Annotated in this window: 46 protein-coding genes and 1 pseudogene; 17 read left to right on the top strand and 30 right to left on the bottom strand. The window is 72.8% G+C overall.

Going from position 1 to position 49,446, the window contains the following annotated elements; genetic code table 11:
• Positions 1 to 1,048: pseudogene (locus tag KBX37_RS14940) on the bottom strand (hypothetical protein); the annotation flags it as partial.
• 150 nt (positions 1,049 to 1,198) lie between these two features.
• Here KBX37_RS14940 and KBX37_RS14945 point away from each other — a divergent pair.
• Together KBX37_RS14945 and KBX37_RS14950 are read left to right on the top strand one after the other, a co-directional pair.
• Positions 1,199 to 1,837, top strand: coding sequence for a TetR/AcrR family transcriptional regulator (locus KBX37_RS14945; protein ID WP_210776503.1), 639 nt, complete (start codon positions 1,199 to 1,201; stop codon positions 1,835 to 1,837).
• Between the two features lie 65 nt (positions 1,838 to 1,902).
• The gene (locus KBX37_RS14950; protein ID WP_151456946.1) at positions 1,903 to 2,130 is read left to right on the top strand and encodes a DUF3107 domain-containing protein; all 228 of its coding nucleotides are present in this window, start codon (positions 1,903 to 1,905) and stop codon (positions 2,128 to 2,130) included.
• 57 nt (positions 2,131 to 2,187) lie between these two features.
• Here KBX37_RS14950 and KBX37_RS14955 read toward each other — a convergent pair whose 3' ends face one another.
• Complete coding sequence (locus KBX37_RS14955) at positions 2,188 to 2,835, bottom strand: ferritin-like fold-containing protein (protein WP_210776504.1); 648 nt, start codon at positions 2,833 to 2,835, stop codon at positions 2,188 to 2,190.
• A 292-nt stretch (positions 2,836 to 3,127) separates the two neighbouring features.
• Here KBX37_RS14955 and KBX37_RS14960 point away from each other — a divergent pair, with 292 nt between their 5' ends.
• Complete coding sequence (locus KBX37_RS14960) at positions 3,128 to 4,831, top strand: DEAD/DEAH box helicase (protein WP_210776505.1); 1,704 nt, start codon at positions 3,128 to 3,130, stop codon at positions 4,829 to 4,831.
• 486 nt (positions 4,832 to 5,317) lie between these two features.
• A complete protein-coding gene (locus KBX37_RS14965) occupies positions 5,318 to 6,475 on the top strand; it encodes an SAM-dependent methyltransferase (RefSeq protein ID WP_210776506.1) in 1,158 nt (385 codons plus the stop codon).
• A 52-nt stretch (positions 6,476 to 6,527) separates the two neighbouring features.
• On the opposite strand, the gene KBX37_RS14970 is transcribed toward KBX37_RS14965, so the two are convergent.
• The gene (locus KBX37_RS14970) at positions 6,528 to 6,968 is read right to left on the bottom strand and encodes a hypothetical protein (protein ID WP_210776507.1); all 441 of its coding nucleotides are present in this window, start codon (positions 6,966 to 6,968) and stop codon (positions 6,528 to 6,530) included.
• A 256-nt stretch (positions 6,969 to 7,224) separates the two neighbouring features.
• Here KBX37_RS14970 and KBX37_RS14975 point away from each other — a divergent pair, with 256 nt between their 5' ends.
• A complete protein-coding gene (locus tag KBX37_RS14975) occupies positions 7,225 to 7,641 on the top strand; it encodes a helix-turn-helix domain-containing protein (protein WP_210776508.1) in 417 nt (138 codons plus the stop codon).
• A 48-nt stretch (positions 7,642 to 7,689) separates the two neighbouring features.
• Here the strand turns inward: KBX37_RS14975 and KBX37_RS14980 are convergent, their stop codons facing one another.
• From KBX37_RS14980 to KBX37_RS14995, 4 genes are all read right to left on the bottom strand, one after another.
• A complete protein-coding gene (locus KBX37_RS14980) occupies positions 7,690 to 8,862 on the bottom strand; it encodes a hypothetical protein (RefSeq protein WP_307849080.1) in 1,173 nt (390 codons plus the stop codon).
• The gene (locus tag KBX37_RS14985) at positions 8,855 to 9,082 is read right to left on the bottom strand and encodes a heavy-metal-associated domain-containing protein (RefSeq protein WP_210776509.1); all 228 of its coding nucleotides are present in this window, start codon (positions 9,080 to 9,082) and stop codon (positions 8,855 to 8,857) included. Before KBX37_RS14985 ends, KBX37_RS14980 begins: the two co-directional genes overlap by 8 nt.
• Before the next feature lie 168 nt (positions 9,083 to 9,250).
• Positions 9,251 to 11,371, bottom strand: a complete 2,121-nt coding sequence (locus KBX37_RS14990) for a RecQ family ATP-dependent DNA helicase (protein WP_210776510.1) — start codon at positions 11,369 to 11,371, stop codon at positions 9,251 to 9,253.
• A 38-nt stretch (positions 11,372 to 11,409) separates the two neighbouring features.
• Complete coding sequence (locus tag KBX37_RS14995) at positions 11,410 to 13,278, bottom strand: AfsR/SARP family transcriptional regulator (RefSeq protein WP_210776511.1); 1,869 nt, start codon at positions 13,276 to 13,278, stop codon at positions 11,410 to 11,412.
• A gap of 142 nt (positions 13,279 to 13,420) precedes the next feature.
• Between KBX37_RS14995 and KBX37_RS15000 the strand changes: the two genes are divergently transcribed.
• The gene (locus KBX37_RS15000; protein WP_210776513.1) at positions 13,421 to 14,227 is read left to right on the top strand and encodes a hypothetical protein; all 807 of its coding nucleotides are present in this window, start codon (positions 13,421 to 13,423) and stop codon (positions 14,225 to 14,227) included.
• A gap of 63 nt (positions 14,228 to 14,290) precedes the next feature.
• Here the strand turns inward: KBX37_RS15000 and KBX37_RS15005 are convergent, their stop codons facing one another.
• The 8 genes from KBX37_RS15005 to KBX37_RS15040 form a co-directional block, all read right to left on the bottom strand.
• Positions 14,291 to 15,037: an SDR family NAD(P)-dependent oxidoreductase gene (locus KBX37_RS15005; protein WP_210776514.1), complete on the bottom strand. Its 747-nt coding sequence runs from the start codon at positions 15,035 to 15,037 to the stop codon at positions 14,291 to 14,293.
• A 125-nt stretch (positions 15,038 to 15,162) separates the two neighbouring features.
• Complete coding sequence (locus KBX37_RS15010; RefSeq protein ID WP_210776516.1) at positions 15,163 to 16,287, bottom strand: branched-chain amino acid ABC transporter permease; 1,125 nt, start codon at positions 16,285 to 16,287, stop codon at positions 15,163 to 15,165.
• Positions 16,284 to 17,186 carry a branched-chain amino acid ABC transporter permease gene (locus KBX37_RS15015; RefSeq protein WP_210776518.1) on the bottom strand — a complete coding sequence of 301 codons (903 nt, stop codon included), beginning with the start codon at positions 17,184 to 17,186 and terminating at the stop codon, positions 16,284 to 16,286. Before KBX37_RS15015 ends, KBX37_RS15010 begins: the two co-directional genes overlap by 4 nt.
• On the bottom strand, positions 17,183 to 17,911 hold the full coding sequence (locus KBX37_RS15020) for an ABC transporter ATP-binding protein (protein WP_210776520.1): 729 nt from the start codon (positions 17,909 to 17,911) through the stop codon (positions 17,183 to 17,185). The genes KBX37_RS15015 and KBX37_RS15020 overlap by 4 nt, the downstream gene beginning before the upstream one ends.
• Positions 17,908 to 18,651: an ABC transporter ATP-binding protein gene (locus tag KBX37_RS15025; protein WP_210776521.1), complete on the bottom strand. Its 744-nt coding sequence runs from the start codon at positions 18,649 to 18,651 to the stop codon at positions 17,908 to 17,910. Before KBX37_RS15025 ends, KBX37_RS15020 begins: the two co-directional genes overlap by 4 nt.
• 3 nt (positions 18,652 to 18,654) lie before the next feature.
• Positions 18,655 to 19,857 carry a substrate-binding domain-containing protein gene (locus KBX37_RS15030; protein ID WP_210776523.1) on the bottom strand — a complete coding sequence of 401 codons (1,203 nt, stop codon included), beginning with the start codon at positions 19,855 to 19,857 and terminating at the stop codon, positions 18,655 to 18,657.
• 338 nt (positions 19,858 to 20,195) lie between these two features.
• Positions 20,196 to 20,489, bottom strand: a complete 294-nt coding sequence (locus tag KBX37_RS15035) for a hypothetical protein (protein ID WP_210776525.1) — start codon at positions 20,487 to 20,489, stop codon at positions 20,196 to 20,198.
• Entirely contained in the window at positions 20,486 to 20,788 is a 303-nt protein-coding gene (locus KBX37_RS15040; protein ID WP_210776527.1) for a DivIVA domain-containing protein, read from the bottom strand. The genes KBX37_RS15035 and KBX37_RS15040 overlap by 4 nt, the downstream gene beginning before the upstream one ends.
• Before the next feature lie 311 nt (positions 20,789 to 21,099).
• Between KBX37_RS15040 and KBX37_RS15045 the strand changes: the two genes are divergently transcribed.
• A complete protein-coding gene (locus KBX37_RS15045; protein ID WP_210776528.1) occupies positions 21,100 to 21,330 on the top strand; it encodes a GntR family transcriptional regulator in 231 nt (76 codons plus the stop codon).
• Between the two features lie 319 nt (positions 21,331 to 21,649).
• On the opposite strand, the gene KBX37_RS15050 is transcribed toward KBX37_RS15045, so the two are convergent.
• Positions 21,650 to 22,786 (bottom strand): glycerophosphodiester phosphodiesterase, encoded by a 1,137-nt coding sequence (locus KBX37_RS15050; protein WP_210776529.1) that lies wholly within the window; start codon positions 22,784 to 22,786, stop codon positions 21,650 to 21,652.
• 143 nt (positions 22,787 to 22,929) lie between these two features.
• Here KBX37_RS15050 and KBX37_RS15055 point away from each other — a divergent pair, with 143 nt between their 5' ends.
• Together KBX37_RS15055 and KBX37_RS15060 are read left to right on the top strand one after the other, a co-directional pair.
• On the top strand, positions 22,930 to 24,264 hold the full coding sequence (locus KBX37_RS15055) for a TrkH family potassium uptake protein (protein ID WP_210776531.1): 1,335 nt from the start codon (positions 22,930 to 22,932) through the stop codon (positions 24,262 to 24,264).
• Positions 24,254 to 24,919, top strand: coding sequence for a TrkA family potassium uptake protein (locus KBX37_RS15060; RefSeq protein WP_247658072.1), 666 nt, complete (start codon positions 24,254 to 24,256; stop codon positions 24,917 to 24,919). Before KBX37_RS15055 ends, KBX37_RS15060 begins: the two co-directional genes overlap by 11 nt.
• Before the next feature lie 39 nt (positions 24,920 to 24,958).
• Here the strand turns inward: KBX37_RS15060 and KBX37_RS15065 are convergent, their stop codons facing one another.
• From KBX37_RS15065 to KBX37_RS15095, 7 genes are all read right to left on the bottom strand, one after another.
• On the bottom strand, positions 24,959 to 26,593 hold the full coding sequence (locus KBX37_RS15065) for a serine/threonine-protein kinase (protein ID WP_210776533.1): 1,635 nt from the start codon (positions 26,591 to 26,593) through the stop codon (positions 24,959 to 24,961).
• 71 nt (positions 26,594 to 26,664) lie between these two features.
• Positions 26,665 to 28,218, bottom strand: coding sequence for a fused MFS/spermidine synthase (locus tag KBX37_RS15070; protein WP_210776534.1), 1,554 nt, complete (start codon positions 28,216 to 28,218; stop codon positions 26,665 to 26,667).
• A 36-nt stretch (positions 28,219 to 28,254) separates the two neighbouring features.
• On the bottom strand, positions 28,255 to 29,217 hold the full coding sequence (locus KBX37_RS15075) for a hypothetical protein (protein ID WP_210776568.1): 963 nt from the start codon (positions 29,215 to 29,217) through the stop codon (positions 28,255 to 28,257).
• 353 nt (positions 29,218 to 29,570) lie between these two features.
• Positions 29,571 to 30,380 carry an inositol monophosphatase family protein gene (locus tag KBX37_RS15080; RefSeq protein WP_210776535.1) on the bottom strand — a complete coding sequence of 270 codons (810 nt, stop codon included), beginning with the start codon at positions 30,378 to 30,380 and terminating at the stop codon, positions 29,571 to 29,573.
• A complete protein-coding gene (locus KBX37_RS15085; protein ID WP_210776536.1) occupies positions 30,373 to 30,825 on the bottom strand; it encodes a response regulator in 453 nt (150 codons plus the stop codon). Before KBX37_RS15085 ends, KBX37_RS15080 begins: the two co-directional genes overlap by 8 nt.
• Complete coding sequence (locus tag KBX37_RS15090; protein ID WP_210776538.1) at positions 30,822 to 32,588, bottom strand: ATP-binding protein; 1,767 nt, start codon at positions 32,586 to 32,588, stop codon at positions 30,822 to 30,824. Before KBX37_RS15090 ends, KBX37_RS15085 begins: the two co-directional genes overlap by 4 nt.
• On the bottom strand, positions 32,585 to 33,802 hold the full coding sequence (locus tag KBX37_RS15095) for a PP2C family protein-serine/threonine phosphatase (RefSeq protein ID WP_247658073.1): 1,218 nt from the start codon (positions 33,800 to 33,802) through the stop codon (positions 32,585 to 32,587). The genes KBX37_RS15090 and KBX37_RS15095 overlap by 4 nt, the downstream gene beginning before the upstream one ends.
• Before the next feature lie 269 nt (positions 33,803 to 34,071).
• Between KBX37_RS15095 and KBX37_RS15100 the strand changes: the two genes are divergently transcribed.
• Positions 34,072 to 36,498: a M28 family peptidase gene (locus tag KBX37_RS15100; RefSeq protein WP_374103753.1), complete on the top strand. Its 2,427-nt coding sequence runs from the start codon at positions 34,072 to 34,074 to the stop codon at positions 36,496 to 36,498.
• Between the two features lie 81 nt (positions 36,499 to 36,579).
• Here KBX37_RS15100 and KBX37_RS15105 read toward each other — a convergent pair whose 3' ends face one another.
• Together KBX37_RS15105 and KBX37_RS15110 are read right to left on the bottom strand one after the other, a co-directional pair.
• Complete coding sequence (locus KBX37_RS15105) at positions 36,580 to 37,743, bottom strand: PP2C family protein-serine/threonine phosphatase (RefSeq protein ID WP_247658075.1); 1,164 nt, start codon at positions 37,741 to 37,743, stop codon at positions 36,580 to 36,582.
• A gap of 83 nt (positions 37,744 to 37,826) precedes the next feature.
• Positions 37,827 to 38,633 carry an alpha/beta fold hydrolase gene (locus tag KBX37_RS15110; RefSeq protein ID WP_210776545.1) on the bottom strand — a complete coding sequence of 269 codons (807 nt, stop codon included), beginning with the start codon at positions 38,631 to 38,633 and terminating at the stop codon, positions 37,827 to 37,829.
• Positions 38,634 to 39,040: 407 nt separating this feature from the next.
• Here KBX37_RS15110 and KBX37_RS15115 point away from each other — a divergent pair, with 407 nt between their 5' ends.
• On the top strand, positions 39,041 to 40,345 hold the full coding sequence (locus KBX37_RS15115; RefSeq protein ID WP_247658076.1) for a low temperature requirement protein A: 1,305 nt from the start codon (positions 39,041 to 39,043) through the stop codon (positions 40,343 to 40,345).
• Between the two features lie 131 nt (positions 40,346 to 40,476).
• Here KBX37_RS15115 and KBX37_RS15120 read toward each other — a convergent pair whose 3' ends face one another.
• Entirely contained in the window at positions 40,477 to 40,839 is a 363-nt protein-coding gene (locus tag KBX37_RS15120) for a hypothetical protein (protein ID WP_210776548.1), read from the bottom strand.
• A gap of 208 nt (positions 40,840 to 41,047) precedes the next feature.
• On the opposite strand from KBX37_RS15120, the gene KBX37_RS15125 reads away from it, so the two are divergent.
• A complete protein-coding gene (locus KBX37_RS15125) occupies positions 41,048 to 42,382 on the top strand; it encodes a low temperature requirement protein A (protein ID WP_210776549.1) in 1,335 nt (444 codons plus the stop codon).
• Between the two features lie 109 nt (positions 42,383 to 42,491).
• Here KBX37_RS15125 and KBX37_RS15130 read toward each other — a convergent pair whose 3' ends face one another.
• Entirely contained in the window at positions 42,492 to 43,250 is a 759-nt protein-coding gene (locus KBX37_RS15130) for a hypothetical protein (RefSeq protein ID WP_210776551.1), read from the bottom strand.
• 89 nt (positions 43,251 to 43,339) lie between these two features.
• On the opposite strand from KBX37_RS15130, the gene KBX37_RS15135 reads away from it, so the two are divergent.
• Positions 43,340 to 43,612 carry a hypothetical protein gene (locus KBX37_RS15135; RefSeq protein ID WP_210776553.1) on the top strand — a complete coding sequence of 91 codons (273 nt, stop codon included), beginning with the start codon at positions 43,340 to 43,342 and terminating at the stop codon, positions 43,610 to 43,612.
• A gap of 363 nt (positions 43,613 to 43,975) precedes the next feature.
• The gene (locus KBX37_RS15140) at positions 43,976 to 44,386 is read left to right on the top strand and encodes a hypothetical protein (RefSeq protein ID WP_210776554.1); all 411 of its coding nucleotides are present in this window, start codon (positions 43,976 to 43,978) and stop codon (positions 44,384 to 44,386) included.
• Between the two features lie 426 nt (positions 44,387 to 44,812).
• Here KBX37_RS15140 and KBX37_RS15145 read toward each other — a convergent pair whose 3' ends face one another.
• From KBX37_RS15145 to KBX37_RS15155, 3 genes are all read right to left on the bottom strand, one after another.
• Positions 44,813 to 45,067: a Smr/MutS family protein gene (locus KBX37_RS15145; protein ID WP_030329768.1), complete on the bottom strand. Its 255-nt coding sequence runs from the start codon at positions 45,065 to 45,067 to the stop codon at positions 44,813 to 44,815.
• 110 nt (positions 45,068 to 45,177) lie between these two features.
• On the bottom strand, positions 45,178 to 45,546 hold the full coding sequence (locus tag KBX37_RS15150; protein ID WP_210776556.1) for a M48 family metallopeptidase: 369 nt from the start codon (positions 45,544 to 45,546) through the stop codon (positions 45,178 to 45,180).
• A gap of 88 nt (positions 45,547 to 45,634) precedes the next feature.
• Positions 45,635 to 46,405 (bottom strand): ROK family protein, encoded by a 771-nt coding sequence (locus KBX37_RS15155; protein ID WP_210776558.1) that lies wholly within the window; start codon positions 46,403 to 46,405, stop codon positions 45,635 to 45,637.
• Between the two features lie 88 nt (positions 46,406 to 46,493).
• On the opposite strand from KBX37_RS15155, the gene KBX37_RS15160 reads away from it, so the two are divergent.
• Genes KBX37_RS15160 through KBX37_RS15170 form a run of 3 tightly spaced genes read left to right on the top strand, consistent with a single transcriptional unit; the run spans position 46,494 to position 49,271 of the window.
• Positions 46,494 to 48,131: an ABC-F family ATP-binding cassette domain-containing protein gene (locus tag KBX37_RS15160; protein ID WP_210776559.1), complete on the top strand. Its 1,638-nt coding sequence runs from the start codon at positions 46,494 to 46,496 to the stop codon at positions 48,129 to 48,131.
• Positions 48,132 to 48,169: 38 nt separating this feature from the next.
• Complete coding sequence (locus KBX37_RS15165; protein WP_210776561.1) at positions 48,170 to 48,487, top strand: hypothetical protein; 318 nt, start codon at positions 48,170 to 48,172, stop codon at positions 48,485 to 48,487.
• 58 nt (positions 48,488 to 48,545) lie between these two features.
• A complete protein-coding gene (locus KBX37_RS15170) occupies positions 48,546 to 49,271 on the top strand; it encodes a methyltransferase domain-containing protein (RefSeq protein WP_210776563.1) in 726 nt (241 codons plus the stop codon).
• Positions 49,272 to 49,446 lie beyond the last annotated feature (175 nt).

Raw genomic sequence — 49,446 nt, forward strand, 5'->3', positions numbered from 1 at the left:
CCTCGGACCGCATCGGCTCGTAGGGGCGGGCGGGTTCGGCCCGGACCGGCTCGTACGGCCGGGCCGGCTCGGCGCGCACCGGTTCGTACGGCCGGGCGGGCTCGGCCGACCACTCCGGGGTCCGGTCGGACCGGGACCGGCGGCTCGTCGGCGGCTCGTCCTCGCGGGCCCACGGCGGCGCCCAGCCGCCGCCCCAGCTCGGCCGGTTCCAGCTCGGGCCGGACCAGTCCGGTTCGTCGGCGGGCCGGTGACCGGCGTAGGGCTGCTCGGCGTGCGGGTCCGGCTCGCCGCGCCCGGCGGCCGCCTCGTCGCCGCCGCGGGCCCCGGTCGACTCGTCTGCGGAGCCGGGGTGGGGACGGTCGGCCCGGGCGCGGGACACGTCGGGCGGGAACTCGTCGGCCTCGGCCCGGTCGGGCTGTCCTCGGTCCGGCCGGGGCGCGTGGAAGCCCGGGGGCACCTCGAAGCCGGAGGCGGCGGTGCCGACCGGCGGGACCTGCACGGCCGGTGGCGCGGACGTGGGCAGGCCCCCGTCCGCCCAGCGGCTGAGCCGCGGCGGCTCCTCCGAGGAGTGCCACGCGGCGGCGTCCGGGTCGGCCGATCCGGACTGCTGCTCGGGCGAGGGCGCCGGCCGCTGCGCCGGTACGACCAGTCGGTCGCCGTCGGCGTCCCGCCGCAGGTCGGCGCCGAAGCGGGGGGCGTCGGCGGGCGGGGCGCTCACCGGGGACGGTCGGCCGCGCGGCTCGTCGCCGGGGTGGCCGACGCCGTTGAGGTGGGCGCGTCCGTTACGCGGCGCGGGGTCGGGCTCGGGGTCGGTCAGCGGCGCGGGCAGGTCGCCGTGGCGCGGGGAGGAGGCGTCCCAGCCGGTTGCCGGGTCGGGCCGGTGCCAGGGGGCGGCGGTGTCCCGGTACGCGGGGGCGTCGGCCCCGCCGGACCACCCGGTCGCCGGGGGTGCCCACCCGCTGACGGAACGGGCCAGGTCGTCCTGCTGACCCGTCCCGTCACCGTGCTCTCCCGGGGTGGCGGCACCGGGTTGCCCTGTTTCACTCACCGCGCGCTCCTTGGTCGCCCCCGCTGAGGCTACCGTGTGGTGACAGTGGCGATAAGTTACAGCGGCGGGCCAATTCCGGGACCGGGGAACATGCCCCTGACCGGTACGGGGTAAAAGTGCCGGCTCGTACGAAGAAACTCGGAGGTTCCCATGACCGCTGTGGGGAACGGTGCGCAGACCGCCGGCCGGCCCACCAGGCTGCCCCGCTCGGCGCGACGTAAGCAGCTGCTCGCGGCGGCGCAGGAGGTGTTCGTCGCGCAGGGTTACCACGCCGCCGCGATGGACGACATCGCCGAGCGGGCGGGGGTCTCCAAGCCGGTGCTCTACCAGCACTTTCCCGGCAAGATGGAGCTCTACCTGGCGCTGCTCGACACGCACTGTGACGCCATGGTCGCCAAGGTGCACGACGCGATGCGCGGTACCACCGACAACAAGGAGCGGGTCGGGGCCTCGGTCCGGGCGTACTTCGACTTCGTCGACCACGAGAGCGAGGCGTTCCGTCTCGTCTTCGAGTCGGACCTGCGCAACGACCCGGCGGTGCGGCAGCGCGTCGAGCGGGTGGAGCAGGGCGCCATCGCGGCGATCACCGACACCATCATCTCGGACACCGGCGTCAGCCGGGCGCACGCCGAACTGCTCGCCTCCGGTCTGGTCGGTGCGGCCGAGACCGCTGCCCAGTTCTGGCTGGCCGGCGGTCGCCAGGTGCCCAAGGCGGAGGCGGAGGCGCTGGTCGCGGCGCTGTCCTGGCGTGGGATCGCGAGCTTCCCGCTGCAAGGTGAGTCAGCCTGAACATCCGGCCCCGAGATCGGATAGCCTTCCCATCGGCGGCTCTTTCGCCCACCTGAGGAGGCACAGTGGAGGTCAAGATCGGCGTGCAGTACGCGCCGCGCGAGCTGGTTCTGGAGAGCGCGCAGTCGCCGGCCGAGATCGAGCAGATCGTGACCGAGGCCTTCGGCAAGGACGAGGGGACGCTGTCCCTGACCGACGAGAAGGGCCGGCGGGTCATCGTGCCGGTCAACAAGGTCGCCTACGTCGAGATCGCCGAGGCGTCCCCGCGGGCGGTCGGGTTCACCGTCCGCTGATCCGGTCCGGCCACCGCGGCGGGTGCGCCCGCCGCGGGCCGGGCCCGACCGGGCGGATCAGTTGTTCAGCCCGACGGCGGCCATCCGGGCGGTGTGGTTGGCGGTGAGCCGGCGGAACGTCGCCGGCACGTCCGTGCCGTCCCGCGCGATCAGCGCGGTCAGCGCGCCCCGGTCCGCCGCCGCGACCCGCCCCGCCTGGGACAGCGCCTCACCCACCAGGCGCCGCGCCCACATGGAGAGCCGGTTCGCCACCCGGGGGTCGGTCTCGATCGCGGCCCGGATCTCGGCGGCGGCGAAGTCGGCGTACCGGGATTCGTGCAGCACGTCGCGCACCAGCCGCCGGTACGGCTCGTCCAGCCGGTCGGCGATCTCGCCGAGGAAGTCGTCGGTGATGGCGTCCCCGACGTACGCCTTCGTCACCGCCTCCAGCCAGTCCTTCGGTTCGGTGGAGTCGTGGTACGCCTGCAAGGGCCCCACGTACGGGGCCATCACGTCGTCAGGCGTCGCCCCGAGGGCGGTGAGCCAGTCCGAGAGGCGCCGGTAGTTGCCGATCTCGGCGGCGGCCATCTCGCTCAGCGCGGCCCGGCGGCGCAGGTCGGGGGCGAGCCGGGCGTCGGCGGCCATCCGGTCGAAGGCGAGCAGCTCGCCGTAGGCGACCAGGCCGAGCAGGTCGACCACGGCCTCGGGTGTTGTCGGGGCGGACACGAGCGCAGGGTACCGCCCAAACCGGCACACCGAGACCCCGGAACAGTGGCGCAGGTCACAATTGGCACCCCCGGAGGAGACCCGGTCACCGCGCTCCGGGACGCGCGCAGAGCCGCTCGGGTAGTATGGAGCAGTTGCCGCGGGCGCCGATCTGATCGAAGTCCTGCCTGCGGCGCGCGTGCGGCCCGGTCCGGCTCGGCGAATTCCGCCCCCGACCGCGTGGCCCGCGCCATACCGAACGCGCCCTGAGGACAAGACGGGGCGCACCACGAGAGGGCACCCCCAGATCCAGATGAGCGAACAGATTCTCGAAGAGCTGGGTGGCCACGAACTGGCCCCCACCGCCCCGGTCCGTCCGGAGGCTCCCACCTTCGCCGCGCTCGGTGCGCGGCCCGAGACCGTCGAGGCCCTGGCCGCGGCGGGCATCACCCGCGCCTTCGCGATCCAGGAGTACGCGATCCCGATCGCGCTGCGCGGCACCGACATGATCGGCCAGGCGCCGACCGGCACCGGCAAGACCCTCGGCTTCGGCGTACCGCTGCTGGAGCGGGTCTTCGCGCCGGGCGAGGGCAGCGACGGCGTGCCGCAGGCCCTGGTCGTCGTACCCACCCGCGAGCTGGGCATCCAGGTCGCCAAGGACCTCGCCGCCGCAGGCCGGACCCGGGGCATCCGGGTGCTGCCGATCTACGGCGGCGTGGCGTACGAGCCGCAGATCGACGCGCTGCGCAAGGGCGTGGAGATCCTGGTCGGCACGCCCGGCCGGCTGATGGACCTGCAGAAGCAGAAGCACCTGCGGCTCGACCGGGTGCGTGCGCTGGTCCTCGACGAGGCCGACCGGATGCTCGACCTGGGCTTCCTTGACGACGTCGAGAAGATCCTGGCGATGCTGCCGGAGGACCGGCAGACCATGCTCTTCTCGGCCACCATGCCGGACCCGATCGTCACGCTCTCCCGGCGCTTCCTGCGCCGTCCGATGACGATCCACGCCGGGCACACCGCCGAGACCGGCCCGTCGCCGCAGACCCAGCAGCTGGCCTACCGCACCCACTCGATGAACAAGGTCGAGATCGTGGCCCGGATCCTCCAGGCCGAGGGGCGCGGGCTGACCATGATCTTCACCCGCACCAAGCGGGCCGCCGACCGGGTCGCCGAGGATCTCGACTTCCGCGGCTTCGCCGTGGCCGCCGTCCACGGCGACCTCGGCCAGGGTGCCCGTGAGCGGGCGCTGCGGGCGTTCCGCGCCGGGAAGATCGACACTCTGGTCGCCACCGACGTGGCGGCCCGGGGCATCGACGTCAGTGGCGTCACCCACGTCATCAACTACGACTGCCCCGAGGACCAGGACACCTACACCCACCGGATCGGTCGTACCGGCCGGGCCGGGGCCACGGGCGTCGCGGTGACCTTCGTCGACTGGGACGACATGCCCCGCTGGCGGATCATCGACAAGACGCTCGGCCTGGAGATGCCGGAGCCGCCGGAGACGTACCACACCTCTCCGCACCTCTACACCGACCTCGGCATCTCCACCGAGATCACCGGCACCCTGCCGACCGCCGAGCGGACCCGCGCCGGGCTCTCCGCGGAGGTCGAGGAGGACCTGGGCGGCCGGCCGCGGCGTGGCGAGAGCGGCCGGGGCTCCCGGCGCGGCGACAGCCGGGGCGACAGCCGGGGCGAGAGCCGGGGCCGGGGCGAGCGCCGACGCGGCGGTCACTCCGACGCCGGCACGCCGGACGCCGATGCGCCGGCCGACGCCGCCGCCGAGGAAGGCACCCGCACCCCCCGCCGCCGGCGTCGCCGCCGGGCCGGCGAGGCGGTCGCGGGTGAGTCGACCGCGGCGGTCGCGGGCGAGTCGACTGCGGCGGTCGCCACCGACGCCGGCTCCCCGGAGCCGGCCGTGGCCGCCGCCGAGGGCGAGTCGTCGAAGCCGCGCCGTCGCCGGCGCCGCCGTGGCGGCTCCGGTGCCGGTACCCCGGCCGAGGCGATCGCCGACTGACCGCTGCGACACCCGACATCCCCCGCACCGTTCACCGGTGCGGGGGACGTCCCCTTTTCCGGTGCTCGACCGTTCTCCGGTGGGGCTCCTGACGTCGACCGGGCAGTCGTCGTGGCCACCGCAGCCGACAGCGAATTGCCGCCGGTCGGGGGCCAGATGCCGCAGGCCGGAGCGAGCGCGGCAGCGCGCCACCGGTCAGCGCCCCGACTCGGCCCGATGACACCGCGACGTCAAGCCGCGGACCAGACTCCGACCTGGCGTCCGTCCCCAGGCCGCTTGCCCGCAGGCTTTGCTCTGCTGCCTCGATCGCAACACAAAACCGCCTGCGGTGTTGCCGTCCAGGCAGCAGAGCAAAGCGTCCGCACCGGGTGCTCCGGTGTCGGTCGACGCGCCGGGGACCGGTGTCCGGCGGGGCGGACGAGCGACGCACGGCACCATGCGGTGGCCTGCCGACGGGCGGCCCGGACCAGGAAGGAAGATGGTGGAATGCCGGAACCGTTGGACGCCGCCCTGACCGAGGTCCGGGCCCTGCTGCTCGACCCCGCGCTGACCCGCGCGGTCGCCGCCGGTCGCCGCCGTGGGCAGCGCCCCTCGGTGGTCCGGGCCGAGCTGCGCCCGGTCGCGCTCAAGGCCGGCCCCCGGTTGCAGATCTCCACCTCCGACGGCGCCCGGCCGTACACCCGCAACGTGGCTCCGGGGGCGGAGGCCGGCGCGGCGGTCGACGCGCTGCTGGCCGAGCCGTTCGGCAACTGGCACGTGGAGACCGCTGACGCCACGCTCCAGCTCCGGGTGACCAAGTCCGGCGAGGCGCAGGTGCACCGGGCCGCGGCGAGCCGCCCGGAGGCCGAGCCGGGTGGTCACGACCGCGCCAAGGAGTACCTGCTCGACCCGGGCGACCCGATCTTCGCCGAGATCGGCGGTTCGGCCGCCAAGCGCCGCCAGGTCGACGCGTTCCTGCGCGCGCTCGCCGCCACGCTCCCCGACGAGCTGACCGGCCCGCTGCGGGTGGTGGATCTGGGCTGCGGCAACGCGTACCTGACCTTCGCCGCGCACCGCTACCTGACCCAGCGGGGCCTCGACGTCGAGCTGGTCGGCGTGGACGTCCGCGAGGACCAGCGGCGGCGCAACACCGAGCTGGCCGAGCGGCTCGGCTGGGCCGACCGGGTCTCCTTCGTGGCCGGCACCATCGCCGACGCGGTGGTCGAGCCCGCGCCCGACCTGGTGCTCGCGCTGCACGCCTGCGACACCGCCACCGACGAGGCGCTGGCCCGCGCGGTGCGCTGGGACGCCCGCTGGGTGCTCGCCGCCCCGTGCTGCCACCACGACATCGCCGCGCAGCTACGCGCGCACCCGGCTCCCGCGCCGTACGAGCTGCTGACCCGGCAGGGCATCCTGCGGGAACGCTTCGCCGACGTGCTCACCGACTCGCTGCGCGCCGGCCTGCTCCGGCTGCACGGCTACCGGGCCGAGGTGGTGGAGTTCGTCGACTCCCGGCACACCCCGCGCAACCTGCTGATCCGGGCCCGCCGTACCGGCACCGCGCCGACGCAGGCGCAGCGGGCCGAGTACCGGGACCTGGTCGACCAGTGGCGGATCACCCCGCGCCTGGAGACGCTGCTGACCGAGGCCGGCCCGACAGCCTGAGACCGGCCGGCCCCGACACCCGTCCGACCGCCTGAGGTCGGCGGTGGCGGGATCAGCGACGGCGATCGCCGCCCCGGTTCCGCCCCGACCGCTCGCCCCCCGGGGCCCGGTCGAACACGGAGATCCGGTCCCGCGACGATCGCTCGTCCTCGCCCGCTGCGGTGCGGAACGGGACGACCTTGCCCGACGTCTCGGCGTTGCCGGCCGCGGCGAAGGCGTTCCAGGAGATGTCCACCAGCAGCCGCTTCAACTCGGCGTGCCGGACAGCGGCGCTGTGCTGCAACGCCAGCCGGATGCCCAGCACCACGCCGACCAGGGTGGTGGTGATCGCGCCGGTGGCGGCCAGCACGTGCGCGCCGGTGGCGTCGTCGCCGGTCAGCACCAGCACCAGCAGCCAGATCCAGAAGCCGAGGGCGAACACGCCGGCCTTGGCCACGAAGAACACACTGACCGCACCCGGGCGGTGCGGCACCGGAAGGACGGGGTCGGCCATGCTGCTCCTCATCGGTGCGCTGGGCTCGTCAGCGCCACGTCGCTGGTGGCGCCGGCACGTCGAGCTTAGTTGATATCTGACTATCGACGCTGGACACGGCACCGGCACAAATGCCGGGACGCGACGCCCACCGACGCCGAGGTCCTGTCGGCGGGACCCCCGGGTCGAACGGTCGACTGCTCCGACGCCTTGTCGTACTACCCTGGGGGGGCGCACCGAATCTGGGCTCCGGCCGGGAAGGGAAGACCCCGCAGGAATGGGTTCCGCAGAGGTATCACCGCAGATGGCCTTCGCACGCTTCGTGCGACGTGCCATCGACGACGCCCGCGACGAGCGGGGCTGGACGGTGAGCGACCTGGCGGCGCACACCGGGGTCGGCCGCTCCACCGTCTTCCGCTGGCTCGCCGGCGACTGGCAGGACTATCCCGAGCTGGCCAAGGTGCGCGGGTTCTGCGCCGCCCTCGACCTGCCCGTCGCGGCGGCGTTCCGGGCGCTCGGGCTGCCCGACGCCGGTCCCGCGCCGCGCCGCCGGGTCGACGACTCCCCCGTCGAGGCGGACGTGCGGGTCATCCTGGAGCGGCTGGCCGACCCGAGCGTGCCGGCCGAGGAGAAGCACCACATCCGCGACCTGCTCCGCTACCTGGCCCGCCGGCCGGTCCGCCGAGCCGGCTGAGCAACCGATCCCCCGGCCACCCGGCCGCCGCCGTCGTCGTCGTCGTCGTCAGGACACGGTGACGGTGAACTCGGCGGTGCGCACCACGCCCGCCACCTGGAAGTCCAGGTACATCCGGTAGCGGCCCGGCCCGGGGGCGGTCACCCAGAAGGTGACCGTGTCGCCCGCGGGCGTCGCCACCGGGTGCACGTGCAGGTAACCCAGGTCCCCCTCGCGGAGGGCGACCAGGTGGCCGTACGCACCGAGGTAGCGTTCCAGCGCGGCGGGGGCGCCACCGGCGCTGACGGTAAAGCGCAGCGGGAGGGCCTTGCCGACCTCCGGCGTGCCCTCGTACCCGACCGAGAAGCCGTCGACGGTCGTGGTGGTGGCCGGGGCGGGCAGCGGCCGAGGGGCGTAACCGCCGGGCGCGACCAGGTCCACCCCGAGGGTCGCCGCCGTCTGCCGGCCGTCGTCGGCGACCGCGGTGAAGTCGGCGTACGCCCGCCAGACGCCCGGCTGCCCGAGGGTCAGCGGTACGGACCAGGTGCCGTCGGGCGCCATCGTCGGGTGCAGGTGCTGGTAGCCGCTGAGGTCCCGACGCACCACGACCAGGTGCAGCGGCTTGTCGTGCACGACGCCGAACCGGGTGACCGGCCGCCGCCGCTCGTCGCGTACCTGGAAACGGAACTCGCCGGCCCGGCCGACGCCGAACTCCACGGCCGACGGGGTGAGCGTGTAGCCGCCGGAGCTGACCGAGAGACCCCCCGCGCCGCTGTCGGCGGCCTGGTCGGTGGCGGCGCCGTGGTCGTGCGCGCCGGTGCCGGGGGCGTGGGGGTGGTCGACGGTGGCCGCGGCGGCGCTCGTCGCCGAGGGCGTGCTCGGGCCGGGGTTGGCCCGGCCGAGGCCGAAGCCGAGCAGCACCGCGAGCACCAGTCCGCCGACGGTCAGCGCCAGCCGCAGGGTGCTCCGGTCCGCCCCCACCGGCTGCCCGCCGACCGCACCGGTCGGGAGTGCGTCGATCAGCTCAGCCCGCTCGTCGTCGGCCGGACGCACCCCGAACACCGGCGGACCCGCGTCGCCCACCGGGCGCGCGTCGGCCGGGCCGGACCGCCCGCCCTCGACCGGGTCCCCGTCACGCACCGGCGGACGCGCGTCGGCCGCCGGCTGGGCGTCGGTCACCCCGGAGCGCTCGCCGTCGGCGGACTCGGGCGGGACCGGCAGGGTGGGCGGGTGCTCAGGCACCGCCGACGGCCAGTTCGTACCCCGCCTCGTCCACGGCGGCCCGGACCGACGCCTCGGACAGCGGCGCGGTGCTGGTCACCGTCGCGGTGCCGGCGGCCAGGTCGACCCGCACCTCGGCGACGCCGGGCAGCGCGGACAGCTCCTCGGTGACCGCGCGCACGCAGTGCTCGCAGGTCATCCCGGTGACGGCATAGGTGTGCGTGACGGTTCCCTCGGCCATCCGCCCACGGTACCGCCGACCCGGCTGCCGTCCGCCGTCCGGACGCCCAGCGTGGCGACGGTCGCAATCCACCCGCGCCGGGAACTTTCCGCCCGCACCCGCCGACGACCAGCGGGAACCGCGGCGACTGCGGTGCGCCGGGTCGACCTGGCCGACCGCGGGGGCCCCTCAGCCGGCGACGGCGAGGGCGAGGGGGAGCACGTCCGGGGCACCGGCCCGGCGCAGCAGCCCGGCCACCATGGTCAGCGTCCAGCCGGAGTCGACCAGGTCGTCCACCAGCAGCACCGGCCCGTCCAGTCCGGCCAGCGCGTCGGCCAGCTCGTCCGGCACGGCGAACGCGCCGTGCAGCGCGCGTACCCGCTGGGCACTGTTGCCGCGCGGCCCGCCGGCCCCGGCGGTGCCGGTCGGGACCACCCGGCCGAGCAGCGGCAGCCGGCCCACCGCGGCGATCCGCTCGGCCAGCGAGCCGACCAGCGCGGGGTGCGTGCGGGACCCGACGGCGACCACGCCGGCCGGGCGGCGCGGCCACGGGTCGTCGCCGTGCGCCCACGCCTTGAGCACCTGCACCACCGCCGCCGCCACGTCGTCGGGGACCGGGCCGTCCGCCGCCTCCGGGCCGACCAGGCCGCGCAGCCGCCCACCCCAGCCCAGGTCCGACAGGCGTCCCACGGCCCGCCCGGGCAGCGCCTGCTCGCCGGGGGGAATCCGCCCCTTGAGGGGTACGCCGACCGCGTCCAGCCCGGTCGGCCAGAGCTTCTTCGGCGGGATCTCCACGCCGGGGCGGCCGAGGAAGGTCTGCGCGGCGGTCAACGCGGCGTCGGAGACCTCCGGCGTGAACAGGGGCGCGGCGCAGCGGTCGCACCGCCCGCAGTCGCCCGCGCCGGCGTCGTCCAGGCACTCCCGCAGGTAGCGCATCCGGCAGCCGGAGGTGGTCACGTACTCCCGCATGGCCTGCTGCTCGGCGGTGCGCGCCTGGGCGACGCGACGCAACCGGGCCTCGTCGTAGACCCAGGGCTCGCCGGTGGCCAGCCAGCCGCCGCGGACCCGGCGGACCGCGCCGTCCACGTCGAGCACCTTGAGCATCAGCTCCAGCCGGGCCCGGCGCAGGTCGACCATCGGTTCGAGGGCCTGGGTGGAGAGCGGCCGGTCGGTGTGCAGCGCGCCGAGCACCGCCCGGACCTGCTCCTCCGGCGGGAAGGCGAGCGAGGCGAAGTAGCGCCAGATGGCCGCGTCCTCGACACCCGGCAGCAGCAGCACCTCGGCGTGCTCCACGGCCCGGCCGGCCCGGCCGACCTGCTGGTAGTAGGCGATCGGCGAGGGCGGCGCACCGAGGTGCACCACGAACCCGAGGTCCGGCTTGTCGAAGCCCATGCCCAGCGCGGAGGTGGCGACCAGCGCCTTGATCTTGTTGTCCAGCAGGTCCTGCTCGGCGGCCCGCCGGTCGGCGTCGTCGGCCTGCCCGGTGTAGGAGGCCACCGACCAGCCGCGGGAGCGGAGGAACTCGGCCGTCTCCCCCGCCGCCGCCACGGTCAGGGTGTAGATGATCCCGGAGCCGGGGAGCCGGTCCAGGTGGTCGGCGAGCCAGGCCAGCCGGTGCGCCGGGCTGGGCAGGTCCAGGACCCCCAGCCGCAGCGACTCGCGGTCGAGGGTGCCGCGCAGCACCAGGGCGTCGCCCAACTGCTCGGCGACGTCGGCGGTGACCCGCTCGTTGGCCGTGGCGGTGGTGGCGAGCACCGGAGTGCGCTCGGGCAGGTTGCCGAGGAAGGTACGCAGCCGGCGGTAGTCGGGCCGGAAGTCGTGTCCCCAGTCGGAGACGCAATGCGCCTCGTCCACCACCAGCAGCCCGGTGGTGGCGGCCAGCTTCGGCAGCACGGTGTCCCGGAAGTCCGGGTTGTTGAGCCGTTCCGGGCTGATCAGCAGCACATCCACCGCGCCGGCGTGGATCTCGGCGGTGATCTCGTCCCACTCGTCCAGGTTGGCGGAGTTGATGGTGCGGGCCCGGATGCCCGCCCGGGCCGCCGACTCCACCTGGTTGCGCATCAGCGCCAGCAGCGGCGAGACGATCACGGTCGGCCCGTGCTCGCCGTGCTCCCGCAGCAGGGCGGTGGCCACGAAGTAGACCGCCGACTTGCCCCAGCCGGTGCGCTGGACGCACAGCACCCGGCGCCGGTCCACCACCAGCGCCTCGATCGCCCGCCACTGGTCCTCGCGGAGCCGGGCGTGCTCGCCGGCCAGCCGGCGCAGCACCGCCTCGGCCCGCTCCCGTACCGCCGCCCGATCCTGGCTCATCCGGCATTTCTACCAGCCCCGGCTGACACCCCCGCCAGTCATCGAGGTTCGGCCGGCGCGGCCTCCCCCGATCCGACGTCGCTCGGGGGCGGGAGGAAGAGCAGGATGTCGCGGAGCCCGTCGGTCACCGCGAGCGGCAGCTGGCACCGCGCCGCCAGTTCCTCCATCGACCCGTACGGCCCGCGCAGCCACCGCTCCATCGCCACCTGCCGGCGTTGCGCGTCGGTGAGCCCCGGCAGCGTGGCGAGCACGGAGTCGGGTACGGCGTTGACGTCGACCAGCCCGCCGTCGTCGAAGGCGCGGGGCAGGTCCGGGCGACCGATGGCGAACTCCTGGCGGGCCGTGGGGTAGTGATGCACCAGGTAACGCGCCTGCTCGCGGCGCAGCCGTTGCTCCTCGTCGCGGGCCTGGACCGCCAGGGGCCTGCCGGTGACCTTCCCCCAGACCCACCGGTTCAGCAGCACCACCTGCGCGGCGCCCACCACCCAGCACAGGGTGACCAGGCCGAGCCCGAAGAAGGCCTCCGCGACCGGCACCTCCGTTGTCGGATCGTCGGTGGCGATCAGGTACACCACCAGCGCCGCGGCGGCGAGGTAGCCGACGGCCAGCTGGCCGAGCCGCCAACTGCGCCGCCGCACCGCGTAGCCGAGGATCACCAGCCAGGTCACGAACCCGAACGACAGCAACACCAGGACGGTGCCGGCGATCGTGGCCGTGGCGCTCACCCACCTCGGTAGCGGGTGACGTTCCCGCCGCGGCCGGTCGGGCAGGATCGGGGGCGCGCCGGCGGGGAAGCCGCCCGGTCCGGGGTACCGCGGCGGGGCGACGGCCGCGTACGGCAGAGCCGGAGCGGGCCGCGGGGCCGGCGGGGCCGGCGGTGGGACCGGAAGCGGCGGGGGCGGCTGTTCGATCGGCGGTGCGGCGGCGGCCGGTTCCGGAGCAGCCGGATGCCGGGCAGCCGGACCGGCGGGCGGCGCCGGCACCAGGGGCGCCGCAACGTCGGCGGTACGCATGGTGGTGGTCGACGCGGGCAACCCCGGGGCCGGCTCGGCGGTGTCCGGAGGCGGTCCGGCGGGGCGGTCCGAGGCGGCGGCGGTAGGGTCCGGCGACTCCGGGCGCGGGGACGGGACGGTAGGGGCGAGGGTCGGGTCGGCACGGAGGATCCGCCGGTGCAGTCCCTGGAGCGCCTCGCCCGGCTCGATGCCGTACTCCTCGCGGAGCAGGTCGTCGATCTCCCGGTACGCGGCGAGCGCCTCGGCCTGCCGCCCATTGCGGTACAGCGCCAGCAGGTACTGGTAACGCAGCCGCTCCCGGACCGGGAACTCGGCAACCAGCTCCACCAGGCCGCCGATCAGCTCCCGGTGCCGGCCCTGCTCCAGCTCGAGCTCGGCCCAGGTCTCCAGCGCGGTGGCCCGAGTCTCCACCAGGCGCTGCCGGGCCGCCTCCAGCACCGGCCCGCTGAGGCCGCCGAACGGCTCACCGTGCCACAGCTCCAGCGCCGCGCGCAGCTCCGCCGCCGCATCGGCGGTACGTCCCGCGGCCCGGTGCCGCTCGGCCCGCCGAACGCCCCGCTCGAAGCGGACCGCGTCCACGGCCTCCGGATCCACCCGCAGCAGGTACCCGGCGTCGGTCAGGCTCAGCACCTGCCCGGGCGTACGGGGGGAACGGTCCGGTTCCAGCACCCGGCGCAGCCCGGCGACGTACTTCTGCACCACGTTGGGGCCGTTCGCCGGCGGCTCCTCCGGCCAGACAGCCTCCACGATCTGCCCGGTGGACACCGGACGACCGGCGGAGAGCAGCAGTACGGCCAGCACGGCGCGCTGCTTGCCGGGGCCCAGGTTGAGCTGCCGGTCGGCGTACCAGGCCCGCTGAGGCCCGAGGATCTCGAATCGCAGCGTTCCTGACATGCGAGTTTCCGCTCCTGACACCCCCACGGCTGCCGGACGGCAGTGCACGGCAGCCGGACGGCAGCATAGCGGCAGCCGAACCGCCGTGGCGGCCCGCAACATCGTCCCTGGCAGAAGCCACGCAGCGAGAAAGAGACGTGCGATGACACAGGCACCTGGCAGCGCCGGCACGATCCGACGAGCGGTCGGCACGGTCGCCGCCGTGCTGGCCGCGACCACCCTGCTCGGGGGTTGCGGGCCGAAGAGCGAACCGGCCGCCGAGCCCCGCACCAGCCCGAAGGAGGCACTCCTCGATGCCGTCCCGGACGGGACGGAGGGCCCGTTCCGGTTCAGCGGTAAGGACGCCACCTCGGACCTGTCGGGCGTGGTGGACCCGGAGGCGAAGGGCATCGACCTCACCGCCGCGGTGAAGGACCCGGAGCACGGCTTCACCACCCGGATGTCGTTCCTGGTGCTCCAGGAGCGGATCTGGATGAAGGTGAAGTTCACCGGCACCGAGGGGCTCACCGGGCTGCCCAAGCTGCCGAACCGCTGGATGGAGTTGGACCGGGCCCGGTTGACCGATCCGGATACCACCCCGACGTACGAGGGGGTGGACATCGGCAACGCCGGGCCGATCATCGAGGCCGCCACCACGGTGGAGGAGAAGAGCGACCGGACGTACGCCGGGGTCGTCGACCTGACCAGAAGCGAGGCGGCCGAGGCGGTGGGTGAGGAGGAGGTGGCGGCGCTCGGCGAAGCGGCCCGGCAGGTGCCCTTCACGGCCGTCGTCGGCCCCGACGGCAACCTCGCCTCGCTCACCCTGGACGTGCCGGCCGCCGGCAAGGCGAAGGCCTGGGCGTACGTCGTGAAGTACGTCGACTACGGCTCGGCGCCGAAGCTCGCCGCGCCCAGCGGCAACGCCGCGCAGCCGGCGCCGAAGCTGGCGTACGAGATGCTCATGGGTTGATCGACGACGAAGCGACCGGGTGTCGCGGCCGCACGGGGGGCCGCGACACCCGGTCGTCCACTGTCAGCGGCCGAGCACGGACCCGCCGTTGACCCCGAGCACCTGACCGGTGACGTACCCGGCCGAGGGGCCGGCCAGGTAGCGGACCGCCGCGGCGACGTCGTCCGGCTCGCCGGCCCGCCCGACCAGGGTGGCCGCGACCCGCTTGGCGTGCCCCTCGGGGGTCATCCGGTCGCCGAAGAACTCGGTGTCGGCGACGTAGCCGGGGCTGACCACGTTGACCGTGACCTGTTCCGGGCCGAGCTGGGTGGCCAGGTCGTACGCCCAGCCGTGCAGCGCCGCCTTCGCGGCCGAGTACGCCCCGCCGCCGCCGCGCTGGGCGGCGATCGAGCTGAGCAGGACCACCCGACCGCCGGGGCGGCGCAGCGCCGGTCGCAGTGCCTCGGTCAGCAGCACGGCGGTGAGCACGTTGGCGTCGAAGTTGGCGCGCCAGTGCGCCGCCACCCCGGCCAGCGTGCCGGTGTCCCCGCCGAGGTAGCCCCCGGCGTTGTTGACCAGCACGTCGACCGCCCGCTCCCCCACCGCCTCGACGACGAGGTTCGCCTGCTCCGGGTCGGTCAGGTCGGCGACGACGGCGCGTACCGCGCCGGCCCGCCCGCACTCCGCCGAGATCCGCTCCGCCGCCGCGGCCAGCACCGCCGCCCGCCGCCCCACCACCAGCACGTCGAGCCCGTCGGCGGCCAACCCTGCCGCCACCGCCCGCCCGATCCCCGTCCCCCCACCGCTCACCACGGCCAACCGCTCCCCCACCGCCGCCTCCCCCACCGTTCCCTACCGTCTCCTGGCAGAACCACGTCGATCATGAAGTTATCGCCACCGCGTACGGCGCGTCGCGGCAATAACTTCATGATCAACGGGGTCGAACGGCATTGGGGTTAGTGGGGGCGGCGGGGGGTTAGGGCGGTGCGGAGAGCGGTCAGGCGGGAGGTGAGGCTGGCCAGGCCGCCGGGGAAGAAGTAGACGGCCAGGATGAAGACGGTGCCGAGGACGAACAGCGGCTGGCTCAGCGGGCGGCTGAGGACGGCCGGGAGGCTCTCCACGGCGTCGCTGGTGCCGAAGGCGGTGAGGCGGTGGTCCAGGTACATGTAGAGGATGCCGCCGAGCACCGGGCCCCAGCGGGTGCCGGGGCCGCCGAGCACCACCATCACCAGCAGCGACAGGGTCAGCTCCGACGAGGTGATGTGCGGCGAGGCACCGCCGACGATCAGGCAGTAGACCACCCCGCCGCTCGCGGCGAGGCCGCCGGCCAGGGTGAACGCCACCAGCTTGAACCGGTACGGGTCGAGCCCGAGCACCCCGATCCGCCGCTCGTCGTCGCGCAGCCCGGCCAGCACCCGCCCGGTGGGCGAGCCGGAGACCCGGTGCACCACCAGGACCACCACCGCCAGGTACGCCAGTGCCAGCCAGTACAGGTTGACCGTGTTGGTCACTCCGACCAGGGCCGGCGGCAGCCCGGACACGTCCAGCGGCAGCCCCTCCTCACCACCGGTCCACCCGCCGAAGTCCCGGGCCACCAGGATCGCGCCGACCTGGGCGAAGGCGAGCGTGACCATGGCGAAGGCGATCCCGACGGTGCGCAGCGCGACCGCGCCGAGCAGCGCCGCGAGGGTCGTCGCCCCGGTGACGGCGAGCAGCGCCGCCTGCCACAGCGGCAGCCCGGCCCGGGTGACCAGGATGTCCGTGCCGTACACCCCGGCGGCGAAGTAGAGCGCGTGCCCGAACGAGAGCATCCCGGTACGGCCGAACAGCAGGTCGTAGCCGGCCGCCAGCCCGCCGAAGACCAGGCAGACGGCGAGCAGTTGCAGGGTGCCCGGCGAGTTCAGCGGCCCCTCGAAGATCCCCGGCAGGCTGACCGTCGAGTACGGCAGGATCGCCGCCACCGCCAGCGCCGCCAGCGGCAGCCACGGCCGTACGCCGTGCCAGCGGCGGCGTCCCGGGGTGAGCTCGTCGGGCACCGCCGCGGGCGGAGCCGGGACCTCGGGACTCTTGACCTCGGTCATGCCGTTGCCACCTTTCCGGCGAAGCCCTGCGGACGCAGCAGCAGCACCACGGCGAGCAGCCCGACCACGCAGATGTCGCCCAGTCCGGACAACTCGTGGAGACCGCCGTAGTAGTTGACGAACTGTTGCAGCAGCCCCACCGCGACCGCGGCGTACGCGGACCCGACCACCGAGCCCATCCCGCCGATCACCACCACGATGAACGCGAAGATCAGCAGCGAGCCGCCCTGACCGGGCGAGACGGTGCCGAAGTAGACGCTGCCGAGCGCGCCGGCCAGCGCGGCGGCGGCCCCACCGATCGCGAAGACCAGGGTGAACGCCTTGCGGACGTCGATGCCGAGCGCGGTCACCATCTCCCGGTTCTCCACCCCGGCCCGGATCACCAGGCCGTAGCGGGTCCAGCGGAGGAAGGCGAGCAGTGCGCCGAGCACCAGCACCGCGGCGACGATCAGCAGCAGCCCGCCGTTGGGCACGTTCGCGCCGAGGATCGAGGTCACCTGACGGGTCCACTCGGGGCGCGGGAACGGGCGCGCGTCGGCGCCCCAGGTCGCCTGGAGCAGCGCCACCCCGGCCAGCGACAGGCCGACGGTGACCAGCACCTGCTCGATGGTCCGCGAGTAGAGCGGCCGGATCAGCACCAGCTCCACCAGCACCGCGACGAGGGCACCGGCGAGCACCCCGAAGACGACGGCCACCACGAAGCCGAACCCGTCGGAGCCGGCGCCGGGCAGGTTGCCCGCGGCCCACCAGGTCGCGTACGCGCCGACGCCGAGGAAGAGCCCGTGCGCGAAGTTGAGCACGTCGGCCAGGCCGAAGACCAGGGAGAGCCCGGAGGCGACCAGGAAGTAGAGCGCCGCCAGGCCGAGCCCGGTCAGCGCCAGCAGGATCACAGTGGTCACGAGTGCACCTCCGCCGAGCCGACCCCGAGCAGCGACTTGGTCAGTCCGGTCTCCAGCAGCAGTTCCTGGGCGTCGCCGGCCCAGGCCACCTTGCCGGCGGCGAGCACCACCGCGTCGCGGGCCAGCCGCCGGACCACGGCCAGGTTCTGCTCGACCAGCAGCACCGGCACGGACTCGGCCACCCGTTCCAGCACCTCGGCCACCTCGGTCACCACCTTCGGCGCCAACCCCTTGGTCGGTTCGTCGACCAGCAGCAGCCGGTTGTCGTTGAGCAGCACCCGGCCGATGGCGAGCATCTGCTGCTGCCCGCCGGAGAGCGAGCCGGCCCGTTGCCGTCCGCGCCGGTCCAGCTCCGGGAAGAGCGCGAAGACCTTGTCGTACGCGGGGGTGGTGCCCCGCCGCTCGGCCAGCCGCAGGTTCTCCGCGACGGTGAGGCCGGCGAAGACGCAGCGGTCCTCCGGCACGTAGCCCAGCCCACCGCGGACCAGCCGGTGGGTGGGGCGGGCGAGCAGGCTCTGCGCGCCCATCCGGATGGCGCCCCGGACCTCGCCGTTGCGCGGTGTCAGGCCGACGATCGCGCGCAGCGTGGTGGTCTTGCCGACGCCGTTGCGCCCGAGCAGCACGGTGACGCCGGTCGGCGCGACGGTGAACGACACGCCCTGGAGGATGTGCAGCCCGGCGATCCGCACCGACAGGTCCTCGACGCTGAGAATGGGTTCCGTCATAGCGCTTCCCCCAGGTAGGCCTCCTGGACGGTGGCGTTGGCCATCACCGTGTCCGGGGTGTCGCAGGCCAGCAGCGCGCCGTGGTGCATCACGGCGATCCGGTCGGCGAGTTCCAGGATCACGTCCATGTGGTGTTCGACCATCAGCACCGCCCGGCCGCTGTCGCCGGTCAGCGACTTGATCACCGCGACCAGCTCGGGCACGTCCTCGGCGCTGACGCCGGCCATCGGCTCGTCCAGCAGCATCACCCGGGGCTCCCCGGCGAGCAGCAGGGCGATCTCCAGCTTGCGCTTCTCGCCGTGGGCGAGGGTGCCGGCGAGCGCCGTACCCCGGTGGTGCAGGCCGACGCGGTCGAGCGCCGCGTCGGCGGCGGCGGCCACCTCCCGGTCGGCCGCCGCCCGCCGCCACAGCTTCATCGAGCCCCCGCGGTACGCCTGCACCGCGAGCCGGACGTTCTCCCGGACGGTGAGCGAGCCGAAGACCGAGGACGCCTGGAAGGTGCGTCCCAGCCCGAGGCGGGCCCGCCGGTGCGGGGGGAGGGCGGTGATGTCCTCCCCGTCCAGCAGGATCCGACCCTCGGTGGGCCGGCGCAGGCCGGTGATCAGGTTGAACAGGGAGGTCTTGCCGGCGCCGTTCGGCCCGATCACGCCCAGGAACTCCCCGGGCGCCAGGTCGAGGTAGACGCTGTCGACGATGGCGACCTCTCCGATCCGCCAGGTCAGACCGCGGGTGGCGAGCACGGTTCAGCCCTTCATCTGGGTGACCGGCGGCGCGGTCTCGTCACCGGTCAGGCTCTTCTGGGCGGCGGCGGTGAACGCGGTGCCGCTGCCGGAGAGCTTGGCCTGGTACATCGGCTGGAGCAGCGCGTGGTCGTCGGCGCGGATGGTCATCGAACCCTTCACCCCGTCGAACGTCCAGCCTTCGAGGGCCTTGACCATCTTCTCGACGTCGTCGCCGCCCTCCTGCACGGCGCGGACGACCATCTGCGCGGCGGCGAAGCCGTCCGGGTGGAACAGGTCGATGGTCCCGCCGGGGATCTTCGCCTTCGCGGCCTTGGCGGCCTCGGTGTCGCTGGCCCCGTCGAAGTAGTGCGACAGGAAGGAGATCTTGCTGCCGGCGGCGCCGAAGGTCGGCCAGGAGGCGCGGATGTCCAGGCCGGTGACGACCGTGGTCGAGCTCAGGACGCCCTGCTGGTCGAGGGTCTGCCACATGGCCGGGGCGGTGGTGCCGGCCCAGGCGACGAAGAGCAGGTCCGGCTTGGCGGCCTTGATCTGGCTGGCGAACGGGGTGAACTCGCTGGCGCTGGCGGGGGCGCGGACGCTGCTGACGCTGGCCCCGGCACCGCCGATGACCGCCTTCACGGCGGCCTCGTTGGCGTCGCCGAAGGCGCCGTCCTGCGCGAAGACGACGACCTTCTTGCCGGCCGGGTCGCCGATGAACGACTTGGCCGTCACCACGTCCTGGTACGACTGCCGGCCGGAGCGGAAGGTGTACCGGTTCGCGCCGGTGATCGCGTCGGTGGCGGCCGGGCCGGAGATGAACAGCACCTTGTTCTGGGCGGCGATCGGGGCGACCTGGAGCGCGACGCCGGACGCGGTCGAGCCGGCAATGATCTTCGTACCCTTGCCGATCAGGTCCTTGGCGGCGGAGACCGCCTTGGCCGGGTCGCCGGCGTCGTCGACCTCGGTGAGCTCGATCGTGCGGTCACCGACCTTGCCGGTGCCCTTGGTGGCGTGGTCGAGGCCGGCCTTGAACCCCTCGATGTACTGCTTGCCGTAGCTGGCCAGCGGCCCGGACTGGGAATACACGAGGCCGACCTTGACCGGTGCGGCGTCGCCGCCGCCGGAGGCGGTGTCCTGCGGGCTGCCACAGGCCGTGGCCGCGAGCGCGGCCGCCATCACCGTGGCGGCGGAAAGGAACACCCGTCGCGTGTGCCGGATCGTCATTGCGACTCCAGGTGGGGACAGGGGGAAGTGTCAGTTGTCGGCTCACGCTAGAAGTGACGCCACCCACGGGCTATGTGGCCCCGGCACACAAGTGATACGGACGGGGTGGCCGACCGTAACAATCGCCGGGCGGGCGAAAGTTACATCCCGCTTCGTGGTGGCTTGTACCGCCACCACCCGGCCCGCCCCTGTGTCGCGTCCCGCCATCGTCCCCGGCATCTCCGGCCGTTCCTCATTCCGCCCGCCCTCCGCTGTCGTTCGCCGCGGTCGCCGCCACTCGCGCCGTCCACTCCTCCCCACCACGGCCGCCATGGCCCACGGGTGGAACACCACGGGTGTCACCGCGGTCGTTCGGCACCCATGGTGTTCCACTCGCCAGTCGGCCGGAGTGGCGTGTCGCAGGCGCCGTCGTGGTCGGCCGGGCGGGGGCAGCGCCGGCCGCCGTGGAGCAACCGGTCGCAGAAGACCCAGTGGCTTACGCCCTGTGCGTCCTCGGCCGACACGGTGGTGCCACCGCCGTCCACTCCGGGCAGGAACCCGAGCGCCCGGGTGATCGCACGGGCGAGGCGCAGCGCGGCGGGCAGGTCGGCGGCGACCACTGGCAGGTGTACGACGAACCGCGCCGGACTCACCGCCGCGCGCCCGGGGTGAACCGGGACTGCCAGCTCCGCAACGCCCGCTTGATCCGGACGTTCTCCTCCGTCGTCAGCGCCAGGTCCCGCCGAGCGTTGGCCAGCTCAGCGGCGACCCGGTGGAGGAACGCGTGCACCTCGACCGGGTCGAGTCCGCGTCGTACCTGATGGAACTGCTGCTCGCGGATCTGTCCCGCGGTCAGCGGCCGGCACGACTCCGAGCGGTACCAGCCGGCGTTCGGCGGACGGTGCGGTTGGCGCCGTGGGGCGCGGCGGAACAGGGAGAGCACGTTGCGCATGAGCCACCTTCCGGTCATCGCGTCATCGCGTCATCGCGGGTCGTCGAGCTGGAAGGCGGCCCGGTCCGCCGATAGGGGACGCGGACCGGGCCGCCGGCCCCGCGACCGCAGCCCTCCTCGGCGGTACGACCCCGGAGCCAACCTTGGGTGTCCGCCCCCAGGGTTTGCCGAACCAACCGAAGCCGGACATGGAGAAGCTACCCCAAATGTTTGTGTAGGTCGACCCCTTGTCATCACGACACGACAGCTTGTTGCAGATACTGGTGTAGGCCCGGCATGATCGGAGACGCCGAACCAACCGGAGTCTCCCCATGCCTACAGCCGAAGCCCCCTACCGCCAGATAGCCAACGACATCACCGCCAAGATCAAGAGTGGCGAACTCAAGCCCGGCGACAAACTGCCCTCCACGAGGGAGCTTGCCGAGGCATACCAGGTCCACATGAACACCGCCTCGCGCGCACTCTCGCTGCTGCACGACCGCGAGCTGATCACCGGCCAGCCCGGTCGTGGCACTTACGTGGCCGAGCGCCCCACAACATAGGGTCCGCAACGCTTTGGAGCTGATGACGTAGACGGATCACCGCCGGCGCCCGCCCGCACAGGCAGTGGTCCTCAAGATCGCGCCCCGAGCGGCCGAATCGTCTACGACATCAGCTCCAAAGGACGCGAACACCCCACCCGCCTGCCGGCTCCACCACGCTTTCCGCATCGGCGCGCGGCCCACGTGGTCAGGCTGACCGTCAGGTGGCTGATCCACTCCGCTACGCCGAAGCGGGGGTGTCCGGCCAACCGGACACCCCCGTTTCGCGTACTTGGTGTGGATCAACCCACCGCCGCTGCGGCGGCACGGTGGTCGGCGGTCAGCGCTCGGCGAGGCCGGCGCGGGCGGCGACCGCGGTGTCGGGCTGGTCGGCGAAGACGCCGTCCAGGCCGAGGCCGTAGAAGAGTTCGTACTCGGCGGTGATGTCGCCGCGGGCGTTCGGGTCGGCGCCGATCCGGAAGTCGGCCGGGAGGAACTGGCTCTCGGCGCGGAAGGTCCAGGCGTGCACCACCAGGCGCTCGCGGTGCGCGTCCCGGACGACGCTGGTCGGCGCGCGCAGCTTGCCGGTGGCGTCGCGGGGCACGATCAGGTTCTTGTTCAGGCCGACGCCGTCGGCGTAGTCGGCGATCCACGCCAGCCCCGCCGGGGTGGCCAGGTCGGCGTAGGTGCGGGCGTCGCCGGCGGCGGTGAAGTCGTACGGGTGACCGGCGGCGTCCAGGAGCTGCACCAGCGGCACGTCGATCATCGCGGCCAGCTTGCGCAGGTTGGCGGTCTCGAAGGACTGCACGAAGATCGGGTCGTTCCGGTGGGTCAGCTTGTTCCTGCGCAGGACCGCGACCAGCGGCTCCTCCAGCGGCAGCCCGATCGAGGCGAAGTAGCTGGGGTGCTTGGTCTCCGGGTAGACGCCGACGGTGCGGTCCCGGTTCCGGCTCTCGGTGCGGGCCAGGTCGATGACCTCCTGGAACGTCGGCACCTCGAACCGGCCGTCGAAGGCGGTGTTCGCCACCCGGACCTGCGGCAGCCGCTCCTTGGCGCGCAGGGTCTTCAGCTCGGCGAGGGTGAAGTCCTCGGTGAACCAGCCGGTGACGACCACCCCGTCGATGGTCCTGGTGGCCTTGCGTCCGGCGAACTCCGGCCGGGTCGACACGTCGGTCGTACCCGAAATCTCGTTCTCGTGCCGGGCGACCAGCACACCGTCCTTCGTCGAGACCAGGTCCGGTTCGATGTAGTCGGCGCCCATCCGGATCGCCAGCCGGTAGGCCTCCAGGGTGTGCTCGGGGCGGTAGCCACTCGCGCCGCGGTGGGCGATCACGATGGGCCGGTGGCTGGCCCGGTCCCGGCTGGCCTGGTCCGCGCGGTCGGCGTCGTCCTCGCGGGCCGACGCCGAGCCGGGGACGGCGACGGCCACCGCGAGCAGGGCGGCGGCCAGGCCGAGAGCGGAAAGGGTACGTCGCAACGCCGTCTCCTGTCGTCGATTGGTCGCCGCCCAGCAGACCGGTCCGGGCTGACCGCCAGTTGGTCGGCGGCTGACCGGCCGGTGAACCCTGCGGGATACGCCATTCACCGACCCGGAGATGCCCGGAACCGGAAGATTGTCTGGTGCGCCGGTTCCTTCGTCACCCCGTCCGGCTGGTGCCGTTCGGCTTCCTGGTGGCGATCGCGATCGGCACCGGCCTGCTGATGCTGCCCTGGGCGACCAGCGAGGACCGCTACACCCCGCTGGTCACGGCGCTGTTCACCGCGACCTCCGCCGTGTCGGTCACCGGCCTGACCGTCAACGACACCCCGAACTACTGGAACGGGTTCGGGCTGGGGATGATCACCGCGCTCACCCAGCTCGGCGGCCTGGGCATCCTCACCGGCGCGGCCCTGGTCAGCCTCGCGGTGTCCCGGCAACTCGGGCTGCGCAACCGGCTGCTGGTGGCGGCCGAGACGGCCGAGTACGGCGTCGGCGACGTCGGCTGGCTGCTGGCGCGCATCGCCACCACGGTGGTGGTCACCGAGGCGCTGATGACCCTGGTCGTCAGCGGGCGGCTCTGGCTGACCTACGGCTACCCACCCGGCCGGGCGCTCTGGTCCGGCACCTTCCATTCGATCCAGGCCTTCAACAACGGCGGGTTCACGCTCTACTCCGACGGCCTGCTCGCCTTCTCCCGGGACCCCTGGGTGTCCCTGCCGTTGGGAATCGGCGCGATCATCGGTGGCCTCGGCTTTCCCGCCCTGTTCGAGGCGGCCCGGCACTGGCGCCGCCCGGCCCGCTGGGCGATCGCCACCAAGCTGACCATCTGGGGCAGCGTGGTGCTGCTGGTGGGCGGCTTCCTCGCCCTGCTGCTCGCCGAGTGGGGCAACCCCCGCACCATCGGCACGTACGACGCGCCCGGCAAGGTGCTCGCCGCGTTCACGCAGAGCGCGTTCAGCCGTACCGGCGGCTTCGACGTGATCAACGTCGAGTGGCTGAGCGAGGAGAGCTATCCCCTGCTCATCACCCTGATGTTCATCGGCGGTGGCAGCGCCAGCACCGCCGGCGGCATCAAGGTCTCCACGTTCTTCCTGCTCGCCTTCGTGATCTGGGCGGAGGTGCGCGGCGAGCCCGATGTCGTGGTGGGCCGGCGGCGGGTGGTCGGTTCGAGCCAGCGGCAGGCACTCACCGTGGCGCTGCTCAGCGTCGCGCTGGTGGTCATCGGCACGGTCGGGCTGATCCTGATCACCGAAGGGGTCCGGTTCAACGAGTCGCTCTTCGAGGTGACCTCGGCCTTCAGCACCACCGGCCTGTCGGTGGGGCTCACCCCGAACCTGCCCGAGCAGGGCCAGTATCTGCTGACCGTCCTGATGTACATCGGCCGGGTCGGGCCACTCACCCTCGGCTCGGCGATCGCGTTGAACACCCGGCGCCGGCTGTACCACTACCCGAAGGAGCAACCCATTGTCGGCTAGAGGAAAAAGCGGCGGCGACATCGCCGTGATCGGGTTGGGCCGGTTCGGCTGCCACCTGGCCGGCGCGCTGACCCGGCTGGGCCACGAGGTGCTCGCCGTCGACCGGAACCAGGAGCAGATCCAGCGCTGGGCGCCGTACCTGGAACGGGTGGTACAGGCGGACGCGACCGAGGAGGACGCGCTGCGTCAGCTGGGCCTGGCCGACTTCCGGCGGGTGGTGGTCGCGATCGGCGTGTCGCTGGAGGCGAGCGTGCTCACCGTCGTGGCGCTGACCGAGGTCGGCGTGCCGCAGATCTGGGCCCGGGCCACCTCGGACAAGCACGCGAGGATCCTCGCCTCGGTCGGCGCCCACCACGTGATCTTCCCCGAGGCGGAGACCGGGGAACGGGTGGCGCACCTGATCGTCAGCCGGATGCTCGACTTCATCGAGTTCGGCGACGACTTCGCCATCGCCAAGGTGCCGGTGCCGCCGTCGCTGGTCGGCCGGTCGCTGCGCGACCTGACCCCCGAGCACTACGGCGTGCTGGTGGTGGGCACGAAGCTCCCCGGGGAACGCTTCCGGTACGCCACCCCGGACACCCGGATCAGCAAGGACACCGTGCTGATCGTCGAGGGGACGATCGCTCAGGTGCAGCAGTTCGCCAACCTCGGCTGACCGGTCACTTCCCCTTGCTCCTGCCCCCCTTCGTCGGCGCTACCGGCCGCCTTTTCCCTTGCTGTCACCCGACCCCTTGCCCTTGCCGGAGGTGCCGGACCTCGCCTTCGACGTGCCGGACCCACCGCTGCCCGAGGACTTGACCGTGGTCTTCGCCGGCGGCTTCTTCGTCGTCGCCTTCGGCGGCGCCTTCGGGGTCGGCACGGTGGTCGGCATCGCCCCGGCCACCCCGGAGACCCGTACGCCGCAGGCGTTCTCGCCGATCTTGAACTCCAGCGGCAGCGGGTTGCCGCCGGCGTACCGGCCGGACAGGGCGATCTTCTCGGAGGCCCCGGGCGCCAACGACTCGCGACCGGCGGCCGGGCCCACCCGGACCGTCCGGCCCTCCTGCCGCACCGTCGGGCCGGGGGCGGTGAGCGTCTGCTCGCCGGGGAAGGCGAAGCTCATCGTCCAGTCCCGCAGCTCGCGGGTGCCGGTGTTGGTGAGGGTGAGCTGGGCGGCGAAGTCCTTGCCGGAGTCGCTGCGCAGCGCGTACTCGACCTCGCAGGGGCTCGGCTGCTCCAGGCCCATCCGCGCCTCGGTGGGCTGGTCGACCCCACCGCTGGCCGGGGTCTTCGAGGTCATCCCCCACATTGCCGCGGTCACCGCGACCAGGCCGGCGGCGGCCACCCCGGCCTCCACCCGACGCCGCCGGGTCGCCGCCCGGCGGCTGCGGGTCCGGCCGGAGAAGGGCAGCGCGTCGGTGTCGGCCGACCAGGGCAGGATCGTGGTGCCGGCGCTGGCCAGCAACGCCGGGTCGAGCGTGCCGGGCGCCGGGGAGACCGGCACGGCCGCGATCATCCCGGCCGCCTCGGCCAGGGTACGGGCCAGCTCGGCGGTGCTCGGCCGGTCCTCCGGCTGCTTGGCCAGGCAGCGGTGCGCCAGCTCGGCCACCTCGGCGGGCAGCCCGGGCACCTCCGGCATCGGCTCCGGATCGTTGTACATGTGCGCCCGCAGCATCTCGGTGGTGGTGCTGGCCCGCCACGGCAGCCGGCCGGTCAGCATCCGGTAGAGCAGCAGCCCGACGGCGTACACGTCGGTGGCCGGCGAGACCTGACCGTTGTCCAGCCGCTCCGGCGCCAGGTACGCGGGGGTGCCCAGCAGGGCGCCGTCCGGGCCCTTCTCGCTCTCCCCCACCAGCGCGGAGATGCCGAAGTCGACGACCTTCACCCCGTTCGGGGTCAGCATGACGTTGCCGGGGGTCACGTCCCGGTGGACCACGCCCCGGGCGTGCGCGGTGGCCAGCGCCGAGGTGACCTCGGCGGCGATGGTCACCGCCTCCCGCCAGGCCAACTTCCCGTCCCGGCCGAGCCGCACCGTCAGCGGGGCGCCGTCGACCAGCTCCATCACGACGTACGGCACGGTCAGGCCGACCTGCTCGGACTCGCCGTAGTCGTACACGTTGGTGATGTTGGGGTGGCAGAGCCGCGCGGCGGCCTGGGCCTCGACCCGGATCCGGTGCCGGAAGGCCTTGTCGCTGGCCAGCCGGGAAGCGAGCACCTTCACCGCGACCTGCCGACCCAGCACCTCGTCGTAGCCACGCCACACCACTGACATGCCGCCCGCGCCGAGCTGCTCGATCAACCGGTACCGCTCACCCAGCAGCTGCGCGCCGTTCCGGATTCCACCACCCATGGTCGGACGTGTTGCCCGGGAACGATCCCGCTACACCTCGCTGGTCGTAATCGGTCAGCGGATTCACCCGATCAGGCTGTCGCGAGCAGTTGGTCCACCGGCGCGTAGTCGTCGGTCAGGACCAGCGCGTCGTCGACGAAGGCGGCCAGCTCCCCGCCGGCCAGCAGGTCCGGCACCGTGTCGAGGCGGCCCAGCCGCTGGGTGAGCGCGTCCACCGGCAGCGGCGCGTCCGAGGCGACGATGAGGAAGTTCGAACCCTGCTGACCGGCGATCGCGGCGGCCGGGGCGACCAGCGCGACGTGCCGGAACTCGGCGGCGACCGTGGCCAGCTCGCTGCGGATGAAGCGGCCCGGCGGATAGTCGATGACGTTCTGCACGTACATCCCGCCGGGCCGGAGCACCCGCCGGACCTCGGCGGCCATCTCCCGGGTCGCCAGGTGCCAGGGCACCACCAGGTGGCCGAAGGCGTCCCCGACCACGAAGTCGCGGCTGTCGGTGGGCTCGCCGCCGACCAGCATCCGGGCGTCACCCACCACCGCGCGCAGCTCCGGCCCCGGCCGTACGCCCAGCAGCCGCCGGTCCAGCTCGACCAGCTCACCGTCGATCTCGAAGACCACGTTGTCGGTGCCGGGACGGGTGGCGCTCAGGTAGCGCGGCATGGTGAAGCCGCCCCCGCCCAGGTGCAGCGCGTCCAGCCGCCGCCCCGCCGGCGCGACCACGTCCGCCGCCGCGCCGATCCACCGCGTGTACGCGTACTCCAGGTGGGTGGGGTCGGCCAGGTCCACGTACGAGTGCTCGGCGGAGTTGAGGTAGAGCACCCGCCCACTGGCGCGGGACGGGTCGTCGGCCACCCGCGCGCAGTGGTACGCCGTCTCCACGTCGCACGGGTTCGGGGCGACCGCGCTGAGCCCCGCCCCGAGCAGTCCGAGCATCGCGAGGGTGGCCTTGGTCCGGGCCGCGCCGGGCAGCCCGCCGCCCTCCTGCCGGCGCAGGTGGAACCCGAGCGCGAGGCCGGTGACCCCGAGCAGCACCGCCAGTGCGATCAGGATGACCGTGCTGGGCAGCGCCGCCACCAGCACGAAGCCGGTGACCAGGGTGGCGGTGATGCCGCCCAGCGTGCCGATGCCGGAGAGTCGCCCGACCACCTGCCCGGTGCGGCGCAGGTCGGCCAGTTGAAGCTTCACCACCAGCGGGGTGACCGCCGCGAGCAGGGCCGCCGGAACGAAGACGGCGAGCGCGGTGAGCAGCAGGATGGCGCTGGCCGCGCCGCCGCGCAGCACCTCACCGGCGTACCGGACCACCGGCAGGGTGACCGCCGTGGCGATGCCGGCCAGCACCAGCGCCGGGGCCAGCAGGCCGCGCGGGTCCCGCCGGTCGGCCAGCCAACCGCCCGTCCACGCCCCGTACGCGATGGCGGCCAGCGCGATGCCGATCACCGAACTGGTGACCTGGAGGGTCACCCCGACGTACGGGCCGACCAGGCGGAGCGAGACCGTCTCCAGCACCAGCACGGCACCGCTGGAGAGGAAGACCAGGAACGCGGCGAGCCCGTTGGGCAGCGCGCGGGCGGTGGCCGACGCGCCGGGTGCCGGGTTGACCACCACGTCGGACGATGAGCTGCTCACCGTCGCGATGGTACGCAGCGTTCCTGGCGCTCCGGGTCAGTACATCGAAAGATGAACATGGTTTGTGTGGTCGGCGGCCGGGCTGCCGGAGCCGCTGTACGACCGCCAACCCGTGTTCGGCATCCAGATCTGCCGGTACCAGATCACGTAGAGGACGCCGAGCCGGCTGGCGTTGTTCTTGTAGTAGTTGGCCAGGCTGTCGCCGTACGCCTTGTCCCCGCCGGTGGCCGTGCGGTTCTCGAACCCGCCGGTGGCGGCGGCGAAGTCGCAGGCCCGCCCCTTCGGGTGCTCACCGCCGCCGCCGCTGCGGAAGCAGGAGACGTACCGCTTGTAGCCGGCGGCCTGGGCCTGCCGGAGGGCGTGCAGGGTGCGCGGGGTGATGCAGCCGTCGGTGGTCGGGTCGTTGGCCGAGCAGGACTCCGACGGCCAGGACCCGTCCGAGTTGCGGGGTGCCGGGCTCGCCGACCGCGAGCTGCCGCTGAAGCCGGAACTCGTGCCGGAGCTGACCGTGGCGAGCGCCCGCTCGGCGTCCCGCTTCCGCTTGGCCAGCGCGGCGAGCTGCTTCTGCTGCTCGCGCACCTCGTTGTCGATGGCCGCCTTGGCCTGCGCGGCGGCCTGCTTGGCCTCGGTCAGCTCGCGCAGCCGCTTGGCGTCCCGCTGGCCCATCACGTCCAGCTCGGCGGCGCGTTGCAGCAGCGCCTGCGGGCTGGCGCTGTTCAGCAGCGCCGAGGCGGTGCTCAGCCGACCCAGCCGGTACGACTGCGCGGCGACCTCGCCGACCTGGGCGTTCAGCCCGACCAGCCGCCCCTCGACCGTCTTCAGCTCGCCGGTCAGGGCGGCCTGGCGACGCTTGGAGTTGTCCAGCTTCGCCTTGGCCTCGATGTGGCCCTTGGCGGCGGCCTCCAACGCCTCACGGAGCTTGGTGGTGCCACCCTCGTTCGGCTCGGCGGCGGCCGGCGCGACGCCGGCGCCGAGCAGCAGCGCCACGACGGCGAGCAGCACGATCAGCGGCCGGCGGGCGGCCGGCCTGGTGAGGCTGGTCCTCGGCACGACAGTGTCCTTCCTCGGCCACCAGGGGGACGGCGGCGCGGCGGCGGCCCCGCTGGGCTGGCGAAAGGACGGGCCTGCGGGCGGGGACCGCCGGACACGATACCGGACCCAGGCCGGTTGACCAGGCCCGCGACCGCCGAGGGCATAGATCGTCGACGCAGCGTCCCGACGTGGTCGCGCAACGCCGCGACAGCCGGCCGGCCTCGTCCGCACCGGCGTGATCCACTCCGATTGCGGCGTGTCGCGGCATCCAGCCGCCCCACCCTGCGACACGCCGCGAAGCGCGTTCCGGAGGGGTCGGGTCAGCCGCCGAGGAGGGCGTCGCGGACCTCGTGCCAGGTCCGCTCGTCGGCCGCGACCAGCAGCCCCTTGTCGTCGTCGGCCGGGTGGTACTCGGCGCCGTCGAACCGGCGGGCCACCCCGCCGGCCTCCCGCACCAGCAGCACCCCCGGGGCGTGGTCCCAGGGCAGGGTCCGCCAGAAGAGCACGAACTGCTGGCCGCCGGTGAGCAGGTCGAGGTACTCCCGACCGGCGCAGTGCTGCCCGGCCAGCAGTTCGCCGATCCGCTCCCCGCCCGCCTCGGCGGTCCGCCGGGTCTCCGGCGGCAGGAACCGGGTCATCGCGGTGCCGCGCAACGCGCCGAGCGGCGGGACGCCGTCGGCGGTGCGCACCGGCCGGCCGTCGAGCAGGGTGCCCTCCCCGGCGACGGCCACCGCCAGCGTCTCCGCGAGCGGGTCGAGCACCCAGCCGGCCGCCGGCTCGCCGTCGGTGAGCAGCGCGACCATCAGCGCGAACGGTCGGCGGCCGGCGGCGAAGTTGCCGGTGCCGTCGACCGGGTCGACCACCCAGACGTCGCCGTCGCCGCGCAGGTGGCGCAGCAGGGACGGATCGTCGGCGACCGCCTCCTCGCCGACCACCACCGAACCGGGCCGCAGCCGGCGCAGCGCGGCGGAGATCTTCTCCTCCGCCCGCCGGTCGGCCACCGTGACCAGGTCGCCGGGGGCCTTCTCGGCGACGTCGGCGTCGTCCAACCGGCGGAACAGGGGCAGCACGACCTCGGCCGCGGTCTCCCGCAGCAGCTCGCCGACGTCGTCCCGCAGCCGGTCAGCCACGCGGCGGAAGCTTGACCACGCTGACGAAGAACTCGTCGATCTGCCGGACCACCGAGATGAAGCGCTCGAAGTCGACCGGCTTGGTCACGTAGGCGTTGGCGTGCAGCTGGTAGCTGCGCAGGATGTCCTCGTCGGCCTGGGAGGTGGTGAGCACCACGACGGGGATGCGGCGGAGCTGCTCGTCCTCCTTGATCTCCTCCAGCACCTCGCGGCCGTCCCGGCGGGGCAGGTTCAGGTCGAGCAGGATCAGGTCGGGCGTCACCGCCTCGCCGTACGGGCCCTCGCGGCGCAGGTAGGCCAGCGCCTCGGCGCCGTCCGAGACGACGGTGAGCCGGTTGCGCAGCTTGTGCTCCTCGAACGCCTCCTGGGTCATCAACACGTCACCCGGGTCGTCCTCGACCAGCAGGACCTCGATCGGGCTCTTGCCGTCCGCTGGCGCGGTCATCTCACCGTCTCCTTCATGCCACCCGTTGTACCGTGCTCCGGCGCCGCCTCGGGCGTGTCTGCGCCCGCCGGGCCGTCCGGCTGCCGGCCCACGGTCGGCGCGGAGGTCTGCGGCTCACCGTCGGCGTCGGTGTCGACCAGCGCTGTCGGGTCGTCCCCGGCCGGCTCCTCACCGGTGACCGCCTCGGCCTCCGCCGCCGCGCGGGCCGCCTCGACGTCCTCGGGCAGCGCCGGCAGGGTGAAGCGGATCGCGGTGCCCTCGTCGGTGTCGGTGTCCACCCAGACCCGGCCACCGTGGTACTCCACGATCTTCTTGACGATCGCCAGGCCGATGCCGGTGCCGGGGTACGCGTCCTTGGCGTGCAGCCGCTGGAAGATCACGAAGATCTTGTCGGCGAACTCCGGCTCGATCCCGATGCCGTTGTCCTGGCAGGTGATCTCCCACTCGTCGTCGACGAGCCGGGCGGAGACGTGCACCTTCGGCGTGACGTCCGGGCGGCGGAACTTGATCGAGTTGCTGACGAGGTTGGCCAGCAGGTTGGTCAGCAGCGGTTCCTCGCCGCGGATCACCGGCATCTCGTCCCAGGTCAGCTCGGCGTCGGCGTACTGGCGGGCGGCCTCGGTCTGCCCGGCCACGTCGCCCATCACCTTGTCGAGGTCGACCTCGGTGAAGCCGGTGGTGAGCCGGCCGATCCGGGAGAACGCCAGCAGGTCGTTGATCAGGCGCTGCATCCGCTGCGCGCCGTCGACCGCGAAGGCGATGTACTGGTCGGCCCGCTCGTCGAGCTGGCCGGCGTAGCGGCGCTGGAGCAGCTGGCAAAAGCTCGCCACCTTGCGCAGCGGCTCCTGGAGGTCGTGCGAGGCCACGTACGCGAACTGCTCCAGGTCGCGGTTGGAGCGGGTCAGCTCCTCGGCCTGCTTCTGGAGCTGGCTGTTGACCCACTCGATGCTCTCGCGCGCCTCGCGCACCTCGGCGAGCTCCCGGGCGATCTTCTGCCGCATCGCGTCCACGTCGCCGGCGAGCTGTTGGAACTCCGGCGGGCCGGACCCGGCGATGCGGTGCTGGTAGTCGCCCTCGGCGACCTCCCGTACCTGCTCGGCCAGCCCGGTCAGCGGCTTGATCACCATGCGGTCCAGGGACAGCAGCAGCACCGAGCCGGCCACCGCCACCACCACCGCCGCGACGATCAGCAGGACCACCAGGATGTTGCTGCTCTGGTAGACCTTGTCCGCCGTGCGCTGCCGCTCGTCGAGGATCTCGGCCTGGAGCACGCCGGTCGAGGCCCGGATCTGTTCGAACTGCTGCCGTGCCTGGTCGGTGATGAGGGCCTGGCCGGCCGCCGTGCCGTCCCGCTCGGTCGTGGTGATCACCGGCTGGGCGACGGCGCTGCGCCAGTCGGCCGCCTGCTGCTCCACCACGGCCAACGCCCGCTGGATGTCCGGATAGTCACCGATCAGCGCCTTCATCTTGCTGACGGTGTCCCGCTCCTGCTGCAGGCCGCTGTCGTACGGGGCGAGGTCGGCGCGGTCGGCGCTGACCGCGTACCCCCGGACGGCGGTCTCCTGGTCGAGCAGGGCGTTGAGCAGTTCCTGGCCCTGCACCCGCAGCGGGCCGGTCTTCACCAGCACCGCGTCCATGTTCTGCCGGGTCTTGGCGGCGAGCGCGGCCTCGGCCGCGGCGAGCCCGAGCAGCAGCACCACGACCACGGTGAGCAGCAGGCTCACCCGGCGGCGCAGCGTCCACCCGGGGCGGTACGAGTTCACCGGCCACCGCCGCGGGTGACCAGCAGCATGGCGACGTCGTCGGCGAGCGGACCACCGTTGATCTGCTCGGCCCGGCCGACCAGCCAGGCCGGCAGCTCGGCCAGCGGCACCGCCTGGTTGGCCGGCTCCGCCAGCAGGCCGGCCAGCCCCGGCACGTCCAACCGGTCGTCGCCGTCGCCCACCCGTCCCTCGATCAGACCGTCGGTGTACATCAACAGGGACCAGTCATCGGTGTCGAACTCCAGGTCGAACGCTACGGGTCGGCGGGGTCGTACCCCGAGGAGCAGGCCACCGCGCGCCGGGACCGGCGCGACCTTGCCCCCGGCGAGCAGCAGCGGCGGCGGGTGCCCGGCCAGCCGGACGGTGGCCCGGTTGCCGGCCAGGTCCAGCCGGACCGTGGCGACGGTGGCGAAGATCTCCTGGAGCCGGCGCTCGCTCATCAGGACCTGTTCCAGGGCGGGCAGCACGTCGTCGTCGGCGACCCCGGCCAGGATCAGCGCCCGCCAGGCGACCCGCAGCTCGACGCCGAGCGCGGCCTCGTCCACACCGTGCCCGCAGACGTCGCCGACGATCAGGTCGACCCGGTCGGGCCGGGTCTGCACGACGTCGAAGAAGTCCCCGCCGATCAGGGCGGCGTGCCGGCCGGGACGGTAGAAGGTGTGCACCGACACCTCGTCGGTGCTCATCAGCGGCTGGGGCAGCAGGCCGCGCTCCAGGCGGGCGGACTCGGCCTGGCGCAGCTCGACCTCGCGCAGCCGCCGGGCGTTCTCGTCGGCCCGCTTGCGTTCCACCGCGTAGCGCAGCGCGCGGGTCAGCAGGACGCCGTCGACCTGCCCCTTGACCAGGTAGTCCTGGGCGCCCTCGGCGACCGCGACGATGCCCAGGTGCTCGTCGGAGCGGCCGGTCAGCACGCAGACCGCCGCGCCGCTGGCCATCTCCAGCACCTTGCGCAGGCCGTCCAGGCCCTGGGCGTCGGGCAGCCCGAGGTCGAGCAGCACGCAGTCGACGCCGGCCACCCGCTGCCGGGCCTCGCTGAGGCTGGTGGCGACCAGCAGGTCGATCATCGAGTTGGTCTCGGCGAGCAGCTCACTCACCAGGAAGGCGTCGCCCTCGTCGTCCTCGACCAGCAGAACCCGCAGCCGCTCGCCGGGCGGCAGGTTGGGGTTCCGCCCGAGGCCCCCCTGCGGGTACGGCGCCACGGAGGGACCGGCCATGCCGGGCCCCCGGTGCGGCCGGGTCACCGCCGCGAGACGCGGGAGTTCGCTGGTGATGTCGGACTCCTTCCGAGTGCCCCGCTGATCCTGTATTAGACAACGGTCGCACACAACACGGCCGTGTCGGCACGGGCGTACCCGGGCAAGGCCGTCACACGGACAGCGGTCGGGCGGGAGGGAGCGTTACGGGAGGCCCGGGGTGTCGCGGCTCACCCCCGGCGGGGTGCAGGATGATCCTCACCCTTCGCCCCACCCCCGAGGAGCCCGCCGTGGGCGCACCCGTAGTTCCCGCCGCCGAGGAGTCCGCCGGGCGCATCCCCGTGGTCCGCGCCGCCGACCGGGCGCTCGCCCGGCCGCGCCGTAGGGCGCTCGCCGCCGTCGCCGCGCTGGTCGCGCTGCTCGCGGTCGGTGCCGCCGTCCTGGTCGACCTGCGCACCCCGGCGCCGCGTCCGGCGGACGCGCCTGCCGGCGAGTTCAGCGCCGCCCGGGCGTACCGGACGGTGCAGACCGTCGCGGCCCGCCCGCACGTCGCCGGCAGCCCGGCCAATGATCAGGTACGCGAGCACCTGGTCGGCGCGCTGCGCGGCCTCGGGCTGGAGACCGAGGTGCAGGACACCGTCGCCGACGAGGCGGGGCAGCTCAGCGGGGCCGCGGGCGGCGCCACCCTGGCCCGGGTACGCAACGTGGTGGCCCGGCTGCCCGGGACCGCCTCCACCGGACGGGTCTTCCTGGTGGCGCACTACGACTCGGTGCAGTCCGGGCCAGGCGGCAACGACGACGGGGCCGGGACCTCGACCATCCTGGAGGTGGCCCGGGCGCTGACCAACGGTCCCCGCCCGCGCAACGACATCGTCTTCGTGCTCACCGACGCCGAGGAGGCGTGCCTCTGCGGGGCGCAGGCGTTCGCGTCGAGCCACCCGCTGGCCGCGGACGGCGGGGTGGTGCTCAACCTGGAGGCGCGGGGCGCCACCGGTCCGGTGATCATGTTCGAGACCTCCCGGAACAACGCGCGGCTGGTCGACGTCTTCGGCCGTGCCGCCCCGCACCCGGTGGGCACCTCGTTCGCGGTGGAGATCTACCGGGCGCTGCCGAACGACACCGACTTCACCGCGTTCCTGGACGCCGACTTCGTCGGGTTGAACTCGGCGTACATCGACGGGGGCGCGATCTACCACACCCCGCTGGACATCCCGGCGGCGATGGACCGGGGCAGCCTCCAGCAGCACGGGGACAACGCGCTCGGGCTGGCCCGGGAGTTCGGCCGTACCGACCTGACGGGTCTGCGCTCCGGCCACGACGCCACCTACTTCCCGGTCCCCGGCGCTCTGGTCCGCTACCCCGGTTGGCTGACCTGGCCGCTGGCCGCGCTGGCCGTGGCGGCGGTGCTGGCGCTGGCCTGGCTGGCCAGGCGGCGGGGGCGGGTGACGACCGGCCGACTCGCCGCCGGCTTCGGGCTGGCCCTGGTGCCCATCGTCGTCGCGCCGCTCGCCGCCCAGCTGCTCTGGGCGGGGATCACCGCGCTGCGCCCCGGCTACGCCGAGCTGCTCGACCCGTACCGGCCGACCTGGTACCGGCTGGCCGTGGTGGCGCTCGCCGCCGCGATCCTCGCCGCCTGGTACGCGCTGACCCGTCGCTGGGCCGGCCCGGCCGCGCTGGCCGTCGGCGCGCTGGGCTGGCTGGCCCTGCTCGGGGTGCTGCTGGCCGCGCTGGTGCCCGGCGGGGCGTACCTGGCGACCCTGCCGGCCCTGGCCGGCGCAGCCGCGGGCCTGGTCGCCCTGGCCAGCCGGATCGACGGCCCGTGGCCGGTGCTGGCGGTGACCCTGGCCGGCGCGGTCGCCGTGGTGATCCTGCTACCGACGGTGGTGCTGCTCTTCCCGGCGCTCGGCATGGCGATGGGCGGTGTCGCGGCGCTCTTCGCGGTGCTGCTCGGCCTGGCCGCACTGCCGGTGGTGGACCTGCTGCACCCGGCCGCCGGCGGCCAGCGCGGGATGGTCGCGCTGCGCGCCCGCCGGCTGGGCGCGCTGCCGGCGGTCGCCGCCGGGCTCGCGGCGGTGGTGCTCGCCGGGGTCGGGCTGCGGGTGGACCGGTTCGACGCCGCGCACCCGGCACCCACCCATCTGATGTACGCCCTGGACGCCGGCACCGGCCAGGCCCGTTGGCTCAGCCACGAGGAGGACCCGCAGCCCTGGACCGACGGCTACGTGGACGGGTTGGCGAAGGTCGAGGACTTCCCCGGTCTCGGTGACGCCGAGCTGCGCGCCGGGCCCGCCCCGGCGGCGAACCTGCCGGCACCGAAGCTGGAGGTCCTGGCTGACACCACCGTCGGCCGGCAGCGCACCCTGCGCCTGCGCCTGGTGCCCCAGCGGCCGGTCCGGCTGGCCACGGTGCACGTGGAGACCGCCGGGACGGGCGGCACGGGCATCGAGGCGGCGACGGTGGCCGGCCGGCCGGTGAAGATCGACCAGCGGCAACCGGACGGCCGCTGGTGGGGCATCGTGTTCCACGCGCCGCCGCCGGAGGGGATCGAGGTCACCCTCACGCTGGAGCCGCGCGGCGGCCAGGTGCTGCTGCGGGCGATGGACGCCAGCGACGGCCTCGACGGGCTGCCGGGCTTCCGGCCCCGCCCGGCGGACGTGGGCGTGGTCGGCTCGCACAGCTCGGAGATGCTGGCGGTGGCCCGCACGTATCCGCTGTAGCGGACCGGCGGGGTCGGGTGTGCCGGTCGGGCCCTGTGGAGCTGATGTCACCAACGATTCAGGCAGCACGCCCGGTCGCCGTCATCGTGGGGCGCTGATGGCCATGACGGCGGTGTCGTCGGTGAGCCCGGCGCCGAAGGTACCGAGCAGATCGGTGACGGCGGCGACGGCGTCGGCGGCGTTGGTGGGTGCGAGATCGGCGGCGAACCGGGCGAGGGCTGCGGTTCCGTAACGGCCGTCGGGGGTCTCGCCGCTGCCGGTACGGGCCTCGGTGAGTCCGTCGCTGTAGAGGAGCAACGTGTCGCCGGGGTTCGCTACGACGGTGGTGTTGGTGTATTGGGAGGTCGGGAAGGCCCCCACGATGCGGCCCTTCGTGCACTGGTAGTTGGCGGAGCCGTCGGCCCGTAGCAGCAGTGGCTCGGGGTGTCCGCCGCTGGCGACGACCGCGGTGAACCCGCCGACGGCCGGCGTGGGGGTGAGGATGCCGCAGACGACGGTGCAGTAGCGCGCATCCTCGCGGTACTCCTGCCAGAGCACCCTGTTGAGGTTGTGCAGCGCGGCCGCAGGGTCGGGCGTGTAGACGGTTGCGGCGCGCAACGTGTAGCGGGCCAGGGCGGTGACGGCGGCCGCTTCGACGCCCTTGCCGCTGACGTCGCCCAGAAAAAATCCCCAGCGGCCGTCGTCGAGGGGGAACAGGTCGTAGAAGTCGCCGCCGACCTCGTCGGTGGAGGCCATCCGGTAGTACGCGGCGCTCTCCAGTCCGGGCGGGGTTTGCAGCACGGCGGGGAGCAGACTTCGTTGCAGTTTGCCGACGAGCTGCCGTAGCCGTTGGTCCTCGCGCTCCGCGGCTCTGCGGGCGTCGAGGAGCTCCCGTTCGTAGCTGCGACGTTCGCTGGCATCGAAGACGGCCGTGCGGATGAGTTGGGGTTGGCCTTCGCTGCCGGCCTTGACGACGGAGGTGACGAGAACCGGCATGCGGGAGCCGTCCTTGGTGCGAAGGTCCAGGGCGATGCCGCGGATCTCGCCCTGCATGGCCAGCATGGGTGCGAAGTGGGTTTCGTGATAGATGCGGCCCCCGCCGGTGAGCAGGTCGCTGAAGCGGCGCCGGCCGACGAGTTCCTCGCGGGTGTAGCCGAGCCATGCCAGCAGGGTGCTGTTGATCTTCGCAATGGTGCCGTCCAGGAGGGTGGACAGGTTCCCGCAGGGCGCATTCTCGTACAGGTCTTCGAGGTTGTCCTCGAGCAACGAAGGAAACCCCGCCTCGCTCGGCCGGGCGCTCCCGTCATCGCTCGGACCTTGGCCGGAAGGATCACGTCCGGCAGCGGCGGTCATCGGTAAGCGGCCCTGATGAACGACGTGATCGCTGCGGTCGTGGCCTCCGGCGCGCTCAACTGGGGGCAGTGCCCGGTCGCGTCCAGGGTGACCAGCCGACTTCCGGCGATCTGCGCGTGCACGAACGCGCCGACCTCAGGCGGCGCGATGGCGTCCTGGGCGCATTGCAGGATCAGGGTGGGAACCTTCACGGCGGCGAGGTCGGCACGGTTGTCGGACAGGAACGTGGCGCGGGCGAACACCTGCGCCATCGCGGGGTCCGTCCGGCAGAAACTTGCCGTCAGCTCTTCACCCAGCTCCGGCCGCTCCGGATTGCCCATGATCAGCGGGGCCATGCTCGACGACCAGCCGAGGTAGTTGCTGTCGAGCGACTCGAGCAACTCGTCGATGTCATCGCGGGTGAAACCGCCTCGGTAGTCTCCGTCATCGATGTAGCACGGCGACGGGGTGACCAGGACGAGTGCGGAAAAAAGGTCCGGTTCGCGGTTTGCCGCGAGGACCCCGATGCTCGAACTGACCGAGTGTCCGACGAAGATCGACTGCTGGAGGTCCAGGTCCTGGCAGATGCTCAGCACGTCATCGGCGTAGCCGTCCAGGGAGGCGTACCGGTCGGCGTCCCAGGCCGCCGGATCGGCCTTGCCCGATCCGACGTGATCGAACAGCACCACCCGGGCCCATTGTCCGATTTCGGCAGTAACGTGGCGCCACATGTGCTGGTCGCAGCCGAAGCCGTGCGCGAGCACGACGGTGGGACCGCCCTCGCGACCGGCCAACCTCACGTTGTTGCGGTTCCGCACACGCATTCACCTATCTTCCATCACCCGCACCGTGGCACCAAGTGCCCGCCCACCTGGGCAAACGCATTCGGGACGAGGGGGTTCAAGCGTCGGCGAGACGGCAGCCGAGGACGTTCGGCGCCCACCGGAGCCCGGGGATGATCCGGGCCGGAGGCGTAGTCGAGCAAAGCGGACAACCGCGCCCCTGACCTGCTGCTACGCCCGGCATGGATGGTCAACGACGGTCACTGCTGGCTCCCGTTCGACCGCCTGGAAACAGCATGATCTTGAACCAGGCGCGCCGCCGGGCTGAGGCTCGGCCGCCGACTGTTCGGCTCACGCGGTATCCGCCTCGGGCTGACGTAAATCACGCCCGGACAGGACACGCGCGCTGCAAGACTCGCTCAGTGGGTGGCTACCGGTGGTGGGAGCGGATGGGACCCGCAGTCGCGGTGGCCCCTGGCACCCGCGTGGACCGGTTTGAGGTCTTCTTCGACCTGGTCTTCGTCTTTTCGTTCTTCATCATCACCCGGGCCACCGCGGTGAACATCACCGGCGACAGCCTGCTGCACGCCATGCTGGTCCTCGCCGTGCTCTGGTGGTGCTGGGTCGTGCACACGGTGGTCGCGACCCGGGTCCGGCTCGGCGTGGGCTTCGTCCCGGCCCTGATGGTCGTCGCGATGGCCGCCCTGTTCTGCTTCGCGCTGTCCCTGCCGCAGGCATTTGGTAACCCGGTGCAGTGGGCCGTCGGGCCGGTGGTGATCGCGGTGAGCTACCTGGTGCTCCGCGGCACGCACCTGCTGCTGTACTGGCACGTCGCCCGGGAGAGACCCGGCGAGCGTCGCCTGTTGCTGAAGTACTCCCCGGAACTGGTGCTGAGCACTCTCCTGCTGCTGGGCGCCGCGCTGATCCCGCCGCAAATCGACGACCTGCGGCTGGCCGACCTGGTACGCGACGGGCTCTGGATCGCCGTCGTCCTGTTGCAGTACAGCGCCGGCCTGGTCGCCAACGCCTGGGGCTGGGTGTTGACCTCCGCCGAGCACTGGACCGAACGGTACGACCTCATCCTCATCATCGCCCTGGGCGAGTCGATCATCTCCGTCGGCGTCGGCGGCAATCTGCTCGGTGAGCCGGTCACCTGGCGGGGCGTCACCGCCGCGGTGCTCGGCATCTTCTTCACCGCCGCCCTGTGGTGGACGCACTTCGACATGATCGCTCCGGCCGCCCGGATCGCGCAGCACGCGGCGCAGGGCCGCTCCCGGGTCGCCATGGCGCGGGACGTCTACGCGTACTGCCAGTTCGTATTGATCGGTGGGATCATCCTGTTCGCCCTCGGAGCAGAGGAGATCGTGCGGCAGATCGCCGATCTCTCGATCAACCTCGCCGAGCCGACCCACGGCCCGGGCGTACCGCTGCTGTTCGGCGGGGTGATCTGCTACCTCTGCGGCGGGATGCTGTTCCAACTGCGCGCCCTCGGCACGCTCTCCTGGACCCGCGTCGGCACCGTGCTCGTACTCGCCGCCGCCATCCCCCTCGCCACACACCTCCCCGCAATGGCGGCGCTCAGCCTGCTGACGGCCATCTGCCTCGCGTTGGTGGCGACCGAGATGGTGGTCATGGCGGACGCCCGCCAAGCCCTGCACAAGGCGGTCTTCGAGGAGAAGACCACCTATGAGAAGCACGAGGCCGACTGGCGGGCCCGCTGGCACGAAGGAGCCCCGGACGAAAAACCCCGGTGAGAGGCCATGTTCCGACGTAGCCGGGTCTCCTACTCCAGCGGAAGTGCACGAACCGGAGCAGACCAGCGCGTTGACCTGGGCTGCAACGCCAACCCATGATCGCGGGAACAGATCGGGCACAACTCGGCCCATCACCGGCCCACCGCCAGCCGAGCGCCAGATAGGGCCGCGTCGACCAGGTTCCGCGTCCGGTCGATCGCCTCCGGCCACTCCCCCGCGTACGTGTTCAAAGTGATGATCGGCGTCGCACGCCCCAGCGCCATCTGAACCGGCAGACCGTGATAGCCGAACCCCTCCGGTACCCCGTCGACCGCTTCCACGGCCTTCTTCCATGGGTACGCCCACCCGGTTCGCTGGATCGGGTTGCCCCGGCCGCTCGTGAACAGCAACTTCGCCTTGCGAACCACCGGCTTGCGCGGGTTCGTCTCATCGAGAACCTCAACGTCGACCGGCGGGAAGAGTTCGATGTGCCGGACGAGGGCATCAGCGACCACCTGGCCGCACGCTGGTGGAACGGCACCTGGGGACGGCTCACCCGGCGTGACGCGTGGCTCGCTCTCGAGGTCGGTGGCACGTCGCGGCCAGGGCCTGCGACTCCGAGACGGGCAAGGTGCTGCGGTGGGAGTTCGATACGCGGTGTCGGCCTCGGGGGCTGAGGCGAATCGCGCCCGGACAGGGGTTGCACGCTGCGACACTCTGGCGGTGGGTGGAAGGCGGTGGGCGGAGCGGCTGGGGCCGGCCGTCGCGGTGGCTCCCGGCGCCCGCGTTGACCGGTTCGAGATCTTCTTCGACCTGGTCTTCGTCTTCTCGTTCTTCATCATCACCCGGGCCACCGCGGTGGACATCACCGGCGACCGCCTGCTGCACGGCATGCTGGTCCTCGCCGTGCTCTGGCGGGTCTGGGTGACGCATACCGTGGTCGCGACCCGGGTCCGGCTCGGCGTGGGCTTCGTCCCGGCGCTGATGGTCGTCGCGATGGCCGCGCTGTTCTGCTTCGCACTCTGCCTGCCACAGGCGTTTGGTGACCCGGTGCGGTGGGCAGTCGGACCGGTGGTGCTCGCGGTGAGCTACGTGGTGCTCCGCGGCGTGCACCTGCTGCTGTACTGGCACGTCGCCGAGGAGAGTCCCGGCGAGCGTCGCCTGTTGCTGAAGTACTCCCCGGAACTCGCGCTGAGCACCCTCCTGCTGCTGGCCGCCGCGCTGATCCCGCCGCAGATCGACGACCGGGGGCGGGCCGACATGCTGCGCGACGGGCTTTGGATCGCCGTCGTCCTGTTGCAGTACGGCGCCCCCCTGGTCGCTGGCGCGTGGGGCTGGGTGCTGACCTCCGCCGAGCACTGGACCGAACGGTACGACTTCATCCTCATCATCGCCCTCGGCGAGTCGATCATCTCCGTCGGCGTCGGCGGCAACCTCCTCGGTGAGCCGGTCACCTGGCCGGCGGTAGCGGCGGCGGTGCTCGGCATCTTCTTCACCGCCGCCCTCTGGTGGACGCACTTCGACGTCATCGCTCCGGCCGCCCGGATCGCTCAGCACGCGGCGCAGGGCCTCGCCCGGGTCGCCATGGCGCGGGACGCCTACACGTACTGCCAGCTCGTCATGATCGGCGGGATCATCCTGTTCGCCCTCGGTGCCGAGGAGATCGTGCGGCAGGTCGCCGACCGCTCCATCAGCCTGACCGAGCCGACGCACGGCCCCGGCGTGCCGCTGCTGTTCGTCGGGGTGATCGTCTACCTCGTCGGCGGAATGCTGTTCCAACTGCGCACCCTCGGCACGCTCTCCTGGACCCGCGTCGGCACCGTGCTCGTACTCGCGGCCGCCATCCCCCTCGCCACACACCTCCCCGCAATGGCGGCCCTCGCCCTGCTCACGGCCATCTGCATCGGCTTGGTGGCGACCGAGATGGTGGTCATGGCGGACGCCCGCCAAGCCCTGCTCAGCGCCGTCTTCGAGGAGAAGACCACCTACGAGAAGCACGAGGCCGATTGGCGAGCCCGCTGGCACGAAGAAGAAGCCCCCGACGAGAAACCCCACTGAGGAGCCACGTCCCGAGGTGTGCGGGAGAAGCGGTCGGGCCGTCTGCCGGCATGTCTAGTCCCACCACATGCTTGACGAGAATCCGTCCCAGGACATGCTTGACGTTTGGCTAGGAGTCGTCGCCCGCGTCCTTCCAACCGTCCCGGTCGGGCAACTCGGCGAGAAGCCGTTGGTACTCGGCCTGGCTGCCGATCGCGACCCGGTGTTCCGGGTGACAGACGTAGTGCCGGATTGCAGCGGCGAGAAACCCAGCGTCGATGTTGTCGGTGCGCAGGGCCTTCCGGCTCCACGGAATACCGCGTCGCCGCACCAGCTGGGGTTCCGCGATCGCCATCCGGAGCCGCGAGGGGCGGTCGACACCTGGGGGGATCTGAGCGGCCGGTAGGGCCTCCCACGGCACAGTGAGTGAGCCGAGAGCCCAACGCTGCCGTATCCCGTAAGGATGGAGCTGTACCCCGTAACCCCGCCACGCCTCAACCAGCAACAGCGCGATCAGCACAAACCAGGGGATATTTGCAACCACGTCGAACGTCGACACAATGCCTGCCCTGGTCGAACGCACCACTGCGCCGATGCTGGCCGATGCAGGCGCGAGGAAGCCCAGGGCAATGAACACCTTCCACGCTGGCGCGGGTGTGGCGAAGGCCGGAATCTGCGGCTGCACGACGAAGTAGGCCGGACGGATCCCCGTAGTGATGAGCGCCAGGACCAGGACCGCCAAGGTAAGGAAGAGCAGCGGGAAGAACAGGCGCTGACCCAAGGTAGGCACGAACCCGACGGCCGCGACGTTCACGCCCGCCACCAGTAGACCAAGCATCAAGACGACGTGCCGGTGCTGCACCATGGCATCCGAAACCTTGCCGATCATGCCCGTGACCATACGAGCCGGCGGTTGCAGGACTGGTTAGCCGATCGGTCGACGCTGAACAACGAAGCGTCGATCATGTCAAGCATCTGGTGAACCCGCCGTGTAATGCATCAGCCGGGACACGACAGCTGCCCGCGCCTGTACCGCTGTTCAAGTTCCTCTACGAGACGCCGGAGCACACCTGGTGGTCCTTTGTTTACGAGGTGCGCTGTCCACAGACAGTCACTCCGCAGGCCGAAGAGGTCGCCTGGCACGCGTTCCTGACCGAGGACGAGCTGAAACAGCGACTCGCCGAGTGGGCATGGGTACCGGACGGCTTGGAGGCGTATCGCCGGCTGCTCGCCTGGCGGGTCACCAACTGAGTGACAAGGAAGGAGCACATGCCCGGACGGACTTGGAGTTGACGGACGGCGGGTGCAGGCCAGGCATTGTCCAACTGCTGGCCAGGGCTCCACGATCGTTCGTCCGGGACGAGGCAATCGGCCGAGGAGTACCCGCCACCGGGTTGGTGCTCACCCGGCTGGGGCAAAGCCCAAAGGGATGCGGCCGTCCCTGGCCTGCTGGCGGCGCGCGCGCCGGCATCTTCCTCTTGTAAGCGAGATGTCCGGGACCCAACCGCCAGGACAGAGGACAGTCAGACCACCGACCGCGCGCCCGCAAGGGTTGACAACTATTGTTGTCGAGCGGACTCTGAAGTGCGAGGTCACTGACGAGGGAGTGTGGTCATGCGCGACCTAACGCCGGAAGAGCGGCAGGAACTTGGGCGGGAGCTGAGCGCTGTTGCGGCCAACTGGGCGCGGCGGCTGAACGCCTCCGACATGGATGCCTTGCGCAGAGCAGACCACGAGCAGAGCTACACGGAGAGGATGCGGACTCACCTGGCACGGATGGCGGCAGGAGAGCAGATGCGTCGTCTTCTCGCCGATCTCGTGTCCGCCAGCGCCGAGGACGCGGTGCAGTGCGGTGCTGGCTATCCCGAGCTTGGTGCAGCGGTGGGCGCCAGCCGGCAAGCAGCGCGCAAGCGTTGGCCCAACCTGCCCATCTCAAAGAGGCGCGCCAACGAGTGGAAGCAGCCACCCGGGAGCATCGGCTGGGCCGGTAGCCATCTGGGGTACCCGGGATCACCCGGGGCTTGAGCGGTCTGGTCGGCTGACGTCGGGTGGGGCCGAATGCCTCGACGCCGATTGTGGAGGCTTGCCAACGAACGGCGCGTGGCAGCTGGCCATCAACGCTGCTCCGCTCTGAACCGCACTCGTCGACAGCATGTGCCCGCTTCCTGCCGGCGGGGGTCGAAGCTCCGTCTCGACCGGGTCGCTTACAGCACCGGAAGTGCAGCGACCCATGCCACCGTCACAGCCCTCGACCGGCCAGTCGAGGCTCGCGACCTGCTTACCGGACCGTCAGCAACCGCCTTGCCGGCAAACCATAGGTTCAGGGCCGGGCACAGATCCGGCACGACCGAGCGCGAGTAACGGCGGAAGATGCCGGAAACCAACGAAAGGCGTTTCCGCAGGTCAAGAGCCGTGTCGGGGGTAGTGCAGGAGGTCGGGAAGCCGGGGCTCCTACTTCCAGCGGAAGTGCACGAAGAGCCGGCCGAAGTTCTTCGAGTCCTTCTCGACCCGGTGGTAGAGCTGCTTGACGTCCTTCTGGTCGAGGAACCGCAGCACCCGCTTCTTGAGCTGCCCGGAGCCCTTACCGGGGATGATCTCGACGAGGGTGGCCTTCTTCGCCACCGCCTCGTCCATGATCCCGCGCAGCGCCCGGTCGATGTCGTGGCCCTTGTTGAAGATCTCGTGCAGGTCCAGCTTCAGCTTCATGCCGCGCCCACCGCCAGGTCAGCTCCCATCCCGCAATCGTAGGCGGGCCCGCGGCCGGCCTGCGGACACGCGTCGGGGCGGCCCGGCAGGGCCGCCCCGAGGATCGTGCGTCAGCGACCGAGCCCGACCCGGGTCTCCACCCGGCGCAGCGCGGTCGTGTAGTCGTCGTTGGTCGAGTGCATCGCCGCGGCGATCCGCAGGTGCCGCAGCGCGTCGGCGTGCCGGTTCAGCCGCTCCAGGGTGCGGCCCAGCACGTGGTGGGCGTAGTGGTCGCTCGGGTCCCGCTCGACCAGCTCGCGCAACTGCTCCTCGGCCCGGTTGAGCTGGGCCGACTGAAAGTACGCGCGGGCCAGCAGCTGGCGTACCGAGGAGTTGCCGGGCTCGGCCTCCACGATCGGCTCCAGCAGCCGGGCCGCTCCGGTCGGGTCACCCGCTTCGAAGAACATGGCCGCCCGCCGATACTCAGCCAGAAGATCCATCCCGACCCACCTCCTCCTGTCGAGCCGCCTCTGGTCCGACGCTGGCACAACACCGGCCGCGCCGCGAGTGTTCCCGGGCAGAAATCGCTCAGGGGGCCGGGTCGTACCGGCCGTCGACCAGCTCCCAGGCCCGGACACCGCCCACGATCCCGGCCGTGTTCGGGACGACGACGACATCCTCTCCCATTCTGGCCAGTTGCTCCGGCCGGATCAGCCGGGAGTTGCCCCCGCCCAGGTAGAGCCGGTCCCAGCGGAACACCGGCCGCAGCCCCTCCACCACCTGCCGGATCCGGCGGGACCAGAACGCGTCGCCGAGCCGGCGCCGCTCCGGCTCCCCGACGTACGTGTCGTAGGTGGTGCCCCAGCGCACCGGCGCGTGCGACAGCTCCAGGTGCGGGGCGAGCAGCCCCCCGTCGAAGAGCGCGCTGCCCAGCCCGGTGCCGAGGGTCAGCACCAGCTCGCAGCCGGTCCCCGCGACCACCCCGGCCCCGTGCACCTCGGCGTCGTTGAGCACCAGCGCCGGCGCCCCGAAGGCGTCGCCGAGCGCGCTGCGGACGTCGTACCCGGACCACTCGGCGACCAGGTCCGGGTCGACCCGGCTGCGCGGGCCGGAACGCGTCACGTAGTGCGGGGTGGCCACCACCACGCCGTGCCGGATCATGCCCGGCATTCCGACGGTCACCCGGTCCGCGGCGGGCAGCCGGGCGCCGAGTTCCACCAGCGTCTTGACGAAGAGCGCCGGCGGCAGGGGGTACGGCGTCGGCACCCGCAGTGGCCGGGCGCGCATCGTGCCGGCGGCATCCAGCACGCTCGCCTTGATCCCGCCACCGCCGCAGTCGATCGTCAGTGTGGTCACCACGGGAGTGAGTCTGCCTCGCGTCCCGGGCCCGCGTACCGCGGGTCGCCCGATCCGGCGGGCGCGGCGGCGACGGTACGCTCGGCTCCTCATGAGCGCCACGCTGATCGTCAAGGACCTCGCCGCCGGGCACGGTGACCGGCTGCTCTTCTCCGACCTGGAGCTGGTGGTCGCCCCCGGCGACGTGGTCGGGCTGGTCGGGGTCAACGGGGCCGGCAAGTCCACCCTGCTGCGCACCCTGGCCGGGCTGCTGCCGGTGGAGCTGGGCAGCGTGTCGCTGAACCCGCCGACCGCCACCGTCGGCTACCTGCCGCAGGAGCCCGAGCGCCGGCCGGGCGAGGCGGTCCGCGACTTCCTGGCCCGGCGTACCGGGGTCACGGCGGCGCAGGCCGCGCTGGACGCGGCCACCGAGGCGCTGACCGCGGGCGGGCCCGGCGCGGACGACGCGTACGCGGACGCGCTGGAGCGCTGGCTCGGTCTCGGCGGCGCGGACCTGGAGGAGCGGGCGGAGCAGGTCGCCGCGGAGCTGGGGCTGACCGTCGACCTGGACCACCCGATGACCGCCCTCTCCGGCGGCCAGGCGGCGCGGGCCGGGCTGGCGTCGCTGCTGCTCAGCCGGTACGACATCTTCCTGCTCGACGAGCCCACCAACGACCTGGACCTGGCCGGCCTGGAACGGCTGGAGCGGTTCGTCACCGGGTTGCGCGCCGGCACGGTGCTGGTCAGCCACGACCGCGAGTTCCTGACCCGGACGGTGACCCGGGTGCTGGAGCTGAACCTCATCCAGCAGCAGGTCCGGCACTACGGCGGCGGGTACGCGGCGTACCTGGAGGAGCGGGAGGTGGCCCGCCGGCACGCCCGGGCCGACTACGAGGAGTACGCCGACACCCGCGCGGCGCTGGAGTCCCGGGCGCGCACCCAGCGCGCCTGGATGGAGAAGGGCGTGAAGAACGCCCGGCGCAAGGCCACCGACAACGACAAGATCGGCCGCAAGTTCCGGGCCGAGGCGACTGAGAAGCAGGCGGCGAAGGCGAAGCAGACCGAGCGGCTGATCGAGCGCCTGGAGGCGGTCGAGGAGCCGCGGCGGGAGTGGGAGCTGCGGATGGAGATCGCCGCCGCGCCCCGCGCCGGCGCGGTGGTGGCCTCGCTGCGCGGCGCCCTCGTCCGCCGGGGCGGCTTCACCCTCGGCCCGGTGGACCTTCAGATCGACTGGGCGGACCGGGTGGCGATCACCGGGGCGAACGGCTCCGGCAAGAGCACCCTGCTCGCCGCGCTGCTGGGCCGGCTGCCGCTGGACGCCGGGCACGCCGCGCTCAACCCGGGCGTGGTGGTCGGCGAGGTCGACCAGGCCCGGGGGCTCTTCCTCGGCGACCAACCCCTGGTGGACGCGTTCGGTGCCGCCGTACCCGAGCTGACCCCGGCGGACGTGCGGACGCTGCTGGCCAAGTTCGGCCTGCGTGCGGAGCACGTGCTGCGGCCGGCGGCGACCCTCTCCCCCGGCGAGCGGACCCGGGCGGCGCTGGCGCTGTTGCAGGGGCGCGGGGTCAACCTGCTGGTGCTCGACGAGCCGACCAACCACCTGGACCTGCCGGCGATCGAGCAGCTGGAGTCGGCGCTGGCCAACTACCCGGGGACGCTGCTGCTGGTGACCCACGACCGGCGGATGCTGGACGCGGTGAGCGTCAACCGGCGGCTGCGGGTGGACGCCGGACGGATCGCCGAGGATTGATCCGTGCCGCCCGGCACGCGGCGGGTGAGAATGAGCCCATGCTCAAGTGGGAGTACGCGCTGCTGGTCCGGCGACGTCAGGCGGCCACCAACGACATCGGCTGGGAGGTCGTCTTCGTCTGGTACGGCCCGGACGGCTCGATGGTCGACGTCACGCCGTACGGCGACACCGCGCTGGCCCACCTGAACCGGGCCGGCGACCAGGGCTGGGAGCTGGTGGCGATGAGCGAGGACCCGTCGCTGCCCGGCAACAACGAGCTGCACCGCTACCACCTCAAGCGGCCGAAGGCGAGCGCGGCGCCACGCCAGCGGATACGGGGCGGCGGCCGGTCCGCTCGGCGCACCATTTCCGGCTGAACCGGGCGCGCCACGCATACCGGGCGGCAATGCGGGTAACGGCCGGCGGGAGGTGGCCATGGTCGCGCTGGCTCAGACGCCGCCCTCGGCCGAGCGGCTGCGGGCGATCGACGGATTCCTCGCCGAGGCCTGGGCGGACCAGGTCCGCCACGACGAACGGCTGCGGGGGCTCGCCGTGGACGTGCGGTTCGACCGGGGGGTCGCCCACCTGACCGGTGCGGTGGCCGAGCCGGCCGAGCTGCGGATGGTCCGCGACCTGGTGGGCCGGCTGGCCGGGGTCTACGGCGTGTGGTGCCGGGTCGGCGTGGGCGGCCGGGAGCCGGTGGTGGTGGACCTGGGCTGCGGCGGCCAGAAGCAGTACCCGACCAACCTGGGGCTGGACATCTTCCCGGCGCCCGGGGTGGACGCCGTGGCGGACCTGTCCGGCTCGCTGCCGCTGGCCGACGACTCGGTCGACGTCTTGTTCGCGGTGCACATCCTGGAGCACCTGATCGACTTCCTGCCGCTGGTGGACGAGTGCCACCGGGTGCTGCGCCCGGGCGGCGTGCTGCACGTGATGAGCCCCTGGTGGAGGCACGTCAACGCGGTGGCCGACCCGACCCACGTACGCCTGCTCGACGTGCAGACGATCAAGGGCATCTGCGGGCAGCGCCCGCCGGGCACCCCGCGCTGGTATCCCCTGCACGCCGGCTGCGACGGCGCCTCGATCTTCGCCGACCTCACCCCCCTCCCTGCCAGCGAGCCCCCACCCTCCCCCTCCCACCTGGCCCGCTTCTTCGCCTGACCCCCGCTCCACGCCCGTTGATCATGAAGTTATTGCCGCGACACGCCGGGCGGCGTCAAGTGGTGAGTGCAATCGTCAGGGCGCGATGAGTTGAGCCAGGCGCTGGGTTGGGGTTGCCCAGCTCAGCGTCTGGCGGGGGCGGGTGTTCAGTTCGTGGGCGACTTCGTCGAGGCCG

Origin of the sequence: Micromonospora sp. U56 (assembly GCF_018070095.1) — a bacterium.
GTDB lineage: Bacteria > Actinomycetota > Actinomycetes > Mycobacteriales > Micromonosporaceae > Micromonospora > Micromonospora purpureochromogenes.

Bases quoted from the DNA above. Each gene is read 5' to 3' on its own strand.
- KBX37_RS14945 (WP_210776503.1), top strand. From the start codon at position 1,199: ATGACCGCTGTGGGGAACGGTGCGCAGACCGCCGGCCGGCCCACCAGG.
- KBX37_RS14960 (WP_210776505.1), top strand. From the start codon at position 3,128: ATGAGCGAACAGATTCTCGAAGAGCTGGGTGGCCACGAACTGGCCCCC.
- KBX37_RS14965 (WP_210776506.1), top strand. From the start codon at position 5,318: ATGCCGGAACCGTTGGACGCCGCCCTGACCGAGGTCCGGGCCCTGCTG.
- KBX37_RS14970 (WP_210776507.1), bottom strand. From the start codon at position 6,968: ATGGCCGACCCCGTCCTTCCGGTGCCGCACCGCCCGGGTGCGGTCAGT.
- KBX37_RS14975 (WP_210776508.1), top strand. From the start codon at position 7,225: ATGGGTTCCGCAGAGGTATCACCGCAGATGGCCTTCGCACGCTTCGTG.
- KBX37_RS14985 (WP_210776509.1), bottom strand. From the start codon at position 9,082: ATGGCCGAGGGAACCGTCACGCACACCTATGCCGTCACCGGGATGACC.
- KBX37_RS14990 (WP_210776510.1), bottom strand. From the start codon at position 11,371: ATGAGCCAGGATCGGGCGGCGGTACGGGAGCGGGCCGAGGCGGTGCTG.
- KBX37_RS14995 (WP_210776511.1), bottom strand. From the start codon at position 13,278: ATGTCAGGAACGCTGCGATTCGAGATCCTCGGGCCTCAGCGGGCCTGG.
- KBX37_RS15000 (WP_210776513.1), top strand. From the start codon at position 13,421: ATGACACAGGCACCTGGCAGCGCCGGCACGATCCGACGAGCGGTCGGC.
- KBX37_RS15010 (WP_210776516.1), bottom strand. From the start codon at position 16,287: ATGACCGAGGTCAAGAGTCCCGAGGTCCCGGCTCCGCCCGCGGCGGTG.
- KBX37_RS15020 (WP_210776520.1), bottom strand. From the start codon at position 17,911: ATGACGGAACCCATTCTCAGCGTCGAGGACCTGTCGGTGCGGATCGCC.
- KBX37_RS15030 (WP_210776523.1), bottom strand. From the start codon at position 19,857: ATGACGATCCGGCACACGCGACGGGTGTTCCTTTCCGCCGCCACGGTG.
- KBX37_RS15040 (WP_210776527.1), bottom strand. From the start codon at position 20,788: ATGCGCAACGTGCTCTCCCTGTTCCGCCGCGCCCCACGGCGCCAACCG.
- KBX37_RS15045 (WP_210776528.1), top strand. From the start codon at position 21,100: ATGCCTACAGCCGAAGCCCCCTACCGCCAGATAGCCAACGACATCACC.
- KBX37_RS15065 (WP_210776533.1), bottom strand. From the start codon at position 26,593: ATGGGTGGTGGAATCCGGAACGGCGCGCAGCTGCTGGGTGAGCGGTAC.
- KBX37_RS15085 (WP_210776536.1), bottom strand. From the start codon at position 30,825: ATGACCGCGCCAGCGGACGGCAAGAGCCCGATCGAGGTCCTGCTGGTC.
- KBX37_RS15095 (WP_247658073.1), bottom strand. From the start codon at position 33,802: ATGGCCGGTCCCTCCGTGGCGCCGTACCCGCAGGGGGGCCTCGGGCGG.
- KBX37_RS15110 (WP_210776545.1), bottom strand. From the start codon at position 38,633: ATGCGTGTGCGGAACCGCAACAACGTGAGGTTGGCCGGTCGCGAGGGC.
- KBX37_RS15115 (WP_247658076.1), top strand. From the start codon at position 39,041: ATGGGACCCGCAGTCGCGGTGGCCCCTGGCACCCGCGTGGACCGGTTT.
- KBX37_RS15130 (WP_210776551.1), bottom strand. From the start codon at position 43,250: ATGATCGGCAAGGTTTCGGATGCCATGGTGCAGCACCGGCACGTCGTC.
- KBX37_RS15140 (WP_210776554.1), top strand. From the start codon at position 43,976: ATGCGCGACCTAACGCCGGAAGAGCGGCAGGAACTTGGGCGGGAGCTG.
- KBX37_RS15145 (WP_030329768.1), bottom strand. From the start codon at position 45,067: ATGAAGCTGAAGCTGGACCTGCACGAGATCTTCAACAAGGGCCACGAC.
- KBX37_RS15150 (WP_210776556.1), bottom strand. From the start codon at position 45,546: ATGGATCTTCTGGCTGAGTATCGGCGGGCGGCCATGTTCTTCGAAGCG.
- KBX37_RS15160 (WP_210776559.1), top strand. From the start codon at position 46,494: ATGAGCGCCACGCTGATCGTCAAGGACCTCGCCGCCGGGCACGGTGAC.
- KBX37_RS15165 (WP_210776561.1), top strand. From the start codon at position 48,170: ATGCTCAAGTGGGAGTACGCGCTGCTGGTCCGGCGACGTCAGGCGGCC.
- KBX37_RS15170 (WP_210776563.1), top strand. From the start codon at position 48,546: ATGGTCGCGCTGGCTCAGACGCCGCCCTCGGCCGAGCGGCTGCGGGCG.